Annotated in this window: 55 protein-coding genes and 2 tRNA genes (1 of these 57 only partly in view); 19 read left to right on the top strand and 38 right to left on the bottom strand. The window is 51.1% G+C overall.

All coding sequences use genetic code 11. The annotated features are described in order from the left end of the window. Positions 1-144: 144 nt before the first annotated feature. Positions 145-1,062 carry an AEC family transporter gene (locus KQI17_RS01775; protein WP_216494529.1) on the bottom strand — a complete coding sequence of 306 codons (918 nt, stop codon included), beginning with the start codon at positions 1,060-1,062 and terminating at the stop codon, positions 145-147. Positions 1,063-1,333: 271 nt separating this feature from the next. Here KQI17_RS01775 and KQI17_RS01770 point away from each other — a divergent pair, with 271 nt between their 5' ends. Beyond that, a complete protein-coding gene (locus tag KQI17_RS01770; protein WP_216494528.1) occupies positions 1,334-2,248 on the top strand; it encodes a LysR family transcriptional regulator in 915 nt (304 codons plus the stop codon). Between the two features lie 5 nt (positions 2,249-2,253). Here the strand turns inward: KQI17_RS01770 and mobV are convergent, their stop codons facing one another. The 3 genes from mobV to KQI17_RS01755 all read right to left on the bottom strand — a co-directional run bounded on the left by mobV (position 2,254) and on the right by KQI17_RS01755 (position 4,878). Further along, positions 2,254-3,210, bottom strand: coding sequence for a MobV family relaxase (gene mobV, locus KQI17_RS01765; protein ID WP_216494527.1), 957 nt, complete (start codon positions 3,208-3,210; stop codon positions 2,254-2,256). 365 nt (positions 3,211-3,575) lie between these two features. Beyond that, complete coding sequence (locus KQI17_RS01760; protein WP_216494526.1) at positions 3,576-4,685, bottom strand: AAA family ATPase; 1,110 nt, start codon at positions 4,683-4,685, stop codon at positions 3,576-3,578. Then, positions 4,675-4,878: a helix-turn-helix domain-containing protein gene (locus KQI17_RS01755; protein WP_216494525.1), complete on the bottom strand. Its 204-nt coding sequence runs from the start codon at positions 4,876-4,878 to the stop codon at positions 4,675-4,677. Before KQI17_RS01755 ends, KQI17_RS01760 begins: the two co-directional genes overlap by 11 nt. A gap of 155 nt (positions 4,879-5,033) precedes the next feature. On the opposite strand from KQI17_RS01755, the gene KQI17_RS01750 reads away from it, so the two are divergent. Both KQI17_RS01750 and KQI17_RS01745 read left to right on the top strand, forming a co-directional pair. Further along, complete coding sequence (locus tag KQI17_RS01750) at positions 5,034-6,059, top strand: DUF6076 domain-containing protein (RefSeq protein ID WP_216494523.1); 1,026 nt, start codon at positions 5,034-5,036, stop codon at positions 6,057-6,059. A 24-nt stretch (positions 6,060-6,083) separates the two neighbouring features. Then, positions 6,084-7,328: a tyrosine-type recombinase/integrase gene (locus KQI17_RS01745; protein WP_216494522.1), complete on the top strand. Its 1,245-nt coding sequence runs from the start codon at positions 6,084-6,086 to the stop codon at positions 7,326-7,328. Between the two features lie 245 nt (positions 7,329-7,573). Here the strand turns inward: KQI17_RS01745 and KQI17_RS01740 are convergent, their stop codons facing one another. Genes KQI17_RS01740 through KQI17_RS01730 form a run of 3 tightly spaced genes read right to left on the bottom strand, consistent with a single transcriptional unit; the run spans position 7,574 to position 8,998 of the window. Next, the gene (locus KQI17_RS01740) at positions 7,574-7,819 is read right to left on the bottom strand and encodes a hypothetical protein (protein WP_216494520.1); all 246 of its coding nucleotides are present in this window, start codon (positions 7,817-7,819) and stop codon (positions 7,574-7,576) included. A 51-nt stretch (positions 7,820-7,870) separates the two neighbouring features. Further along, entirely contained in the window at positions 7,871-8,071 is a 201-nt protein-coding gene (locus KQI17_RS01735; protein WP_215687779.1) for a hypothetical protein, read from the bottom strand. 12 nt (positions 8,072-8,083) lie between these two features. Further along, positions 8,084-8,998, bottom strand: coding sequence for a DNA polymerase IV (locus KQI17_RS01730; RefSeq protein ID WP_216494519.1), 915 nt, complete (start codon positions 8,996-8,998; stop codon positions 8,084-8,086). A 156-nt stretch (positions 8,999-9,154) separates the two neighbouring features. On the opposite strand from KQI17_RS01730, the gene KQI17_RS01725 reads away from it, so the two are divergent. Continuing rightward, positions 9,155-9,973, top strand: a complete 819-nt coding sequence (locus KQI17_RS01725; protein ID WP_216494518.1) for an XRE family transcriptional regulator — start codon at positions 9,155-9,157, stop codon at positions 9,971-9,973. A 69-nt stretch (positions 9,974-10,042) separates the two neighbouring features. Further along, positions 10,043-10,261 (top strand): helix-turn-helix domain-containing protein, encoded by a 219-nt coding sequence (locus tag KQI17_RS01720; RefSeq protein WP_216494516.1) that lies wholly within the window; start codon positions 10,043-10,045, stop codon positions 10,259-10,261. Between the two features lie 449 nt (positions 10,262-10,710). Here KQI17_RS01720 and KQI17_RS13495 read toward each other — a convergent pair whose 3' ends face one another. The 11 genes from KQI17_RS13495 to KQI17_RS01665 all read right to left on the bottom strand — a co-directional run bounded on the left by KQI17_RS13495 (position 10,711) and on the right by KQI17_RS01665 (position 21,556). Next, entirely contained in the window at positions 10,711-11,136 is a 426-nt protein-coding gene (locus KQI17_RS13495) for a hypothetical protein (protein WP_253285618.1), read from the bottom strand. Between the two features lie 26 nt (positions 11,137-11,162). Then, on the bottom strand, positions 11,163-11,708 hold the full coding sequence (locus KQI17_RS01710; RefSeq protein ID WP_216494515.1) for a hypothetical protein: 546 nt from the start codon (positions 11,706-11,708) through the stop codon (positions 11,163-11,165). Between the two features lie 396 nt (positions 11,709-12,104). After that, on the bottom strand, positions 12,105-13,094 hold the full coding sequence (locus tag KQI17_RS01705; RefSeq protein ID WP_216494514.1) for an HIRAN domain-containing protein: 990 nt from the start codon (positions 13,092-13,094) through the stop codon (positions 12,105-12,107). 44 nt (positions 13,095-13,138) lie between these two features. After that, a complete protein-coding gene (locus tag KQI17_RS01700) occupies positions 13,139-15,406 on the bottom strand; it encodes an ATP-dependent helicase (protein ID WP_216494512.1) in 2,268 nt (755 codons plus the stop codon). A 125-nt stretch (positions 15,407-15,531) separates the two neighbouring features. Further along, positions 15,532-16,065: a hypothetical protein gene (locus KQI17_RS01695; protein WP_216494510.1), complete on the bottom strand. Its 534-nt coding sequence runs from the start codon at positions 16,063-16,065 to the stop codon at positions 15,532-15,534. Between the two features lie 365 nt (positions 16,066-16,430). After that, complete coding sequence (locus KQI17_RS01690; protein WP_216494509.1) at positions 16,431-17,288, bottom strand: protein phosphatase 2C domain-containing protein; 858 nt, start codon at positions 17,286-17,288, stop codon at positions 16,431-16,433. A 33-nt stretch (positions 17,289-17,321) separates the two neighbouring features. After that, on the bottom strand, positions 17,322-18,059 hold the full coding sequence (locus KQI17_RS01685) for a VWA domain-containing protein (protein WP_216494507.1): 738 nt from the start codon (positions 18,057-18,059) through the stop codon (positions 17,322-17,324). A gap of 32 nt (positions 18,060-18,091) precedes the next feature. After that, a complete protein-coding gene (locus tag KQI17_RS01680) occupies positions 18,092-19,393 on the bottom strand; it encodes a protein kinase (protein ID WP_216494505.1) in 1,302 nt (433 codons plus the stop codon). Between the two features lie 12 nt (positions 19,394-19,405). After that, complete coding sequence (locus tag KQI17_RS01675) at positions 19,406-19,903, bottom strand: hypothetical protein (protein WP_216494503.1); 498 nt, start codon at positions 19,901-19,903, stop codon at positions 19,406-19,408. A gap of 234 nt (positions 19,904-20,137) precedes the next feature. Then, positions 20,138-20,386: a helix-turn-helix transcriptional regulator gene (locus KQI17_RS01670; RefSeq protein ID WP_216494501.1), complete on the bottom strand. Its 249-nt coding sequence runs from the start codon at positions 20,384-20,386 to the stop codon at positions 20,138-20,140. A 33-nt stretch (positions 20,387-20,419) separates the two neighbouring features. Beyond that, positions 20,420-21,556, bottom strand: coding sequence for a DUF3991 and toprim domain-containing protein (locus KQI17_RS01665; RefSeq protein ID WP_216494500.1), 1,137 nt, complete (start codon positions 21,554-21,556; stop codon positions 20,420-20,422). An 87-nt stretch (positions 21,557-21,643) separates the two neighbouring features. On the opposite strand from KQI17_RS01665, the gene KQI17_RS01660 reads away from it, so the two are divergent. Together KQI17_RS01660 and KQI17_RS01655 are read left to right on the top strand one after the other, a co-directional pair. Next, positions 21,644-21,994: a type II toxin-antitoxin system RelE/ParE family toxin gene (locus KQI17_RS01660; protein WP_118603962.1), complete on the top strand. Its 351-nt coding sequence runs from the start codon at positions 21,644-21,646 to the stop codon at positions 21,992-21,994. A gap of 3 nt (positions 21,995-21,997) precedes the next feature. After that, positions 21,998-22,291 carry a helix-turn-helix domain-containing protein gene (locus tag KQI17_RS01655; RefSeq protein WP_118603959.1) on the top strand — a complete coding sequence of 98 codons (294 nt, stop codon included), beginning with the start codon at positions 21,998-22,000 and terminating at the stop codon, positions 22,289-22,291. Positions 22,292-22,333: 42 nt separating this feature from the next. On the opposite strand, the gene mobP3 is transcribed toward KQI17_RS01655, so the two are convergent. From mobP3 to KQI17_RS01620, 7 genes are all read right to left on the bottom strand, one after another. Continuing rightward, positions 22,334-23,935 carry a MobP3 family relaxase gene (gene mobP3, locus KQI17_RS01650; protein WP_253285617.1) on the bottom strand — a complete coding sequence of 534 codons (1,602 nt, stop codon included), beginning with the start codon at positions 23,933-23,935 and terminating at the stop codon, positions 22,334-22,336. Beyond that, positions 23,917-24,363 (bottom strand): hypothetical protein, encoded by a 447-nt coding sequence (locus KQI17_RS01645; protein WP_216494498.1) that lies wholly within the window; start codon positions 24,361-24,363, stop codon positions 23,917-23,919. The genes mobP3 and KQI17_RS01645 overlap by 19 nt, the downstream gene beginning before the upstream one ends. Positions 24,364-24,539: 176 nt before the next feature. After that, positions 24,540-24,842, bottom strand: a complete 303-nt coding sequence (locus KQI17_RS01640; RefSeq protein ID WP_216494497.1) for a hypothetical protein — start codon at positions 24,840-24,842, stop codon at positions 24,540-24,542. A 599-nt stretch (positions 24,843-25,441) separates the two neighbouring features. Further along, positions 25,442-25,645: a hypothetical protein gene (locus KQI17_RS01635; protein WP_216494495.1), complete on the bottom strand. Its 204-nt coding sequence runs from the start codon at positions 25,643-25,645 to the stop codon at positions 25,442-25,444. Between the two features lie 68 nt (positions 25,646-25,713). Next, a complete protein-coding gene (locus KQI17_RS01630; protein ID WP_216494493.1) occupies positions 25,714-25,902 on the bottom strand; it encodes a hypothetical protein in 189 nt (62 codons plus the stop codon). 15 nt (positions 25,903-25,917) lie between these two features. Continuing rightward, positions 25,918-26,103, bottom strand: a complete 186-nt coding sequence (locus tag KQI17_RS01625; protein WP_216494491.1) for a hypothetical protein — start codon at positions 26,101-26,103, stop codon at positions 25,918-25,920. 199 nt (positions 26,104-26,302) lie between these two features. Next, on the bottom strand, positions 26,303-26,578 hold the full coding sequence (locus KQI17_RS01620; protein WP_216494489.1) for a hypothetical protein: 276 nt from the start codon (positions 26,576-26,578) through the stop codon (positions 26,303-26,305). A gap of 286 nt (positions 26,579-26,864) precedes the next feature. Between KQI17_RS01620 and KQI17_RS01615 the strand changes: the two genes are divergently transcribed. Beyond that, entirely contained in the window at positions 26,865-27,059 is a 195-nt protein-coding gene (locus tag KQI17_RS01615) for a hypothetical protein (protein ID WP_216494488.1), read from the top strand. Positions 27,060-27,381: 322 nt separating this feature from the next. On the opposite strand, the gene KQI17_RS01610 is transcribed toward KQI17_RS01615, so the two are convergent. The 8 genes from KQI17_RS01610 to KQI17_RS01575 form a co-directional block, all read right to left on the bottom strand. Beyond that, positions 27,382-27,594, bottom strand: a complete 213-nt coding sequence (locus KQI17_RS01610) for a hypothetical protein (RefSeq protein WP_216494486.1) — start codon at positions 27,592-27,594, stop codon at positions 27,382-27,384. 554 nt (positions 27,595-28,148) lie between these two features. After that, entirely contained in the window at positions 28,149-33,611 is a 5,463-nt protein-coding gene (locus KQI17_RS01605; RefSeq protein ID WP_216494484.1) for a hypothetical protein, read from the bottom strand. 12 nt (positions 33,612-33,623) lie between these two features. Next, a complete protein-coding gene (locus KQI17_RS01600) occupies positions 33,624-33,860 on the bottom strand; it encodes a hypothetical protein (RefSeq protein WP_216494483.1) in 237 nt (78 codons plus the stop codon). A 206-nt stretch (positions 33,861-34,066) separates the two neighbouring features. Further along, entirely contained in the window at positions 34,067-34,555 is a 489-nt protein-coding gene (locus KQI17_RS01595; RefSeq protein ID WP_216494482.1) for a hypothetical protein, read from the bottom strand. Positions 34,556-34,777: 222 nt separating this feature from the next. Then, positions 34,778-36,040: a DnaB-like helicase C-terminal domain-containing protein gene (locus KQI17_RS01590; protein ID WP_216494480.1), complete on the bottom strand. Its 1,263-nt coding sequence runs from the start codon at positions 36,038-36,040 to the stop codon at positions 34,778-34,780. Beyond that, entirely contained in the window at positions 36,037-36,717 is a 681-nt protein-coding gene (locus KQI17_RS01585) for a DUF6291 domain-containing protein (RefSeq protein ID WP_216494478.1), read from the bottom strand. The genes KQI17_RS01590 and KQI17_RS01585 overlap by 4 nt, the downstream gene beginning before the upstream one ends. Further along, complete coding sequence (locus KQI17_RS01580) at positions 36,717-36,905, bottom strand: helix-turn-helix domain-containing protein (RefSeq protein ID WP_216494477.1); 189 nt, start codon at positions 36,903-36,905, stop codon at positions 36,717-36,719. The genes KQI17_RS01585 and KQI17_RS01580 overlap by 1 nt, the downstream gene beginning before the upstream one ends. Beyond that, positions 36,898-37,116, bottom strand: coding sequence for a helix-turn-helix transcriptional regulator (locus tag KQI17_RS01575; protein WP_216494476.1), 219 nt, complete (start codon positions 37,114-37,116; stop codon positions 36,898-36,900). The genes KQI17_RS01580 and KQI17_RS01575 overlap by 8 nt, the downstream gene beginning before the upstream one ends. 122 nt (positions 37,117-37,238) lie before the next feature. Here KQI17_RS01575 and KQI17_RS01570 point away from each other — a divergent pair, with 122 nt between their 5' ends. Further along, positions 37,239-38,009, top strand: coding sequence for a helix-turn-helix domain-containing protein (locus KQI17_RS01570; RefSeq protein ID WP_216494474.1), 771 nt, complete (start codon positions 37,239-37,241; stop codon positions 38,007-38,009). After that, positions 37,993-39,267, top strand: coding sequence for a site-specific integrase (locus KQI17_RS01565; RefSeq protein WP_216494472.1), 1,275 nt, complete (start codon positions 37,993-37,995; stop codon positions 39,265-39,267). Before KQI17_RS01570 ends, KQI17_RS01565 begins: the two co-directional genes overlap by 17 nt. A gap of 184 nt (positions 39,268-39,451) precedes the next feature. Here KQI17_RS01565 and KQI17_RS01560 read toward each other — a convergent pair. Next, a tRNA-Gln gene (locus KQI17_RS01560) sits at positions 39,452-39,525 on the bottom strand. Between the two features lie 192 nt (positions 39,526-39,717). On the opposite strand from KQI17_RS01560, the gene KQI17_RS01555 reads away from it, so the two are divergent. Further along, complete coding sequence (locus tag KQI17_RS01555; protein ID WP_216494471.1) at positions 39,718-40,050, top strand: hypothetical protein; 333 nt, start codon at positions 39,718-39,720, stop codon at positions 40,048-40,050. 101 nt (positions 40,051-40,151) lie between these two features. Then, on the top strand, positions 40,152-41,171 hold the full coding sequence (locus KQI17_RS01550; protein ID WP_216494470.1) for a replication initiation factor domain-containing protein: 1,020 nt from the start codon (positions 40,152-40,154) through the stop codon (positions 41,169-41,171). A 4-nt stretch (positions 41,172-41,175) separates the two neighbouring features. Here the strand turns inward: KQI17_RS01550 and KQI17_RS01545 are convergent, their stop codons facing one another. Further along, positions 41,176-41,703, bottom strand: a complete 528-nt coding sequence (locus KQI17_RS01545) for a DUF2726 domain-containing protein (RefSeq protein ID WP_216494469.1) — start codon at positions 41,701-41,703, stop codon at positions 41,176-41,178. A 113-nt stretch (positions 41,704-41,816) separates the two neighbouring features. On the opposite strand from KQI17_RS01545, the gene KQI17_RS01540 reads away from it, so the two are divergent. The 6 genes from KQI17_RS01540 (at position 41,817) to KQI17_RS01515 (ending at position 45,279) form a co-directional block, all read left to right on the top strand. Further along, a tRNA-Glu gene (locus KQI17_RS01540) sits at positions 41,817-41,891 on the top strand. Positions 41,892-42,204: 313 nt separating this feature from the next. Beyond that, complete coding sequence (locus tag KQI17_RS01535) at positions 42,205-43,047, top strand: ATP-binding protein (RefSeq protein WP_216494467.1); 843 nt, start codon at positions 42,205-42,207, stop codon at positions 43,045-43,047. Further along, the gene (locus KQI17_RS01530) at positions 43,029-43,169 is read left to right on the top strand and encodes a hypothetical protein (RefSeq protein ID WP_216494465.1); all 141 of its coding nucleotides are present in this window, start codon (positions 43,029-43,031) and stop codon (positions 43,167-43,169) included. The genes KQI17_RS01535 and KQI17_RS01530 overlap by 19 nt, the downstream gene beginning before the upstream one ends. Further along, positions 43,169-43,336 carry a hypothetical protein gene (locus KQI17_RS01525; RefSeq protein WP_216494463.1) on the top strand — a complete coding sequence of 56 codons (168 nt, stop codon included), beginning with the start codon at positions 43,169-43,171 and terminating at the stop codon, positions 43,334-43,336. Before KQI17_RS01530 ends, KQI17_RS01525 begins: the two co-directional genes overlap by 1 nt. Positions 43,337-43,339: 3 nt before the next feature. Further along, the gene (locus KQI17_RS01520; RefSeq protein ID WP_216494462.1) at positions 43,340-45,004 is read left to right on the top strand and encodes a hypothetical protein; all 1,665 of its coding nucleotides are present in this window, start codon (positions 43,340-43,342) and stop codon (positions 45,002-45,004) included. Then, on the top strand, positions 45,004-45,279 hold the full coding sequence (locus KQI17_RS01515) for a hypothetical protein (RefSeq protein ID WP_216494460.1): 276 nt from the start codon (positions 45,004-45,006) through the stop codon (positions 45,277-45,279). The genes KQI17_RS01520 and KQI17_RS01515 overlap by 1 nt, the downstream gene beginning before the upstream one ends. Positions 45,280-45,377: 98 nt before the next feature. Here the strand turns inward: KQI17_RS01515 and KQI17_RS01510 are convergent, their stop codons facing one another. The 3 genes from KQI17_RS01510 to KQI17_RS01500 form a co-directional block, all read right to left on the bottom strand. Further along, on the bottom strand, positions 45,378-46,373 hold the full coding sequence (locus KQI17_RS01510) for an IS30 family transposase (RefSeq protein WP_216494459.1): 996 nt from the start codon (positions 46,371-46,373) through the stop codon (positions 45,378-45,380). Between the two features lie 137 nt (positions 46,374-46,510). After that, positions 46,511-46,831, bottom strand: a complete 321-nt coding sequence (locus tag KQI17_RS01505; RefSeq protein WP_216494458.1) for a hypothetical protein — start codon at positions 46,829-46,831, stop codon at positions 46,511-46,513. Positions 46,832-47,080: 249 nt separating this feature from the next. Beyond that, positions 47,081-47,380 carry a hypothetical protein gene (locus tag KQI17_RS01500; protein WP_216494457.1) on the bottom strand — a complete coding sequence of 100 codons (300 nt, stop codon included), beginning with the start codon at positions 47,378-47,380 and terminating at the stop codon, positions 47,081-47,083. A 242-nt stretch (positions 47,381-47,622) separates the two neighbouring features. Between KQI17_RS01500 and aroF the strand changes: the two genes are divergently transcribed. After that, positions 47,623-48,237, top strand: the 5' portion of a protein-coding gene (aroF, locus tag KQI17_RS01495; protein WP_022018061.1) for a 3-deoxy-7-phosphoheptulonate synthase. 399 nt of this gene lie beyond the right edge of the window; 615 of the gene's 1,014 nt are visible here — the first part of the coding sequence; the start codon lies at positions 47,623-47,625; the stop codon falls past the right edge of the window.

Here is a 48,237-nt window from a genome sequence, read left to right as displayed (position 1 = left end):
AGATCTCCAATACTTTATTTGAGGCGGCCAGGCGATCCACTTTGCCGCCTCTGTTTTGCTATGCTCTTTTTCTGCCGATAACTTTTCTTTGAATTAGGACTTGACTTTTTAGCAGGTTTTCAGCTAAACACTATGTTTCCGCTATCACCCAATGATGTACGCCCACAGCGGCAGCGTCAGCATGGAAAGTAGCGTCGTGAACACCACACAGCGCGTGGCAAACGGCGCGTCACTGCCGTACTTCGCCGCGAAGATGGCGGCGGTCGCGCCCGCGGGCATGCCGGTCATCAGCACGCTCACGCCGAGCGCCGTCGGCTCAAGGCGCAGCAGCATCCCGACGCCCAGCGCCACCGCGGGCAGGAGCACGAGCCGCAGAACGCTGAACGCCGCCGTGTCGCGGTTGCAGATGCTTTTGAGCGGCACGTCCACCAGAATGGTGCCGACAATGAACATGGTCAGCGCGGAGTTGCAGCTGCCGATGTACTTCACCGTGTTGAGCACGACGGACGGCAGCCGCACCTGCGTAATCATGCAGAGCAGTCCTAAATAGATGGCGACCAGACAGGGGTGCGTCAGCACGTTTTTGACGACCTTGCGCTTGTCCACCGTCTCTCCCGCGACGAAGTACGTCGTGCCGACCGACCACATCACGATGCGCATGGGAATGAGAAAGATGGAGGTGTAGAGCACGCCGACCTCGCTGTAGATGCCCTCGGCGATGGGATTGCCGAGAAAGCCGCTCATCGGCACGATGGTGCAGTATTGCAGCACTTTCTTCTGCTGCGCCGGATAATGGTTATAGAGGAATTTGTTCAGCGCCAGACAGAAAAGCTGCATCACCATCGCGCTCGCAAGCAGCGCGGCGCAGGCTCTGAGAATGTCCGCGTTGAAGTCGATGAGACAGGATTTGAAAATGTTGCAGGGGATGACGATGCTGATGCACAGGTCGGAAAGGCATTTCTTGCCGTTCTCGTCGATGACGCCCTTTTTCTTTAGCAGCGCACCGGTCAGCATCATCGCAAACAGCGTGAGCTGCAAACTGCCAAGCTCCAGAATACTCATACCGCAAGTGCCCCTCCTTCGTAAAACGCACCCTTCAGCCGGAGCGTGAAACAGGGGACGATCGCGCAAGTCCCCTCAACGCTTCGGCTGAAAAGCAATATCCGCTCCAAGGCGCGCCTGTGTGTGGAAGCCGGAGCCGCGAAAAGGAGACCGCCGCTCCGATATCGTCAGGCGCTGCTTGGACTATGGATAGCATACCGCAAATTCCAGCTCTTGTAAAACTGCTTGAATCGGTATAAGATACAGGAAAAAACTGTAAGGAGGCCGCGTTATGAACTTCGATTCGCTGGAATACTTCTCCGTGCTTGCGCGGGAGCGGAGCTTCACCCGCGCCGCCGAGCTCCTGCACATCACGCAGCAGTCGCTCTCGTCGCACATTGCCAATCTGGAGCGGGAACTGAACTGTCCGCTCGTTGTGCGGCGTATTCCGCTGGAGCTGACCTTTGCGGGGCAGACCTTTCTCCGCTACGCGGAGGAGCTACGCCGCACACAGCACGCCATGCAGCAGGAGTTCTGCGACATTTCGAAAAATCAAAAGGGGGAGTTGCGCGTCGGCGTCGCGTTCACACGCGGGCGCACCGTCATGCCGCGCCTGATCGCCGCATTCCAGCGGGAATATCCGAACGTCGAGATCACATTGGTCGAGGATTCCAACGATGCGCTGCAAAAATTATTGACGGACGGCGATATTGACCTTGCCATTGCCGATTTTTCCAAGGTGCCGCAGGAGGTCGAGCTGCGAGACTTCTATGATGAGCACATCGTTCTCTGCCTGTCCGACGCACTGGTCGACCGCTGCGGCCTCGACCTCGCCGCGCACGAGGCGGCGCTGCGCGCGGGCGATCTGAGCAGCCTGCGCGACTGTCCCTTTGTCCTCGGCCATGCCGCGGACATTGGCGGACGCATCGGGCGCGAGCTTCTGCGGCGCTCCGGCGTAAAACCCATCGTCAAGGCGACCTCGGAGAACATCGAAACCCTGCTGGAGCTGTGCGAGCAGGGCATCGGCGCGTGCTTCAGTCCGGAAAACCTTGTCCATACGGCGCTGGATGAGGAACAGATCAAGCATCTGTATCTCCTGCATTTTGAAAACGGCGCATCCTACCCCATCCGCTTCGGCTTTCTCAAGCGCTCGTATCAATGGAGCGTCATTGAGGCGTTCATCCGCATCGCACAAGAAAGCATCTGACAGCATTATCGTTCTGCTTTCTGAAGGCTTGTCTGTAGATTGTTCTCCAAAAAGTCTGACGGCACTTTACTCAGCAGCTTCTCCGCCCGCTTATAACGCTCTTCCAGCACCGCAAGCTTCGCGCGCTGCTCGGCGCTTTTGCGGCGCTCGGCAGTCAACTCGTCCCTGAGCGCTTCATTTTCCTCGGCGCTGCATCGCTGCATGGTAAGTGACTGCGACACGGCCTGCTGCATCCGCTGAATCTCTGCCTGGAAAGACTCCACCTCCGGCAAGAGCTGCTTGAAGGTTTCTACGGCCTCTTCGCGCTTCTTGCCCGCGTTCAGTACATTGATGCCGTTCAAGGCTGCTTCCAGCCTTTCCAATTTGGCGTCCATCGCCGTGACTTTCTTGTACCATTGCGGCGTCAGGTGCTTGCGCTTGGTCTCCACGGCAGGCGCGCCGCGCTCCAGCTCCGGCCACCGCTCCGACATACAGGCGTAAAAGTCGTCCTGCCAGCGGATCATACTTTTCTTGTTGCCGAGAATTTCTTTTGCAGACAGCCGCTTGTCCTTTGTCAGCGGTACAAAGCACAGGTGCAAATGCGGCGTTTTTTCGTCCATGTGTACCACGGCGGAAATGATGTTTTCTTCGCCTATACGCTCTTTCAAAAACTCAAATGCTCGGTTGAAGTATTCCGGCATTTCCGCATCATGCGCCTTTGCAAACTCGGGGCTGACCGTTACCAGCGTATCCACGAATTTCACGCTGTCTTTTCGCACGCGGCAGCCTGCCGTCCTGATGCGGTGTCGGATCTCCTGCTCGTAGCTCCAGCGCGGCGTGACTATGTGGTAGTTCTGCATGGTACGGTTTTTGTCAATGTCCGGATTGCTGGCGTAAATCTCTTTTGTCCTCTCGTGGTGGGCGCTCAGCGCCTTGGACGCGCCACCCTTATGTTTGGCAAATCGTAAAATGGCATAAGCCATTGCTGTTCCTCCCTTGTCGTATTTTAGAGACGAGGGAGCGGAGAATCCCCATCACGACTTCCTGAAAAAGTGCGCCCGTGAGGTGTCGATACCGACACCTCACGTTCTTCTTTTTCGGTCCGGTCAAAATCACGGACTGGCCGCGGCCAGTTCGTGATTTCTCCCGTCCCCCGTCGTGATGGGTATAACACACTAGACTTTGTACCAAAGTCCGTGTGCCAGCCGTTCCCTCTGGACTCCCTCAAGCGGTCATTTCCCGCCGCCTCACGGCACGGAAAATGACCTTATCGGTGTACGGTATGTCCGATAATGTACGGTATTTTGAGGGGAAACCCCGCTCCCCATTTTACCGTACATACCGTACATTACCGTACACCGTCCCACCGCAGCGAAAGCGCTTTGCCCTCTTTCGTGCGGTGTGAAACGTAGCGGACGCCATACTCGCGCAGCAAATTTTCCTGCTGAACATTCAGCGTCCGCACGATCCAGTTCGGCGTAAAGCTTTGGCTGCTGTCCATCTTGGAAAGACTCCGCGCAAGCTCTGTCGCCGTGCCGTTCCACGATGGATTTTCTCCATTCACCAGCCGAGAAACAAGCTCGACCAGCGGGTTCGGCGGTTCCTTGAGCCGTCCCGTTTCCACCTCAATCAACTTCCAGTTCAAATGTGCGGCATCAAAAGAGATGTGCAATCGAAGCTGTTGCTGGTCGCGTCCTACCGCCTCTAAAACAGCATCCGAAGCGGTGCGCTTGTCTTTGTATAGAATCAGTGCGCCGTCTGCCGCGCCCATCAAGCCATTCGTGCCGGAGATGGTGTTAAACACGTCCTCCGCGCCCTCCTTGCGCGTGTGATGAACGACCAGCACGGTGACGCCGAAGGTGTCGGAGAATTCCTTCAGCCTTGCCAGCGTGTCATAATCGGCGGCATAGCTGCCGTTGTCCGGTGTATGGCCGCGCACCCGCTGCAAGGTGTCAATGACAATAAGCACCGTGTCCGCGCGCTCGCTCCAAAAGTCGCTCAGCCGTTCCGTCAAGCCTTCGTCCAGCGTTTCAGAGAAAACGGAGAGGATCAGGTGCTCGCTGTCCTGCTCCGTCATCTGCGCTAGACGCTTCTGCAATCGCTCGTAGGTATCTTCTAAGGCAAGATACAAAACCGTACCTTTCCGGGAAGAAAAGCCGAGGAAGGGCGCTCCCATGCTCACCTGATAGGCCATCTGCAAGACGAGAAAGGACTTGCCGATCTTCGGTGCGCCGGCGAGGAGGTATGTCCCCGCCGGCAACAGTCCGTCGATGACCGCCGGGCGGACGCGAAAGCGTGTTTCCATCAGCTCCGGCATGGTCATGGCCTGAATTTTCCCAAACCGCTTGTGCGGATCTTCAATGTCTGTTATACTGTTTGTGCGTGCAAGCGCGGACGGCTGCTCCCCATCTGGTGCAACAGATGGAATCGGGGCAGTCGTTTCTTTTTCAGTTGCCATTCCCACCTCCCGTATTCTGCTCGATCCAGTCAATGAGCTTGTCCTTCGGCACAAGCAACCGCTTGCCGATGCGCAGCGTGGGAAATGTCCCCGTGTTGAGGAGCTGATACGCTCCTGCGCGGGAAATCCCCAACGCTGCCGCGAGCTGATTGGCATTCAGCACCGCGGGCAGATTTTCATAGTTGTTGTTCATGTGTGTCCTCCTTTGAAAATTTTAGTTGACATTATGGACTATAAAGATTATAATGCACAATGTAACTACTATGGTTTGATTGTATAATGTTGGTGCGGAAAAGTCAATAGATAATTTTCTTCATCTATTTTGATATATCTAACAGGAGGGCAGCTATGGTCTTTCCCGAACACATGGAGTTCCGATATTACATCACGCCGGAGCGAAAAGAACACTTTGCACTGTATGACAGAACATTAGGCAGCCGCATGACCTACCTGGAGCTGACGCAGGACCTTGGCCAATGTCTCATCGACCTTTACGATACGGACTTCTATGATGCCTATTGCGTATTGTCCGAGATCAACAAGCTGGTACGAGTAGAGAAGAACGAGGCCACATGGAGGAAGCTGTTGGAGCTGTCGATGCCGCTTTGCGAAGTGCATCCGTTTTTTGGGCCGCTTGTAAAGGAGCTGAGCAAGCTGGAATCCGCATACGCACACGGTCAGGATGCTGACGCAGCGATTGTCCTTTCATTCGCCAACGATTTTGAAGCCATCGTCCGTGATGCAAAGGCACTGATCGAACGATGCCTGGATGACCGCTATCAGCCGGACTACTCCACGGCAGAGCGTTACCGCGAGGCGCACTATGACGCATTGCTCCATTTCGACGATATGAGGTACGGCGAGCTTGCCACCGAGGAGGTCGTGCTGGATAGTCCAGCGTATGACAGCGCCTACCATTACAGTGTGGAGATGCTGCGCGAGCGCGGGATTAGGACAGCGCTGCGCGAGGTGCTCTATCCCAACACCGTGCGAGACCTCTATAGCTACTTGAAAGCGTACTGTCTCCGCCTGCCGCTGGCGATCCATAAGTGCAAAAACTGCGGCAGGTACTTTGTTGTGACCGGCAACATCACGCAGGACTACTGCACGCGGCTGATGGAAGGCTCGGAAAAAACCTGCCGCCAGATGGGAGCGGTGGTGCAGTATCAGAGCAGGCAGATGAAGAACCCCGCCACAAGGGAGTTTACGCGCTCTTATAAGGCCCACAATGCCCGTGTGCGATACGGAACGATGACCAAGGCAGAGTTCACCGCATGGTCGAAGACGGCGCGGGAAAAGCGTGACGCCTGCGTAGCGGGCAAGCTGTCTCTCAAGGATTTTGTCGCGTGGCTCGACAGTGACAAACAACGATAAAACAACGGACTGACTGGCCGTTTTATGATTTCAGAAGAACAGGAGGTTTCATTGGCAACGCGAAAAACAAAAGGAGCCAAGGGCGGCGGCACGATCCGTCAGCGTCCTGATGGGCGCTGGGAGGCGCGCTATACCCTCGGCATTGATCCCGGGACAGGAAAGCAGATTCAAAAATCCGTCTACGGCAAAACGCAGAGGGAGGCAAGGCAGAAGCTCACCGCGATCACCGCGGAGATCGACAGCGGAACGTATATCCCACAGGATAAAACAACGCTCGAACAATGGCTTAATATCTGGCTGGACGAATACATGGGCGATAAAAAATACGGTACAATACGGAATTACAAAATCGCCTGTAAATATCACATCATTCCGTACATGGGCAAATACCGATTGTCTGACCTGAAGCCACACATGATCCAAACACTGTATAACCGACTTTATCGAGGAGAAGATGGTGAAAAACCGCTGTCAGCAAAAACCATCCGCAATGTGCATGGCGTCCTCAGCAAAGCACTGAATCAAGCAGTGTGGAATGAAATGATTCGCTTAAATCCAGCGCAGCTAACTACTCTCCCACGGAAGGTCCAGAAAGATATTCAGACCTTGACCGACGAGCAAATAAAGCAGTTTTCCATGTTAGTCGAGCAGGACAGCTATCGTGCCATTTTGAAATTCATTCTTTTCAGCGGCGTCAGAGAGTCAGAAGCAATTGGGTTGACGTGGGACTGTATTGATTTTGACCGAGGTACGATCCGTGTCTATCATCAGATGTTAAAGCGTACCAAGGAAGCAGGTGGTTATACGTTGGCGTCCCTTAAGAATGACAAAGAGCGTCTGCTGACTCCGCCGCCGATGCTGATGACTATGCTGAAAGAGCAGAAGAGGGAGCAGGTGGAGCGGCGTATGAAAGCTGGCCCAGCATGGCATGGATGGAATTCTGTAGAGGAGCAGAAAACGTGGTTTGTCTTTACGACAGAGTTTGGTGACCACTACTGCCCGCAGACGGTGTACGCACATTTCAAAAAGATCGCAAGGCAAATCGGTGCGGAGAAGGCGAATGTCCATAGCTTGCGCCATACCTATGCAGTGCTCTGCCTTCAGAACGGTGATGATGTGAAGACCGTGCAGTCAAATCTTGGCCATGCAACGGCAGCATTTACGCTGGATGTGTATGGCCATGTCTCTGAAAAAATGAAACAAGACAGTGCAAACCGCATGGAAGCCTATATGCGGGGCACTGTCTATGGAAAGACCAAAAACGGTTAAAGGGTCAAATAAAGGGTCAGAAACGAGAAAAGAGGTCTGAAACCCTTTGGTTTCAGACCTCTTGCTGTGATGCGTGACCAATTTAGATGCATGCTGAAAATAGGAAAAATCCAGAGCTGAAGCGGCTTTGGGCTGTTTCAGCCATATTTTTTTCTAACAATTTCCCGTGATAGAGAAGAATCGAGGGATTTTTAAGAGTGACCAAAATAGATACAGCCTCACATTTCCGATTCCCGCCTTTGTGATCATTTTCGCTTGCCGTGTTCTTGAGGATTACTTTCCCAATCTTTCAGCCACGCCTCAAATGCTTGAACATTTTCTTCGCGCGTATAGAACTCGCGAATGACAGGGAGCAGTGCTGCAGCCAGACCTTTGAGCGCCCACAAGTCAGGTTCGACTTTATCGAGGTTGTAATCCTCCACATCTGTGACTGTGCCATCCTTGTCAAGATGGATGACGCTAACGGGTATTCTGTTAAACTTCTCATCCATCTTTTCTCGGCTCCTCAGCGGTAGAATCTGTCTCGATTTGAAATCGGCTCTTCATAGGCCGTCAGGCACTTCATCCGGAAAGTTCTCGGCAAACCAGCGGAATGGTATAAGGACCATATCTGGTAGACCGTTTTCTGTTATTACGAAGCCGATGTCCTCGTTGTCAATGCGTTCCAGAATTTCATCCAGTTTTTCGACGAGCAGTGTTTGCTCGATGCGTTCCATTTCGGATAGTGGCGGCAGTCTTTTCATTTTGACATCCCCTTATTCCTGCTGTGATGTGCTTTCTCCGGAAGATACAGGGACAGGCTTTAGCGTACCGGTTATAAAATCATACAGCGCTTCAGGCTCTTTCAGACAATACTTCATGGTGCAATCCGTTTCCCATACCTCAAAGTCATCGGCTGCTTCATACAGCCACCAATCGATGTAGTCGTATTGGTCATTGACCGCTTCTTTCAAAACATCTCTAAGAGCCAGAAGATACTTGTTTTCGGTACCGAATACAAAGTGACCATTGATCCCCAGCATATGCCGCAGTGTATCCGGAGAAGTCTTTGCCAAATCCCCGATGGTGTGGATTCCGTATTGAGCCAGCTTATTTTCTGTGGCTTTGCCCACATACAGCAGCTCTGCAGCATCAAGAGGCCAGATTTTTTCTTTGAAGTTGTCCCGTTTGATTTCGGTGATTGCATCCGGCTTTCGCATGTCTGACCCGAGTTTGGCAAAAATCTTGTTGAATGACACACCGATGCTGACCGTCAGGCCAAGCTCCTCTTTTGTTGTCCGCCGGATTGCCTCGGCGATCTCCATGCCCGTTCCGCAGACACCAGAACCGGTCACATCAAGCCAGCACTCATCCATGCCATACGGTTCAACAAGATCCGTATATCGGTGGTAAATTTGACGGGCCAGCTTAGAATACTTGAGGTACTGATCGTACTGGGGCGGCACAACGACCAGTCCTGGGCAAAGCTGCCGAGCTTCCCAATTCACCATGCCCGTTTTCACTCCGGCTTTCTTGGCCAAGTCTGATTTGGCCAAGACAATACCATGACGTTCTTCGGTTGATCCGCACACCGCGACAGGCTTTCCTTTGAGCTCTGGGTTAAGCATCATTTCAACGGATGCGTAGAAGGAGTTCATGTCGCTGTGCAGAATGACACGCTCGTTATCCATGTGTTTTCACCTCTTATCTTGCTCGTGTGCTTTTATGATAAGCAGATTATTTATCTATGTCAATGTCGCATTTGTAGAGTAATAGTCAATTTTCTATTGACAGCGAGTCTTTTCCACTATATACTGAAGCCATAAACAGAAAAGGCGGTTGCTATTATGAGTAAGAGCAAAGCTAAAATTCTTTCTCTCCCGATAACGAATCACGCAAACTATAATGCAGAGACAGAGCGTCAAGAAAATGTTATTGGGGCCCGCATTGATGAAGCACGCCGCAAGGCTGGCCTCAGCCTCGTCGATTTCAGCGCACTTTTGCGGCAGTATGGGGTAACGATGTCCCCCAGCGGCATCAATAAGTGGGCAAAGGGCAGTGCTTTACCAAACGCCTATCAGCTGGTGGCTGTCTGTCATGCGCTTGATCTGGATGTGGATGTTTCTTATTTTTGCAGCAGTCATACACCGGCACTCAATGATGCAGGCTTGGCAAAAGTCAGGGAGTACAAGGATGACCTGATTGCGTCGGGGAAGTATAAGCCGCAGCCAAAGGTGGTCAGCATTCTCAAGTACATAGAGATGCCTGTGAGTAATCTTGCGGTATCCGCTGGTACCGGCGAATTCCTCGATGAGGACAACTTTGAGATGGTTAGCTTTCCCGAGAAGTCAGTTCCAAAGGGTGCTGATTTTGGTGTACGGGTTTCCGGTGATAGTATGGAACCTGTTTATCATGACGGTCAGATCGTCTGGGTCGAGGAGTGCGAGACCTTGGCTGTTGGAGAGGTCGGCATCTTTGTCTATGATGGCGATGGCTACTTGAAGGTATACAGTGAGCAGGAGCCAAGTGAACAACAAAAGGATGCATTCACCGATAGCTATGGTTGCCTGCACATGCAGCCTGTGATGCTGTCCTATAATCAAGCATACGCGCCCAAGGTGATCATGCCCGATTCACGGTTTCAAGTCGTAGGTCGAGTTCTTTGAGTACAGAGTATTGAACTGCATTTCCTTTAGAATTGATGGCGGGATAGGATGTAGAAAGGCGGGGATTATATGGATACGATAGCAAGGGTGATGGAGTTGGCCGATGAGCGCAACCTCTCTCTTTTCAAGCTATCTCAGTTGTGTGATGTATCATATTCAACCTTGAAGAATGCTGAGATGCGCGGAAGTCAGTTGGGGGTTCCCACGATTGAGCGGATCTGCGTTGCGCTGGGAGTCACATTGAGTGATTTTTTTGCAGAGACAGACACAGCATTTACAAAACAATAAAGTTAAAGGCTCATCAGACAAATGTCCGATGAGCCTTTGATATACATTGCCGTTTTTACGGTGTTTTGTGAGTCTGATTCAAAATTGCTTTGACCAGACTGTACCGAGTAAAGGTGTTAGTGCATTCTGCGGCGCCCAGCGGCAGCTGGTGCAGTTCCCAACGGTAGCTGAGCGCCGCTAACGGCAGTCCAGTTTTAGGCAGTCGTTAAGGGTTTAATCACCACGGTGTAGTGTTTGGTTGCACGCTTCAGGATTGCGTTGGCGGAGACCTCGTCATTAAGAATCATGGAACTCCAGCTTGCCGATTCCCGTTGCGAGCGGATAATGGTGTTCAAGCTAAGTAAAGATTTGATATAGATTGCCGGAATGGATCGTGTGAACGACGCATTAGGTCTGCGTGGTGTGTGTATAGTACTTGGCATCAATAATCAGAACCTCATTGCCTCTGGTCAGCATAATATTGCTTTGCACGACCGGAAGCATGGTGACAATTTCATCGTCCAACGCCACGGAATTTGAGATGCCGTTGCCGTTACCTGTGGGCACTCCTTGGCGTAATACTCCAGCGTGAATTTCTCATACAGCCGGTTCATACGCTGCTCGTCGATGATGGGCAACAGTATTCCTTCGAGAATCGGCTGGCACAGACTGATGAGCATACGATAAGTATTGTTGTTCCGTTGAAACCGAATGGCTGACCAGCGGATCGTAGAGGGATCGATTGTATCAACATTCGAGAAGAACAACATTTCCATCTTTAAATCGCTTTTGTACGCTTGATCTACTCTTGCGTGATGCAGTAAAAGCATGACCGTCGTTTTGAGAATCTGGTTAAGCAGATTATTTTCAGATAGCTCGTCGTATTCACAGGTCAATTCATTATCAGCAGGAAACGATCGTGCTAGAACATTTTGCCATAACCTTTGGCGTTCAGGCTGCTTCTTATGTAAAACAAAGCAGCAGACAAATTTTTCAAAAAGAAGGAGATGCATTCTTTCCTAGTGGGTGCATCATAGTCCAGAAATGCCTGCTCGTTAATGTTATAAAAAACCATAACCAATCCAGAGTATAGTTTTATGTCATACCCACTTTGTATTTGACCATGAAGCCGTTCAAACGATTCATCGCAGGCCTCGCAGCAGGCCTGAACAAATTTTTCATCATATGAAGAGTCTTCAACACAAGAAATAGGGATTCTTATCTGAATAGATCTCAGTGTTCCAGCAGATTCACGATGAATAACACCACTTGCAATTTCTACAGAATAGGGAAATTTTGCGTGGCTAAAACGAAAGGCCTCGTCTGGTTCAAGATAGAAACTCGTAATAGGAAACCAAGTAGTCCCACCAAAATTCTCTTGGATTCCCTCGTTATGTTGTTGATTAACCACGCTAAATCCACGAAATACCTCACGAAGTGAGCGATTTATTTCTTCTATGTTGATCATCAAAAAATACCCCCTAAATGTATTTTTCACAAAAAAATTATACTTATCACCATTACAGTATAAAACTGTCCAGTGCGTGTCTAGCCGTCGTCAGCTTTGACGTTTACACAGCTCATTCCGAAAATGTCAAAGTATTTTAAATTATTATAACACCTTGAGAATCTAAATCAATTCTTATAAATAACCTTCAGATACTACTTTTATTGATAGAATCTTAATACCGGGACACTTACTTTCAATCGACATCCGGCCCATCAGTAGTTTCTCAACCATTCGATCTCCTGATGGATCAGACGTTTTGAAGCCCAAAAAATAATCGGGGACGTGTCCGCGTCTTCCACAGGGATCAATATACTCGACATCGTAAACAATCTTGTACATGTAAATACCTTCCCTTCATCGATCATATACATCTCGAATAGTCTCGCGTATTCTAGAAATATCCTCGTAAATATCTTGCTGACTTCGGACTAAACAGTAATTAGGATTATCGGAATATTTCGCACAGTATCGTTCAATAGAGGCATATGCTCCATTATCTATCACATCTATGGATAGATTGAGAAGTTCCTCCCAATATGTAGAAAACGCAAAATGCTCTGATAAATCCACATCATCTATGTCTGCTTCCTGCAAATCAGCATAGACGGCGGAAGCCAAACTAAAAGCACTCCAAAATGCGTTTGCGGCAATTAGCGTCTTAAAGAAGCCTCTCACAAGAAAGACTGGAATTTTTCCTGACTCATTAATAGCTGCATGGAACAGATGCATATAGCCCCCTATCGAATTGGAATAAAGACCGTTTCTCTTTGATGAGATACATAAATTTGATAGATCTTCCCCCGTCCAGACTGTACCATCAATTTCTATGAGAGACGGGTATGGTGCATCCTTCTTAGCGTTCCAGATTCTCGAGCCAGAACGAAGCCACTTGTCGAGTAGCAGAGAGGAAAAACCGAGCTGCATGTTTAAATCTGCGTCGTGTGAAGATCTCTCTGGAGCATCATCTGCACTATGCGTTGTTTGGGAATGTGCTTCCTTGGTACTTCTTTCCGTAATTCGAATGTTAATTCCGTAGGCACAATCTATATCCCCTCCCGTAACTGCAGAAACGCAAGCGGAGTACTGTTTCCCACTACGCATGGCAGGAGAAACAGTCTTCGCTATGTCTTTAGGCAAAAATCCGAGCTGTCGATTATCTGGGCCAATTACTCTTACCGCATTCTGGTCATACGGATTGTTGGGATCAAGAGAAAGCTGAAGCGGCTGCCCTGGATTTAACAGCCCTTTATTATTTAAATCCCGAATTATTCTTTGCCTGTTTTCAGTATTCTCTCCTGTGTTATTGAATGTTACTCCAGCAACTTTAGTATAGAAAGATAACATTAGGCTTCCTCCATAGAATGTAAGAAAATGATAGCTCAACAATTCTATTGAACCACTTCAGGAACTTCAGCGATAAATCCCTCTCGAATAGCTTCTGAACGATCAGACCCCTTTAATGGGTCATCAAAACTTGTAATATAGAGTCGCTCCATTGCGCGCGTCATACTCACATAAAATAGTCGTCTCTCTTCTTCAAGTTTATCGGCTGTAGTAATAAAGTAATCATTGGGGAAGATGCCAACCTGAACTCCCGGGATAAACACAATCGGAAATTCAAGACCCTTCGCCTTATGGCAAGTGATAATATTAACTGCGCCCTTCTCAATGCTTACATTGTTTTCGCTTTGTAACGCGGTATAGATATAGTCTAGAAACAAATCCAGCTTTGGCACGTCATCAGAGACGTTTTCGAATTCAACCGCTACTTCGAGAATGTGGAGCGCTTTTTGAATTTTGCTAATGCCATCTGCAGGCACATTATCCTCGCTTTGGTAGTATTCCAGCAACTTCGCAATAATTTCGCTCGGTTTCATTGAGGAACTATTCGGGCTCAATTCAGAGAGTAGTTTATATCTTGCTTTAAAGGTGCTCGCCATTTCAAAATCATACGGACAATTGGCCAAGAATCGGAGCCCCTCTAGAGAGGATATCTCGCCCAAGTCAAATTGTTCTTTTAATTCGTTGTATAGAATTCCGTCCATTACCCGCGTTGGGAAGTTAATTGCTTTCGAAAGATTGCCTTTTTTATTAAAATCCTTAACTGTACGCAAAACAGTTAGAAAATCATCATACAACCGATCCCCGCTCAAAGTGCTGGAATATGGAATCTCTGCATTCGAAAGTGCATTTCGAATAGCCTCACCCTGCATCTTATTGCTCCGCAGGAGTATTGCGATATCATCGTAACGTAGCTTGCCAGCTTCTATAATTCTGCTTATTTCATCCGCAATAAATGCAGCTTCAAAAAAGTCTGAAGAAAAGCGATTGAATGAGGTCACTGCTTTGATCTCAGAACCAGTAATAGCAGAATGTTTTTTCGCGTTCATTCGTTTCGGAATTCTGTCTGAATTGTGAGCGATAAATAAATCAGAAATAGAGACAATGCCTTTTTGCGAACGGAAATTGTCCTCTAGGTAAATCGTGTCTGACCTATTGTCGTTGGCATATCGCTTCAATAGCTTTGGGCGTGCACCTCGCCATTCATAGATACATTGGTCATCATCACCAACAAAAAAGAATGATGTATCAACTCCGATAATGTAAGGAAAAATCTGCGCCTGCATTTCATTTACATCCTGAAACTCATCTACTAAAATATGTTGATACTTTGATTTTACCCAATTGGATACGTCCTCATTTTTTGATAGTAGTTGCACAGGAAGGTAAACCATGTCATCAAGATCAATTAGGTCTTCCTTTCTAAGCTCCCGGTTATAATCCGCAAACACTTTGCCTATTTCAGGCAGTGATGCTACTTTAATGCCATTCTTGAGATTTGATATAGCTTTCCGATAAAGGTTTTTCTGCCCAATTATTGATTGTCCATGATGACTTAAAGTTTTCGTAAGGATTCTGTCTACGGTGGACGAACTGGCAATTTCAAAATTGGGGCTCAGTCCTGTGTACTCATTGCATTCTCTCAATAACCCCAGTCCAAAAGAGTGAAAGGTTCTAACATCTACAGAAGTTGTTCGAGTAGCGAGCCTATCATAGATTCGCTTTCGCATTTCGCCTGCAGCCTTATTTGTAAAGGTTATCGCTAGTATTTTTTCGGGAGCAACCCCCTGCGTTTCAATCAAATAGGCAATCCTCTCTGTAAGAACTCTGGTCTTTCCTGAACCAGGCCCAGCAACAACAACGCAGCGTTTTGAGTTTGTGGTTACAGCACGTTCCTGACTGGCAGTCAGATTTACCGTAGCGGTATTCATCTTGGTAGAGGCGACTTGGCCTCTAACATGATTTGGCTGGACGGCTCTTTGCGGAGATTCTTCTTCATCAGAAATACCGCAAGGTTTTCTCAATACTTGAAGGCCGTATCCCTTGCACCAAGTTTCCACTGCCCACGAAGCATTTTCAAAGCTGAGCCCACATTCTTCGACCAAACGTTTCTCAAACCTATACGCAAATGATTTGTCAATATCATGCGCATCTTGTATTCCCCGAACAATGCCAATATCATAAGCAGCAGACAGCAAGCTTACTTGAAGTACTTGCGTTGGAAACATATCTCGCAGTAAAGCAGAAACTTGTTTTTTGCTGCTGAGAACGTGGGGATATAATTCTAATGCATGGGCGAAGTCTTCAGTGAACATAATAATCTCCTAGTGTGCTGTGTCAGAATTATACTGCAGCCTATTCAAGGGAGTTGCTGTATTTCTCGCCTGCAACTACTTCAAAGCACATGTTCCACAATTACAGTGACAACCGCCCCGCTTGACTAGTCAAACAGTTCACGAGTAATATCATCGAGTTCTGATTCCTTAATAAAGTTATTGATTGTGGTCATATATATCTTATAATCCTCGATTTCTTGCTCATCAATATCATCGCAGGAGACAAAAGCCTTTCCAACAGCAGCAAAACAATTAGCAAATAGAGATGATGTTTCTCCACCATCTGCGGCACCCAGTTTTTTTATTCTCCGTTCTGCTTCAACAGCACCTCTAATAATCAAGGGAACAGTCGATTCAAACTCTGTAGAGTAAATATTTTCCTTTTTGATGAAGGAGAGCATTTCATTAATGTCTGTATTTATTCCTATCACCGTATTAATGAATGCGGACTCTTTAACCGTAATGCGCCCATCTGATGCAGCAAGATAATGACAGAAACGGTATAAATCAACCTGGAGCATATGTCGCATCCGAATTTTTCCAGATAGTGTCCAAAGGCCTGTTTTTTCTATGGTATCACAAATATCAAGGGTTGTATCTACCAGTTTGCGCAGCTCATACAAAGCATCAAGTTCCATGATAATTCTCCAATCATTATTAATCTGTACCTGCTATAATAGGTTCTATATCTGTAAAATCGCAAATTTGACCTTGTACTCCACACCACTAACATGTGAAAATGTTATTCCTCAAAATGGTGCAACTCAGATGCCCGCAGGAGCACAAGGAAATTCCGCGCTCACCACAGTATGGGCAGCCAGTCCGAAAATGAAATGTCACCTCGAACCCGAACTTTTTCATCCCCCTCTCGCTTTGCAGCGGACTCTTAAATAGGAAATGTCCATGCTGTAAGCTAGCGGTCGCGCCCAGTCTTCTCCATACGCATTCCATACATTTTGTGCCATTCACCACACTTTGCTATTAGCACAACAGCTTCATTGAATCATCCATTGGCGTCAGCCTCGTTTTCAAGCTTGGAATCATCCGAATAATAAGCAATCAGGACTGTAATATCATCTCCACAGCCCATAGCACTTGTTTCAGAAAGCCAGTCTTTCAAGTTCACAGCTACCGCCTCTGCGCCATATTGCCTAATCATGCCGAAATAGTCCACACAGGTTTTCTGAAACTCGTCTGCATTCTTGTAGCTATTTGCAAAGCCGTCTGTAGAGAGCATCAGCATATACGGCAGACCTTCGGATTCATCTCGACGTCGAACGGCAGATACAACTTTTTTCCATGAGTCAATTTTACTGAGTGAGTGAGTCTCAACACCGAGAATCTTCTCATCCTCCAACGGATGGTCAAACCCGTTATTATCAACGAAGCTAATATCGCCATCACCAAGTTGGAATGCAAAAATGAAGATCGGTGTAATCATCAGGCCAACGAGCGTTGATCCGTATTGCTTGTAAATCTCCACTTTGTTCTTTTCGCCGTCTTCGGTAAACGGAACTTCACGTTTGTGATTCGTGTGTGCTTTTAAGACGCGCCGCTTCCACTCTGCGTCAACAGCCTGTGCGACCTTGGTGTCGCCCTCACGGTTCAAGTAGGTCAAAAGCATTTCAAGATTCTCTGCATAACTTGTATGAAACTCATCCATGACCTTGCAGAAAACATTGACTGCGATACTGGAGCCAGATTTGCTGTACGGGCAGGATTTGCTGCCGTGTCCGTCCGCGATTGCCATGATAACTGTTCCGTCATCAAATTCAATCTTCTTAAAGCTGTCCTGACACTCCTTATCTACTCGTTTGTGAGAGGCTCCCTGCACACTTTCCCCGAATACAATTCGTTTCATAATGCAATTATCCTCTCCCAGAGAAACCTCTGATTACCAAACATCATTTGCTCCAATTGAACCCGGATCAGGAATATTGTTCATATCCAGCACTAAAGGCGCGTTCGTTGCACTGGGCGTATTATTCCCAGCGGGAATAATATTCATTTCTTTTGGCCTACTTGCCGGAGCAGAAACCAGAGAGGCAGCTGTAGATGCCCACTTGATCATCTTAACGAGCGCCTGTGGATTATTAGCCTGCAAGACAAGTTCGCGGTTGCCCGTAAACTGCTGGAGCACATCGTCATCCGCATCCTGACCAATAGAAATTGCAATACGTACTGCTTTCTTGCCCCAAGGCAGGTGCAGTAGCTTGTCCAGAGATTTCTTATAGTCATCTGTCGGCTGTCCATCAGAGAGCAATACAATGACGGGTGGGAGAGCTCGGTCAGTCATTGGAGGAATGGTGAGCTGAGCTGCCAACATCTCAAACGCCTTGCCAAGATCGGTGACGCCACTAGCGTCCAAATCATCCCATGCAAAATCTTCAATGCTCACAGGGTTCGGCGTTACCCAAGTTGCTCCTGTGGAGAACCTCAGCGTTCTCACTAGGAGCTGTGCGTTAGGATTATCTTTTGCCGCATCCAGCATCTCAGGAATGGTAGACTGTATTGCGTGATTGACCGTGCCGATTTTCTCGCCATACATAGAGCCAGAGCAGTCAACCACCCAAAAGAAATGAAGCGGTCTGCTTGCCAATTCGCCACCGGGACGCTTCAATGCTTCTGCCATCTTGATTACCTCCTATGTAATATCATCAATAATTATTTGAACTCTCCAGTCATCTGACCGAAGTCAATGCGGACATTTTTTGCAATGGCTGCACTCTTGCCAATTGCGACTGGAATTTGAATCCCGTCCGGCTTAATATATGTCCAGTTCTCTGAACTTTCATTACGGATGCCCCATAGATTTGGATTCTTTGGATTTTGGACAACAGTGCCAACGACGGTGTTCATATCAAAGTCACCATAGATGTGATGCGCATAGAGTTTTGCATCTTTCTGCAGTAGGACTCGACTTTTGCCGACAACCAGCGTTGCCGGCATGGAAACTGCACTCTTGCAGTTCCAGCAGGTCTGCGCCACACCATTTTCATGCTTGTGTACATCAGAAAACACCTCCGCGCCACACTTTGGGCAAAGGACAATTCCAGAGAGCAGATTGGCAAATGCCTCAAGCCACTCTTTTTCAGTTACACGCTTGTTGGGCGCAGTCAAGCCAACTGTAAAAGACTTTGTAAAAAGGTCACGGATAACCTGCGGATACAAATCCCAGTAGATAATAACATTATCTTGATACCCCTTAACCGGACGGTTGCTCTTATCATTCGGATCATAGATAAAAATCGGATTTTTACCATAAAGCTTGTTCATGGCGTGAATGTCCATACACTTAATCTCGGCTTCAAGTTTTCCCTCCAATGGATGCCCCATCATGAACATATAGAACAGCAATACCGCTAACGAATAGAGGTCAGTGTTACGAGACGGCTTTGCCTGCCCTACAATGATCTCCGGTGCCATGAAGCGCGGCGTGCCATACACGGAGCTATTGTCAATCCCGTTAGCGGATACATTGTCATTGTCGCAGATTAGCACATCTCCTGTATCCGGGTCAAAAAACATATTGCCAAATGAAATATCCCGGTAGCTGTATCCCATTGCGTGCAGTTTCTGATAGCCATTTGTCAAGTTATAGGCTGCTTTGCAAAGCGATTGGAACGATGGCTCTGCGCGGCGCTTCATCATGTCAACGATGCTTTTAAAATTCTTTGGGCGCAACGGCATAATATATCCAAAGGGTTCTCCGTATCCGTTGAAAATCAGATCCTGTGGCCAAAGAAATGAAGCATTCGGTGCGCCTTTGGTGATTAAGTTATCTAAGATCTCTTTTTGCGATTTTGTCGCCATGTGCTTGAAGTACCACTTAAGCGCAAAGTGTTTTCCTCCGCACTCCACATCGTAGACCTCACCCTGCCCACCTGCTCCAAGTAGAGAAATAACTTTATATTTGTTGGAACTTTCTGCTGTCAGAGAAGTTCCTGTCTTTAATTGCCCATCCACGTTTATTCCTCCTTATCGTATTAACCGCAAAACAGTATGTGCCACATTACCATTGGGAACAAAAATCTTATAATGCGCTTTGCTTGTCTGAAGCTCTACACAGTTGCTGTAAGGGGTAATCGCAATAAGGTCATCAACTTTTAGATCAAACCCCTCTTGCTCACCTTGAAAGATGATTCTGCGATTTGTGATATACAGAACCCCTCGCAGTGTCTGATAGGTAACATTGTCCACCTGATCGGTCGTACCTCCACCGAGGATGACTCGTGTTCCTTTGAAAAGTCCTGGTGTAGAGTATCCAGAGTTTCGCCGGACATAACGCTTTCGCGTGGTCTTCTTTTCATAGATTGCCTTATCGATGTAATGGCAAGTCTCTCCGGATTTTAGGAAGAGCTTATCCGTATTCAGGATTGGAAGGCGTCCATTCATAATTTCATGAACTGCAACATTAGGGAGAATTGTTTGTACCGCAGGAGGCTGTGGTTGCTTAAATAAATCTAAGAGGCTCATTTATCGACTCCTATTGATTCTGTACCAAATATCATTTGGAAAGCGCTTACAATCATTTCAACTTCTCCTTGTGTGCTTTCGTACCCTAGCCCGCTTTCGAAGTTGCTTTGAAAGCTTCCCAACTGCGTCCGTCCTCGTTAATTCTCCATTCGCAATCTTCAGATATGTATCAATTAGCGGAGCAGTTTCAAAGCTATCACACATAACCCTCAAGGTCACAGTTAGAACACCTCTCTACCAAACTTCTTCCACACCAACTTCCTCAATTCCAGCATATTCATCATCCTTTACAAAATCCATCATATCACCGGCATTACAGTTCAAAACATCTGCTATCTTCAAAATGACAGAAAGTGTTACTTCCTGATTCTTCCGCAGCTTGGTGAATGTTGCAGATGAAAGGCCCGCCCGTTTCCGGAGTTCCGCCTTACTCATTTCTCTCTCTGCACATAAAATCCAGAGTTTTCTGTAACTGACTTTCATAACGGAGTACCCCTTTATACAAATTCAACAAAATCATTCTACTATGAATGCCAGAGCATTGCAAGTGAAGATTGCAAAATTAACATTCTTTATCTCGTTCACAAGAATGTTGTTGTATTTATAAACATTCCATCCGCTTATCCGACAGGCAGAATCTTTACAAAAGGTGGCTACTGTAAATTCCGAAGCGTGAGCACCACCTGCACGGAGGTTTAGCCCCGGCATCACGGTAAAATAGCTCCACCCTAACGGACAAGAGCACCAATAGCCCTTATACTGATGACAGCACGCGAAATGCGTGACTAAACTAGCAGTTAACGCATCCTTGCGCACCGGGCAGAGCCGCTCCACATCCAAGCCCATGTCCTCCAGCGTATCCGTCATACGGTCGCAGGCGTCATTGCCCGCGTCATCGTTGTCGAGGCACAGATACACCATGTCCAGCTTCGGATTCTGCCGCAGCCGTTCCAGCACCGGCTGGATGGAAGTTCCGCAGCAGGCAACGTAGCTGTGCTCCTGCCAGCCGTATGGATAGAGGGTAATGTGGGACAGAAGGTCGATAGGAGCCTCGAACACATAGAGGGACTTGTCGGTCCCGTTTTTGTGGAAGCAGTGCTCACTTGCGCTGCCCTCAATGTTCATGCGGAACACCCGTCCCTCGCTGTTGGTACTGCGGATGTGCGCGTGCTTGGCCTCACCGCTGTCATCCAGCCCCACGAAAACACAGTTGTGATGCCTGTCCTCGTAGAGCAGCTTTTCATGTACGAAGGCGGAAATAACCTCGCGGTCAATGTGGCGCTGACGCATGAGGTAAGCATACATACGTCGCATGGTTCCGTAAGGTTCCGGCAGAGCGAAGGGCTTCGGAGCCTCCTTTGCGGGCTTTGCCTGCTCAAACGATTTGTTATTTTTCCTGCCCAGCAAAAGCAAAACCGCCTCCTGATAAGGGAGGCGGTAATAGCGCTGGACGAAGCTGACGGCGTAGCCGCCGACGCGCGCGGAGTGATCAAACCATTTGTTGCCCCGCACGGTGATGCTGGGATCATTGGGCGTACGGAACTCCCGGCCGGAGCGCACGGGCCGTTCGCCCTGGGCGCGCAGCAACGACACGAGATCCGTGTTCTGCGCACGTGCTTTTTCCTCCGGCGTGAAATAAATAAATTTGCTCATGATGTTTCCTTTCGGATCGTCGCTCTTTCTGTTGACAATATGTGTTTTATCACATATAATTAGTTGCAGAGAAAGCGTGGTGAATGTATGGGCTACACTGTGGAATACTACGAGAAGGATGATGGCAGCAGACCTGCTGAAGAATTCATTCTCTCGCAGGATAATAAAATGCAGGCAAAAATATTTGCCGCTTTGGAACTGCTCGAAAGCAAAGGCCCAGCTTTGCGTGAGCCGTACTCAAAGGTTCTGGATGACGGGATTTTTGAGGTGCGTGCAAAGCAAGGTTCGGATATCAGCCGGGTGCTTTACTTTTTCGTGGTAGGACGCAGAGTGATCCTGACAAATGGCTTTGTAAAAAAGACGATGAAAACCCCGCCGCGCGAGATTGAACGTGCCAAGCGGTATCGCGCAGACTTTAATCAAAAAAAGGAGGCATGATTTATGGGGAAGAATTTTCGTGAGACTTTGAACGAAAGAATGCAGGACCCTGCGTTCCGCACGGAGTGGGATGCACAGGAACCGGAACGTCAGATCATGCGCGCCATTGTTGAAGGCCGTGAGGAAAGCGGTATGACGCAAAAGCAGCTTTCCGACATTACCGGCATTACGCAGGCTGACATCAGCAGACTGGAAAGCGGAACGGCCAATCCCTCTCTGCGGACGCTCAAGCGTCTTGCCGCAGGCATGGGAATGGCGCTCAAGCTGGAATTCGTTCCGACGCAAACACAAATCTGACTTCAAAAAAAGCTGCCGCAATTCAAATTGCGGCAGCTTTTTTTATCTGAATGTCTGCTCCTCATGGTCGTCCGGCTTGTGTCCCATCGCCAGCCGCTTGCGCTGCAATTCCTGTCGGCGCTTGCGGTCGATCTGCAAGCCGCGGTGGATCTGGTCGATCTTGCTGTTGTCCTCGAAGATCCTGCTCATGTGGTGCAGCATCCGCACGACGGTTTCTCTCACCGTGGGGGCATGGTAATCCGCTCCTGCCGATGCGCTCTCTTTTTGCTGATCAGGGTGAACTGACTGCTGAGAAAAAGCCGGTGCATCTTCAACCGCAGGCGGCGTGGTGCCATCAGAAGCGGCAGCATCAGCGGAGGTGGGATCTTCTGGTGCGGCACTCGCCGCCCGGTCAGATTTGGGCTGCGCCGACGCGAGAGATGCCGTGACCTCAGAGTTCTTTGGCGCGGCTTCTGCGGCATCCTTTTTGATGATAGGTCCTTCCTGCGCGGAAGGTGTTCTCCGCGTGTCCGTGTGCCGCTGCCGCTCCGCTATCCATTGCAGTGTTTCCTGAATGATCATGTTGCGGACGCTCCGGAACTCTTTTTGCTGGGAGAGCGGCAGACGCTTGCGCGGCTTCTCATCGTAGTCACGGCAGACCTGCTCGTACAGTTCCTGCCACGCGGTATATGCTGCCGCTACCTTTTCGTCCTTGGCGATCTCCTCCACGATGGCATCCACGATGGTCTCGACCCTTGGCGGCAGGTAGCCGTAGACCTTTCGGCCCTTGACCGTCAGCAGACGTTCCGCTAGTTCTTCGGTGAGCTGCTCCAGCCGCGCATTATCCATCGAGCCATGCTCCAGCTGCGCGATGCACTCCACCATTGCCTTGCGGGTCTGCACCTGCAACTCCTGCCGCGCCGTATCCTTCTGCTGGTAGATGTGCATCCGATCCGCATAATAGATTCGTCTGGCAAAGGCGGACTTCACCTGCCGGATGCCTTCTTTCGTGAGATAGCCCTCGCGGGGATCGGTCGAGAACACGATCATGTGAATGTGCACCTGATTTGGCTTCTGGTGGAACGCGGCATACCAACGCAGGTTTTCCGGTCGGATCTTATACGCCTTTGCGATATCGCAGATGGAGGCGTTCACCAGAGCCTGCCAGTTTTCCGCGTTGTCATAGCCCAGCCGCTCTGCGTCCTCACGGCGCAGCGCCACCACCGGCGTCCACACATTGCCCGAATGCTCCGCCACCTCCCGTACCGCCTGCGCGAGATTTTGTACCTTACCGTGAGCGTCCCACAGACCATGCTCACCGTCCTTCTGGACGCCGGGGCGATGGGAGATGTAGTCGATGAAATTTTCCTTTTGATCCAGCGCCTCCATGTAGTCTTCCTGCACCTGCTGGATAAACGCGGAGGCGCTGCCCTGGGTGGGGTGATCCAGATATTCCTCGTACTCAATGAGTTCCCAGCAGGAGGGGAAGGACTTCAGCAGCCGCGCAATGAAGTCCTGCTGCTTTTTTGTGGCGGGGAGTGTACTGCGCTCATCCGCCAGCAGCTCCACACCGGGACGGGTGGCGACGTAGCGAGTACGCTGGGCCAGCTTCGCGGCGTTCTGTCCGCCCTTGAGGTAGGGCGAAATCAGTACGATCTGGGCCATTCATCCTCCGGCTCAATGCGGCGCTGCTGATGCACTGCGCTCTCAAAACTCACCTGACCATTGGTGCGCTTCACCTCATCCACCGCAAAGCTGCGCAACTCCCGCGTGTGGATAGGATCGGTACGAAAGTGTGCGGCGATGGTGTGGCACATCATGTTCAGCTCCACCGCGCACTTGAAAAGAATGCGACAGAGCCGATTGTTGTTGTCGTCCAGTGTACCCTGAATGGCTGTCAGGATAGCCTTCGAGAGATACGCTGTGTTGTCCTCCGTGCCGAGATAGCCCATGTAGAAGCGCAGCGCTTTGTTGATAAACTCACTGCGGTTTTTGCAGTTGTCTGCCTTCAGCCATCCGTCCATGCGCGGAACGAGCCCCGCATCCAGCCAAACGACGGTTCGCTCGATCCTTTTTTCTGTTACGTCACTCATCTGTATGCCTCTCCTTTCTCAAAAGGCGCAATCCCTTGCTGCGCCTGCATTTTTTCCGGTAAGGTTCACCCAAGCCTTGCAAATACGCTCCAAAGGTGCACCTTGCCGAACCTTCAAAAAAGCCCCGCACTGCGGGGCTTTGTGGCTGAGAGGGGCCCGCGCACGGGCACCTCTCTTTATCTAGTGCTTTTATCGAACGGGTAAATAAGGGGCAAAAGCCTCCGAAACAGGGCATACTCCAGTGTCTTCGCGGCGATGTCCTCGATACGAAACAGGGCATCCTCTGCCTGTGGCGTGTCCGTATCCTCCCGGCGATAGTACACGCTGCCCTTGCCGGTGATGCGGCACAGCGGCGCATCGTTCCACAGGATGGGGAGTTGGCAGTCTTCCGGCGGCTTTGTTTCAAAGCCCGCACGATGGAGAGAAATGCAAACTTCTTCGAGGTAACGGATCTGCTGTCCTATGTTGCTGCTGTTCATGTGGTGAACCTCCTTTTTTCCGTAAACTAAAAAGAGGTTGGTATCAAAATATGATACCAACCTCTTCGATAAAAAGTTTCAAATTATTTAGGAAAAATGAGCGACAAAAAGTATTCGAGGGCGTAAAGCCAGCCATAAAGTGGGTAGAATCCGCCGAGAAATGAGTTCAAATCCTTCCTGACACTCCTAAATGCCCTTGTGTATCTATAAAACACGCTTTGAAAAAACGGGGTATAAAAACGCCGAAACCCCTGATTTCTCAGGAGTTTCGGGTGAGTGTATCTATTTTGGTCACTCTTGATGGCAGCGGGAGAAGGATTCGAATTGGATGGTAGGTGTAAAATGCTGTAAAGCCATGTCAAAAAAGTCCAGTAAAATCAGGCTTTTTCGGCTTTCGGTGTAAAATGCTGTAAACGCTTGTAAAAGCTGTTTGGGGTAAACTTAGGGGTCAAAATAAGCATTCACAGAGCCGCCGAAAACGGCTCTCCTCATCCAGAAAACGACCGCCGACGCAGGAGCGGAAGGCTCTCGATTCGGCGATCATTTTCTTCGTTGGTTTCTTTTGTGTTTCGTCGTGGTTATGCTGGGGGGGGAAGTGGTTAAGTCTTGTCCCGCGAGAGACAGCGGGCAAGCGTCGGCGCGGAAATGTAGCCCTGCTGGAAGGGGAAGCGCTTATGGAGGGCGTTATAGTGGCATATCCCTGTAAATTCGCTCACTTGCTTGATGTTGAGCATTTGCTTGCCGCCGGTGAAGGCAAGGATCGCTTCGAGGTTGTCGCGGTAAAATTCGGTTTCTCGTGCCATTGGAATGCTCCTTGGTGCCGTCCTGGTCGCATGGAATACCTGTATTCTACCATCCAGCGCGGGAGTAATCATGTCTTGTTTGTAAACTTTGCGTAGCCTGTGCCGCGCAGGAAACCGGCTTGATATGCGAGGGTGATTAACCAATATATGCGGTCTCTTTTGGTTCCGGCAGCTTGAGAGATTGCCTTGAACTCATAATAGAGCATGTCTTGGTCGCATGGAATACGGGTTGCCTTGATCTTCTCGATTGTGAGCATCTGTAATTTTCCCCCTTACCCTTCGGCTATGGTCTTGATGTCCTCGGAGAGGCGCCGCAGGTTTTGAACCGCGCTGAATAATGCGAGTTCGGTATCCTCGCCGTGGCCGCTGGTATTGATCGCATCGATGGCGCAGGAAATGATAGCGGCTTGTGCGCGGAGTGGCTCATAAATGTTCTCCATGATTTCCATTCTTTCCATTTTGTTTTTCTCCTGTTGATTTTTCTGCAGGAGGCCGGTATAATGACCGTACCGACCTCCCTTGTGTTGGTTGGTGGTTACGGCTCTCTGTGCCTTGCTTTGGTCGGCGGTGGCGCAGAGGGCTTTTCTAATGCTTCGATGAGAGCCATAATGCAGCGGGTGAGCTGCACAACTCCGGCGATAACTATGATGGTCTCCATCATGCGATACAGAACCGGCGGGCTGTGGTGGTCTTGGTGAACTGCTGTGCCAGATCGGGAAGAGCCTTTTTCAATGCGTTGGCATCCAGGCGAGAGGAAGTCACGGCCTTATAGGTTACCTTCCAATCGGTACCATTGATGGTGTCCACGCCCTCGGCGTCCATGTGGGCCTTGATGCTGTCCTGAATGGTCTCCATTTCTGCGGCCAGCTCGTCCGCCATGCGGCGAAGCTCGCGCAGCTCCTTGATCTTGCTGTCCATTTCGTTGATGCTCATTGTCTTATCCTCCTTAATTTGCGGGTGAGATCGGCGGCTGGTGGCTCTGAGTATCTATCCCGTCGGGAATTTCTTTCAATCTTCTCCGTTCCAGCTCTTACGGTGTCGCGTTGACTATCGACCTTCGCTCGATCTCTTGTCCCTTGCTATGATTACATTATACACTATTAATAGTACATTTCAATAGGCGGATTATCCAAAGTTAATAGTGTAAAATTGTGCATTTTTGTACTGTTAACAGTTTACGCTTTGTGTTATAATCTCAATGTGAGAAAGGAGGGATAATGTGGCGGTAGCAGAATCGCGGAAAAGAGCAAATGTGAAATGGGATGCAGAGAACATGACAACGCTCGGTTGTCGCGTCAAAAAAGAGCAAGCCGACAGATTCAAAGCGTATTGCTCAGAGATTGGCAAGACATCAAATGCAGTCCTGCGTGATTACGTTCTCGACTGCATTGGAGAAAAGCAGGACACGGAATAACGGTTTGACGAATTCAATGACACGACTACGCGCGAGAAAGGCTCGGATTTGAAATCCGAGCCTTTCGGCAGCATTAAGGGGTTCATTTGAGTGGAGTTCATTTCGATTTCAAATCGACGCGAGAAACGCGAAGCAAGCACTACCACTTTTGCTTGTATATCTTTAACCGAGGAGGCATGAAAAATGGATTGTTTTGAAAAAGCCTCGGAGCAATCCGAGACTTGACAGCGCAGGAGAAACTGCTATAATGAGTACAGAAAGGGCGCTGCGACAAGCGGTCAGCCCTGAGAAGTTACAATTTCAAAGCTAAACCTTGAAACCGTCACTTGGCAGAGTGGCGGTTTCTGCTTTTCACAATGATCGTCACGGTAAACCGTCCGATATGTAGTGTGATACGCATGGACAGCACCCCCTTTCGGGTGGTGTAGCCGACCACCTGCCGTTCGTGCAGCGCCCAGCTCATAGAATGAGCCATCGACAGGATAACATGACCGGCGGCGAAATGCAAGGCCATGTGTGCTGCTTTTCGTGTCATCGTCCCGTTTGGCTCCGCAATGCGTTCTAAGCGCTCTTACGCCCTCGGGCGGGTGTTTACCCCTATCGAATAGCTGCAAGGTCTTTGCGAGCTTTTGCGGGGCAAATAAGGGTAATTCCAATTTCACCGTGCAGGAGAAACGTGCGGTGCTGAGGCAGGCCGTATTTTTGCGTTTCGAGAGTACACTTGCCTATCCTCTCTCCCGAAATTCAAAGGGGAGGGGTAGCGGAAAAACAGGGGGTGTCTCAAGGGCTGGGGTAAGGGGTATCACCCGCATTCCCTATTCCAATCGGGGGTACCGGAAAAATGGGGCAGGCCTTTTGCAAAAGGTGGTCGCGCGAATTTTAATGACATTGACAGCAATTTGAGGGCATGCTATATTGGCAATAGAGCTTTGCGGCAGGCCGTCTTGGACGTTAATCGCGGGGGCAGTGCTTATCTGAGCGCTGGGCATCGCGTACTGTGCCTTGCGAGCTCTTTTTCTATGGCAAGTTCATAAGGCCGGAGCGCAAGAACGAAGAAAAGAGCGGGGCTTATGCCCCGCTCTTTTGCTGTCAATCGTATGGGTTCTTCTTCCAGCTCTTGTTGATGATCGTCCAAAGGTCAGCCTTCTGTGCGCGTGTATATCCTCGGCTGTCGAGGTACTTTCTTGCTTCGGATTGGCTCACGGAATCGTTTTTGTCTGCATCGATATTGTTTTTCATATCGACGCGATCCTCGACCGAGAAACCGGCCTTGAGCATTCGCTGCGTTTTCTCAAAGCCCAATCCGCTCATAACGCTGCTTCCGTACTTCTCGTAGTAATACAAGTAGTCCGTGGTGCTCATGCCCAGTTCGCTTCTTGCATTCTTGGCATGACCGACCCATGCATCGACCGCGTCCTCGCCCAAAATCTCAGACTTTGCACTCTCGTAAGCATAGGTATAACAGCGCGTCAAAAGCACGGCCTGCTCCTCGGCGTTTGCGCGCTTGTAGCCCTGGCTTGCGATCATATCGGCGGTGGAGGCCATTTGCAGAGCGGCACAATCCTTCTGGAATTGTTGTTGCTGATCGTAATCCAGTGAAACAATATGTTCTTTTTTGTCCTTGTCGGTGTAGGAAAGGCTGTCGGGCTTGCGTGTAGTGGGGAAGAAATCGACAGTGCCGGTCTCTCGGTATACACGGTTCATTTCGCGGCTGATGTCGCTTTGCTCAAATTCACTCATATTGATCGGGTTGAGCATCGCATCAAAGACACGTCGCGGCGTGCTGCCTTGATATTTCTTCTCCTCGCCGAATGTGTTGACCGTTGTGGGAAGTGTTTCCCGAGCGACAGGAAATCGGCTGCGAATATCGTCAAGCAGCACATCGCGGGTACGTCCACCTGTGTAAATATTGCGCTGCTTTTCATCGAGACCTTTTGCCAGAGCAGCAACGACATTTGGCGTCGCAGAAGAAACGGCAGTTTTGCCAAGTGCTTCGATAGCGGCGGTTTTGGGGTCATTCTTATACACGAGAACGTCTCCGAAAAAGTCCTTTGTGTTTTCGATGCCCGGCAATTTGCCGACCGTCCTTGCAACGCTTGTGAATGTATCGGAATAGGTCTCCGGCGCCGCATAGACCGACAACAGTGAGGTTGTTCCATTGTCTGCCATTTCCACACCAAGATCAACGAGGAAGTTCAGCGGCTCGATGCTGGAGAGGTCGAGAAGCGTATCGCCATTTTGCCACTCCGCGCTTTCGCCGTTCTGCAGCCTGTGCAGCGCGTCAATGTTGATTTGCGTACCGGACATGCCTTCGTTTTTGTTCGCCAAAGCAACGTCCTTGTCCTCTTCGTCCGCTGCGCGTTTGATCGCCCCCGCCTTTACGAGCTGCATTATGCCGTAGGCAATCGCGGTGCCGGTCATGCCGCGGGCAAAGTCGCTCACAGCACGAGCCTGTGCGGTAGGGTCTGCGTCCTTATGTAAGGCAGCCTTATATATCTCGTTCAGTATCTCAACTGTGCCTTTGATGGTATTCACAGGGCTGTAATCAATGGACACCGACGCGAGATTTCCGGCAACGCGCGTAAACGGAGCGGTGAGGTCGCCCGCACCAAAGCTGCGGACAGTAAAGGACTTGTCACCCGCAGAAATACGCTTTCCACTGTCGCCGATACCGACAAGGTTTAGAATGTCGTGGATCGCCTGCGTAGATGCAGCGAACCTCTCGTTATCTTGGAATGTACGATATGCCGCAAGCCGGTCGGCCTGCTCTTTGGCGTAACCATTGGTGGCATTCTTGATCTTTCCTTTGTCGATAAGGGACTGTGTAGCCGCCTGTGTAGCACGCGCAGCTCCCTTGTATGCTTCGTCAGAGGTCGTCAGCAAATACGCTTGGTTTCGCTCGAGCGAGGACAACAGGCGTTCGACAAATTTATCTGCCACGGTGCCGGTGTTCAGCACTCCTGCGCCATCGGCTTTGAATGTGCGCTTTCCGCCGTGCTGCTGATAACGGCTATCGCCGCCCATGTCCACGTCCATAGTAATCTCTGCAAGGGAGAGGCGTATCGCCTTGGCGATGCTCTCGCGGGAGCTTTTAGAAAGCGCGAATTGCTCTGCGGCAACGCTTCGCGTGCCGGTGATTTTGGAGAGTGCCATATCCAGCAGAGCCGCGCCGCGCATCGTCGTGGCATCGATTGCATAGAATGTCGTGTTCCCCACAAGGTTTTTTGCTGCAGTCTTTGGATTGGAGAGCATGTTCAGGACTTGCATCGTCTTGAGTTTTTTGCCAATGTCAGGAGCGATCGCATCGGTTGAGAGGGCGGCACTAGAATTGTATGCGAACTGCTTCAATTGCTCGTGCGTCAGAGTGTCGAGAGACTTTTCAGCGATGGACCGCAGGAGCTTGCTTTGCTTTCCTGTCATGCCCTTTAGTGTACCGCGTTCGTCAGCAATATCAAGAATGATCTGCTTCATGTCCACGTCTGAGGTGGCACTCTCAATGCGCTTGTCAAAGCCGATGATCTGACGCATACGGGCGGCTCTTTCCTCGGCGGACAGATTGCCCTTTTGCAGGTTCTCCCATGCTGCTGGTTCACTCGTCTGCCCGTTGTTGTTATTTCGCGCCGTCCACTTGCTCCACGCCTGCGTACCGCGTCCGGTCTCTGTAGCGTGTTCTCGCATAACCTCGGCCCAATGATTGTATGCATCGTCGGACACATCGAGATCGATGCTCCGGCGCAGCAACTCCTGTTCGATCATACTTGCGGCATCCACCATGACACCGTTCCATGCGGGCGCCTTTTCAAGATACGAAGCAATGTCGTTGTAAGCGGCTTCGTCCACATCCTTCAAGAACTTCCGCGCACCGTTCCGCTCAACATACAGAAGATTTTCGGCCTGCTGTAAGCTCTGCGCTTCTGTCTGTGTGCGGTAACGGAATGCGTTGTAATAGTCCTCACGAGACTTTCCGGACGCTTCGCCGCGTTGCTCGGTGTATTCCATTTGCCCGTTTGCAAGATTGCTCATACGCTCGGCGCTCTGGCTGTCCGGCGTTTCAAATCCGGCTGCAGCAGCGCCCATACTATTTGGCAAATCTTCGGCTTTTTGCTTGCCGTAAATTCTTTGGATTTCCCGCTCCAAAATGTCCGGCGCTTTTTGCGTCTGTGCGTCTGTCTGCACTTCGCGCCCCCTGAAAATGGCCGCCATCAGCGGGTCGATGTGCCGTCCCGGCGCATATTCCCGCGCCGAGCGCATATCCTGCGTATTGACAGTGCCGCGCCCTTGTGCTACACTATCATTAGGAACTTCAGGCTCGAACGTCTCGGACGTATAGGTGTTGGCCGTGTTTGCGGCATTCACCGTCGAGGTAGGGGTTCCTTTCTTTTTGATATACAGCGTCCGCGGCTCGATCGTTCCGCGCTTGACATTTTCGCCGTTGCTGGATATACTATTTTCAATAGCGGGACTAACAGGACCAGATACCGGCTCGGCCGTAAGTTGCGGGGAGGCTTCCTCCACGTTTAACGTCTGGGTGAAGTCGCCGCTATTTTCTTTGACATACATGGTCGTTATCTCCATGGTCCCACGCCCCTTGTTGTCAAATTGAACCGTTATGACCTTGCCGTCCGGCATACTCTTGCTAAGCAGTACGCCGCGCTTTCCGTCGTTCTTGCCTCCGACCTGCACCTCGCCCGGGGTGATGCTGTCCGGCTGTGTCACGACCTCCGGCAAAGCGTCTATCGCCCACCGCTCCAGCGGGAGATTTCCTTTCCGCAGCTCCGCCTCCGGCGAGCCGTGTTCCCGAAGGATGTGCCTTACGTCGTCATTTGTCACGATAACATTTCTCTCGGAGACCGGATAGCCGAGAATATCGCTCACCGCTTTTCTCTGTGCATCCGTCAGCATTCCGAGGTAGAGCTTTTCCAGCTTTTCGCCCTGCCCATTCTTCCTTCCGCCACTCCACTTGTCGAAGAACGCGGAAACGCTGGTATCAAACCCTGCAACAAGGTTGCGGAACGTCTTGCCTTCGCGCCGGATCGCATCCGCCTCCAAGATGTTGTAATTTGGCTTCGCCGTCCCCTCCTTGGGGGCGGTTTTTTCTGCGCTCTGCGCGCCCTCTGCCGCGTTCTGCGCGTCGGGTGTCAAATTACCCTCGCCGTTCGCTCGCGTGGCTTCTGCGCCCTCTTGCGGGCTGAGTTTTGCGCTTTCCCCGCGCGTGATGGCATTGCCGGCGATCTCTGCGCCGCTGCCCGCAAGGCCGAGAATGCCGCCGATCAGACCATCGTAGAGAGCGTCCTGCAACTCCAGCTCGCTATAGTTCTGCCTGACGCCCTTGCCGTTGTAGATGCTCTGCAAAATCGGCTGTACCACATCCTCCAGCATTTCCTCACCGCCCTCGGAGAGGAACGAAAGCGCCGCTTTGCCCGCCGCACTTCCGCCCATCTTGGCGACCGCGCCCTCCAATGCCTTATCCAGCACACCGCCGCCGAACACCTTCTTAAACGGGGCGGCGATGTTGGCGAGCTTTTCGGTCGCCACGCTCACCGCTGCGCTGCCCGCGCCGTAGGTGAGCGCCTTTGTCTTGCCCTCCATGCGCTCGGTGGTCGTCGCGTCGGGGGAAATGGCCTCCTTCGCCTCCTGTGTGCTGTCGCCGAACACGCGAGTTGCGATGCTCGGCAGGCCGCCCGCGAGCGCGTCCATTGCCATCTGTCCGCCCGCCACACCGACGTCCACCGCCGTGCGCCCGATAGCGCCCAGCCCCTCTTTTTCCTTGGCGATGCCGTACTCGGCGTCGCTCTTGAGTTTGGCGCGCGTATCGCCCAGCTTGCCGACCGCGTTCTCCACGTCGGCGGTTTTCTTCGCGTAGGCTTCGCTGTTGATGGCAATGAGCCGTTCGTTGCGGTCAATGAGCTGCTGCCAGCGTGCGCGCTCCTCCGCCGTCTGCGCCGCGTCGCGCTTGGCGGTATAATTTTCGATGTTGCGGCGCGAAGCGTCGATGCTCACCTTTTCCGGACTGACGGCCCAATCTGCCGCCTGCAGCGCCTCAAGGCCGCTTGCTGCCGCGCCGACCTGCCCGGCCAGCCAGCCGCGCACCGTGCCGCCGAGCATACCGCCCTTCTTGTCTCGGATGGTGTCGCTCACCACCTTCGCCTGCGCTCTGCGCTCTGCGTCCGCGTGGTTTGCGGTCCGGTGGCTGCTGCGCTCGCTTCGCGCACGGCTCGCGCCGTACTTCCGCGCCTCCTGCACCAGAATGTCGGTATAAGAGGCGGTGGCAGCAGGAGAAGCGGCGGCGGGGGAGGATTGCGCACCTGCTTCCCCCGTGCTGTATGGCTTCGGCTGCTCTACAGGATCAGATATTCGGACAAGCCTGCTGCCGTTCTTTCCGACCGCGACAGTGTTCTCTTCCAGCTTAATAAAGCGTCCTTTTGTTTTCTTTTCTTCTTGCCTTTTCTGGTAAGCGACAAGGTCTGGCATCTCGATTTTTTCGTCCTTTGCTTTTTCCTTCTTCGCTTCCACTCGCTTTTGATAAGCGACGAGGTCGGGCATTTCCGCCATAAGTATACCCCCTTATCGAAGTGCCGAAACGATGAGGTCACGCACACGTTCCTCAATCGTGTCCCCAAAATAGCGGGCATCCGCACAAAGCAAGTCATAGTCGTGCTTTGTGAGCGTCGTCTTTACCGTCACAGTAGGGTCGATAAAGGAGCAAGGCATCTCCGGAGCCGTGGTTTCGGCGTTGGGTTCTGTGGTAATCGTCTCAATGGTGATCTCTTCGGTGGTTTGGTTTTTCTTCTTTCGGGCCATAGTGTAAATTCCTTTCTGTGTTCTGTGGAGTAAATGGGAATGGGGAGGAGTGACGGCAGACGAAGCGGGAGCTATAAAAAAATCGCGCACGCGCGAGCATCCCTTTAGCGGCAATATACGTAAGGCGAAATTGCTTTACAGATGCACGAGAGAGGCGGAGAGCTTTCGCCCTCCTGCGCCGCTCTCTTTCCTTCTGTGTGCATGGCTTAAAAGAACACTTCTGCTCCGAGTGCTTCGACATCCTCGATGGAGGTAACAACGCTTTCGCCGTACTCATCATTGACCTTTGCGCTCACCTGTCCGCAGGCGTGGATATGACGCGTTCCGTCCTCGCCATCCTCGACCAAAGCAAGGCAAGCGGCAGGATGCACCTTTTCCCCGTCTTCGGGAAAGCGGTATCTTGCACCCGCCGGAGCGGGAATGATCTGCAAGAATTTGTCGCCTGCCGTCTGCTGGTTCGCGGTCTGCGGAAACTCATGGAACAGCGCCGCTCCAGTAATTTCCTCGAATACCCCGCAATTCATAAGCCCCATTGCCTTAACCTCACGGTCGCCGTTGCTCAACTCGACGAGCGCGAGGCAAGAGACGGGGCGTGCCTTACCATCGTCCTCGTAAGCAAAAAACATTCCTTCGGGTGCGGGGAGAAGTTGGAGGATTTTGTCGTTGTCGTAAGTCTTGGTGTTGATGTCGTTCATGGTTGTACTCCTTTTCGTGTTATCAAACATCTCGGCGTTAAAGCCGGAAATGACTGTTCATTTTGCGCTCGAACCGGTCTCGGTCAGTGGCCGGCAGAAGCGGCGCAATTGTGTGTTGCAGCTCGTCTCGTTGCTTGTGGCGAACTGTCTTGCTGCGGGCGGGCTTGGTATCTGTGAGGATGGTAAGCGCTGTTGCATAATTCACGATCTGGTCCCCCTTTCTCACAAAAATCCGCGTGGTTTTCTCTCTGCTTTTTGTTCCGGTTCTCGGTATGGTTCAGAAAGCTCGATAAAACGCTGGTGTTCTCCGTCAAAGTGCATCTGCACCACACCTTGCCGACCACGGCGGTTTTTTGCGACAGAAATGCCAACCGTGCCGAATTCGTCGATTTTCCAGAGAAACAAGACTTTCGAACCGTTCTGCTCCAGTTCTCCACTATCGCGGAGAGAAAGCAGCGTCGGACGCTCGGTATCGCTTACGCCGCGGTTAAGCTGCGCCGCCGCGACGATGGGGATCTGCAGCTCCGAGGCGAGATTTTTCAGGTCTCGGCTGATCTGCCCCAATTCGAGGTTGCGGCTGTCAGCTCTGCGGTCTGCCTGCATCAGGCTAAGATAATCGATGACGATTAGCCGCAGGTTTTGAATAGTCGCCGCCGCGCCTCGGATCTTGCTTACCGTTGCAGCGGGCTTGTCCCAGAAGTGAAGCGGTAGGCGCTCAAGACGTGTAGCTGTAGCGGCGATGCTGTCCCAATTGCTCTCCACGTCTCGGTCAATGAGCTGATCCATCGTTGCGGCACTGCGTCGTGCAAGCAGGCGTTCCGCCAGCTCGGCGGCAGACATTTCGAGCGAAACGAAAAGCGTTTCGCTCCCTGCCCGTGCGGCGCTCTCTGCAATGTCAAGCAGGAAAGCGGACTTTCCAACGCCGGGCCGCGCGCCAATGATAACGAGTTGTCCCGCCTCAAAACCTTTGAGTTTGCTGTCCAGCAAGGGGAAGCCTGTGTTAATCCGCTGTGTTTCCCTCGCCGATAGTTGCGACATGGTTTCGATAAGGGCCTGCGAGATCGTTTTCAGTCGCCCGCCTGTGCTGTTAAGTAAGTGCGCCTTACAGACTTCGGCAACCGCGGCGGCTGGATTTTCTTCATCAAGGGCTGCAAGCACGCCATCGCGTAACCGCTTTTCCGCTGCGTGCCTATGTAGCAGGCGGGCGTATTCCTCGGCGTTGGCAAGGGTAGGTGTCGCGTCGATGCAATCAGCAAGAAAATGTCGTGGATCGTCCACAACGCTGCGGAGACCATCGGCGGCAATGTTGGCGTCGAACGCCTTACCGCGTGATACTGCGCTGTCCGCAGCGTCAAAGACAGCAGCGCAGGCGGGAACGGAGAAGTCCTCAACGCTCACGATCTGCCGGAGCTGCAAGACCCGCTTGGGTTCAAGACAGACCGTCGCAGTCAAGGAATATTCGAGAGATGAAGTGTCATGCATCATGTGCCGCCACCCCCCATTTTTGCCAGGAGCTGCGTGTATTGTTTTCTGAATTTGCCCCCTGACAGGATGTTGCTCTGCCAAAACGGATCGGACTGCGAAAACTGTAAGACCTCGTTGATGCTCTCCCAACTGTGCTTGTCCAATCGGTTGCATTTATCAAAGTCCGCCGCCCAACTCTGCAAGGTTGCTTCTGTGTGCGGTGTACAGTTTGACAAGCGCTCTTCGATTTGGTCCGCGAGCCAGCGCGCAGCGCGATATGGAAGCGAATCATGTCCGAAAGATTGTCTTGGTTTCTTCGTTCCGGCGGAAGGCGGAACAAGAGAATTTATTACATCTGCTTCTGCTTCTGCTTCTCTATCGCACCCTACAGGGGGGGTATCGAGGGGGGATAGGGGGGGTAGGGGTGGTATAGGGTGGGTATTCTCCCATCGTTTAGCACCGCCAGCGCGACCGTTTCTAACAGAGGCTTCATAATCGGCAATAGCCTCGTCAACGCTCCCTTTCAGCCCCGCAAAAATGACGCGCGGCATTGGTTCCAGCGCGGCAATCTCGCCCGTGTCGAAATACCGAAGCGCCGCTTTTAGGGCCTTTCCCACCGAGATGTCGTCGGCAGCATCAATCGTCGGCTTTTGCGCCAAGAACACCTTAAACCATGCCGCCCGCTTCTCCCTCGCCATCAGTCCCTCACCCCCGCCTGTGCTTCGAGCCAGCGTTTGAAAGCGTCCGCCGGTATTCGCGTGCAGCCGCCGATGCGAGCAACAGGGAAACCGGATAACTGCATCCAGCGGTAAATCGTGGGGCGGGATACCTCGGCAACCTGCGCCGCCGTTGCGACGGAGTATGCCAAAATCTCGGGTTTATCCATTGTCGGCCTCCCCTTTGATCTCGAAAATAGTGTCGAAATCACATGACAACGCCTCGCAAATCTTCTGCGCCGTGCTTTGACGGACAGCGTTCCCTTGTTCAACACGAAGCACCGTTCGCTCGGTTAGCCCTGTCAATTCGCCGAGTTGACGCAAGGTTAGGCACTTACGCAACCTCGTGCTTCTTAAATTTGTGCCGCGCGCAAAAATCATTTTTCAGCGCCTCCTTTCAACATTATTTTATCTCGTCATGTAGCTTTTTAATATACTGAATGTGTAGCTAAATTCTTGACAAATAAATGAAATAGCGTTATAATCGCTGCGAAAGTAGCCAAATGAGCGACACGGAGGAACAAATGGGAGATAACACAAAAGAGGCAGTTGGCCTACGGTTGAAAGACCTGCGTGGAAAATCTACATTAGAGGAAATTTCGACAAGGGCGAATGAAGTATTGGGACATGGTGTATTCGACAGGCAAAGGCTCTCAAAAATCGAGAGGGGAAAACAGACAGCAAACTACGAAGATTTAGCTGCACTTGCAAAGGTATACGCTGTCTCGACGGATTACCTTTTGGGATTATCAGAAACAAGATTGCCCGAATCGATGGGGGCTGTTGAGTACACGGGGCTTACCGGAGAAGCTGCAAATTATTTGCATAACCTGCATGTTGCAGATCAGTTAAGAGATAAAAAGCCTTCGAGTGAAATGTCCATGTGTGAAATGATAAGCGAATTTTTGTACCACAGTTCCGGAGCTATGCAGAACCTGTATTTTCTATATCATCGCACAAAAGATATGAGTGCGTTCAAGCCGTCTCTAAATGCTCTAACAGGCGAGACGGACGCACGAATGCAAATGAGGACATATGCAATGGCAAATAAATACTACGGCGCATGTAAAATTCTTTCAGGGAAAAGCTACTTGCTATACGAATTTGAGCGCATCTCGCATGACCTGCGCGAAGCCGTTGCCAAAACAGCTAATTTGCCAAATGCTCTTAAAGTCTGTGATACAATGGCGCGGGAGAACGCCATGCGAGAATTTGAGATAATTAAAAAACAAGATAGCAAAAAGGAGGCGAACAAGCGTGCCAAGAAAGAGTAATACCCGCGCGGCGTCTGGAGCCGGTACAATTCGGCAGCGGCCTGATGGCCGATGGGAGGCCCGCGTGACCGTCGGCACAGACCCCGGCACGGGGAAACCGATTCGCAGGAGCCTCTACGGCAACACGCAGAAAGAAGTGTTGACCGCTATGCGCGACGTGCTAAAGGCCGTTGACGATGGCCTTTACATAGAGCCGACGCGCCTGACGCTTGCGCAGTGGCTCGATATCTGGCAAAGCGATTATCTGCTCTCGCAGAAATACGGCACGGTCAAGACCTACAAAGCACAGATCGCCACACACATCAAACCGGCCCTCGGTGCTGTGAAGCTCTCCAAGCTCACGCCACACCTCGTTCAAGGCTTCTATAATGATCTGCTTGCCAACGGCCGCACCGTTCCGAAGAGGGACAAGCACGGCAAGATCATCAAGAAAAAAGGCGTCATGGTCACGGAGACTGCACCACTCAATGCAAAGACTGTGCGCAATGTCCACGGTGTTCTGACAAAGGCCCTTTCTCAGGCCGTAAAGCTGGGCTACATCGCACGCAATCCCTGCGACATGGTAGACCTGCCCCGTGTTGAGAAAGCACATATCATGCCGCTTACGGACGAACAAGTAAAAGCTTACCTCTCCGCGGCAGACAGCGATAATGACTATGGTGACATTTTGAAGGTGATCCTTTTCACCGGGCTGCGTGAGGCGGAGGCGACCGGTTTGACTTGGGATTGCGTTGACTTCAAGAAAGGCACTGTCACAGTCTGTAAGCAGCTCCAGAAACGTCCCGCCGAGGCCGGAGGCTTCCAGTTTGCCGCCCTCAAAAACGACAAGACGCGCATTCTGCGCCCTGCTCCCTTTGTTATGGATATGCTGCGCGCTGTCCGCTCCAAGCAAGCACAGCGACGTTTACAGGCCGGTGATCTATGGCAGGACTGGATAGACCCCGCCAAGCAGTACGCCGCCTGTCGGCTGGTCTTTACCAATACCCTCGGTGACCATCTGCACCCACAACGGCTCTACGCCCATCATAAAAAGATCGCAGCTATGGCTGGAGCACCGGATGCCCGCGTGCATGATCTGCGCCACACCTTCGCTGTGCTCTCCCTGCAAAACGGTGACGACGTGAAGACTGTGCAAGAAAATCTCGGCCATGCGACCGCGGCTTTTACGTTAGACGTTTACGGTCACGTCTCAGAGCGCATGAAGGAAGATAGCGCCGCACGGATGCAGGGGTATTTTGAAAATCTCAAAAAGGCATGAAAATGCTCCGTCGATCTCGCATCGGCGGAGCTGCTTTTGTCCCCATTAGGGGGTAAAACTTTTAATTGGGGTAAACTTAGGGGTAAAACGTATTCTGCGAAAATGCAAACGCAACTTTTCTGCGTTAAAAGCGCCTAAATCATGTAGAAAAAGAAAGAACCGCAACTTTTCAGTCACGGTTCTTTGGCAGCGGGAGAAGGATTCGAACCCTCACATACGGAGTCAGAGTCCGCTGTGCTACCATTACACAATCCCGCTATGTTCGCTTGACGAACATTTGTTATTATACCAGCGGTTTTGCATTTGTCAAGAACTAATTGCCAATTTTCCGGATTTTTTTCATTTTGGCGGATTCTAAAATGAAATTGGACAGTCCGGACGGCACCCTTGCGGCTGCTCTGTCCGGACTGATTTTGTGCAGCGCTATATGCGCAGAAAGAGAGGCTCTATATGAGCGAATACAGCTTCAAGGAAAATGAATACCTCGTGGTAGGTTGGGCACAGGGTCTAATGGATACCGAGGAAGAGGACGCCAACGGCAAAAAAGTCAACGTCCAGCGCCCTTACTATCAGCTTTTCGTCCTCTCGCCGGTCAGCTCCTATAAGTCGGATACTTACACCGCCTGCGGCCTGAAGGCGCAGAAACTCAGATGCGCTTCGGATGCTGTTTGGAAGAACATCAATCCGATGGAGGTCTGCAATCTCTTCTTTGACGAAAAGAAGCGTGTCGCAATGGCTGTTTCCACTGGCGAAGTCGTCTCGTTGGAGTCCATCTCCCTGTAAGTTTCAGATCCCGAGAAAGCGCCGGAGGGTAGCTCCCTCCGGCGTGCCCCCCCCGCTAACAGGGGGGCACTACCTACAAAAGAGGCATGGGGGCACTCTTTATGGATAGCAAAGCGGATAATATCGTTCTATACGACTGGTTGTCGTTTACCTCAAAAATACATACACCTGAGCAGATCATAGATGCGCTCGGTCTCTCCCATGTGCCGTGGACGAACACCAAAGGCGCAAAGGGTTACCAGGACCGCAAATACTTTTCCTGCATCTCCATCCACTACAACGGCCGTCCCGATATGGGCGTCTGGTGTGAAATGTCCGGTCAAGGCTGCCGCACGTTTGAAACGCTCTCCACGCTGGAAACTGACGCCATGAAGAAGTGGCGAAAGCTCTTTGACTTCATTCGCTCCTTCGGCTTGAAGATCACTCGTCTGGATGTGGCCTATGACGACCATTCCGGCATACTGGATGTCGGTGAAGTCTCACGGGATACACAATGCGGAATGTACGTCAGCAAGTCCGACTATTGGGAGTGCATCGTCAGCTCCAAAGGTACAAGCATCCAAATCGGAAGCTCGCAAAGCAAGGTACTCGTCCGTATCTACGATAAGGCTGCCGAACGTGGCAAGCAGGGCGAGCATTGGAACCGTGTCGAGATTCAGATGCGCGATGATCGTGCGATTCAGTTCAGCATGATCCCGCTGCCGATCGGTGAAGCCTTTGCCGGTGTGCTGCTCAACTACCTCCGCTTTGTCGAACCGGATACCGACAGCAACAAATGGCGCTGGCCAATGAAAGACTATTGGTATAACCTCGTCGAGGACGCCGAGCGGATCAGCATTTACACTGCGCCCGGCATGGAGTACAACGAGGAACGCTGTAAGCGGTATGTGGTCAATCAGGCCGGCAATGCCATTGATGCCTGCATCCAGATGTACGGCCTCTATGAGTTCGAGCGGATGATCCAAGAGCGTGAAGTTGCTCCGAATCCGAAGTATGAGCGGCTTATCAACCAGCACCGTTTTGATGTGCTGTGTCAGAAGGTCGAAAGACTGTTCGGAGAAAAGCGTAACACAGTTTTTGACGCCGGCGCGCTGGCGCTGCAGCAAAACTGTGTTACATAGTGGATTAAGTTTTCATGATCTCGCGTATCTGCCGCTGTACCTCTTCGGTCACGGCGCGGGTATGGATGATCTGATAGCCGACGCCCTGCAATACCTCGTCAACAAAGGCGTCGCGTTTCTTCCGGTCCTCGACGTCATGGCTGGCGTCATCCAGCTCGACGACACAGCGGGCGACGAGCTTTTCGTCCAGTATCACGAAGTCAACGTGCTTCGCCTGTACCTTGTAGAAATACGTTTTGTACTTCGTGTTTCCCTTCACTGGTTCAAGCAGATCAAGCAGCCTCACCTTGGAAAACGTATAGCAGCCGATTTCATCGGTGACTGCTTTGATCTTCTTGAAGGCATCCTTTTCGTTGTAGGTCAAAAGCCATTTCTTTTGGTAGGCTCCGGCGATGGGCAGCGGGGTATTCGCATTCGGTAGCTCCTCAATGGTTTCCGTTTTTGGCGCTCCGGTAGATGGCTGCTTCTTCTGAGTTGCTTGAATGACAAAGAAAATAAATCCAAGAAGTGCAGCAATGATAAAAAGTTGCATTTTATCCCTCCTCGAAAGGAGTTTATCATATATCGCGGATCGGCGCAATGGTAGCATGATAGGTTCTGCGTCTATGGCTGCCGATGGAGGTTTGGGCTCTTAGTCGGTCAATATGGCGGGATGGAGTAATGGCAGCTCGCAAGGTTCTCACCCTTGAAATAGTGGTTCGAATCCACTTCCCGCAACCATAAAGGGAGCTTCCCTTTTTATTCTAATTACAGGAAGGAGTGTTTCAAGAGACCAGTCAGGCCGTTTTCAATGTCGCGTCCCTGCTCTCTACTCTTCAGAGTTCCGTCTCCGCGAGTGATGTCCTTACTCTGATCGGTAGCTGTGTCGGCGCCGGAATGGCGTTCGTTCTTGCTTGGTTCGGTGGTCGCAAGGTCGTTCGTTCTTTCTCCAGTGCGCTGAAGAAGGGCAAAATCAGCGTCTAACCCTCGCGCTGGGGGCGTGAATCCGTTCGGCTTCACGCTCCCTTTTTTAATGCTTTTGGAGGTATGGAAAATGCTGGAAAAAGAATTGTGCCGCGAGAGCAAGCGGCCTGTTATCCTGCGCGACTGGCTGCGCTATAAGGCCGGTTTCCGACGCGCTCACCCGGATTATTTTGATCCGGACGGTTTGGCGATCTTCGTCGGCGGCCAGGGTACGGGAAAGACGCTCTCGGCGGTCAATTACGTCTATAAGCTACTGGACGCTTATCCTCATGCAAAGCTTGTGACCAATGTGGCCCTTGCCGATTATCCCATTGTTACCTTCTTTGAGTGGCTTGTCAATCAGGATAAAACAGACTTCATCAAAGACGGTAAATTTGAAATGTCGGAGGAGGTCTTTGCGGAGTATGAGCAGCGATACCTTGCAGAAAACCGTGTTTTCGAGTTCTGCGACAACGATGATTTCAAACGGTATAGCAACGGTGAGTGCGGCGTGATCTTCTTCGTGGATGAGATACAGCTTTATATGAACAGTCTCGAAAGCAAGAACATCAACATTGAAGTTATCACGCAGATCAGTCAGCAGCGGAAGCAGAGAAAGCATATTGTTGCGACCTCGCAGGTGTTCGGTCGTATGGCAAAGCCGCTGCGGGAACAGTTTTCAAGCGTTATGCTCTGCAAGAATTACATGGGTTGTATTCAGGTCAATGCTCTGCTGGACCGCGACAGCTTGGAGAGCGATGACAGCACCGGCACGAATATTTCAGGGGAGGTCAAGGAGAAATTTGTATGGTTTCATTCACCGTCCATGTATGCGCGGTATGATACGTCGCGTGTTGTGGAGCGCGGCAAATTTGTTGGCGCGGAAAAGCAAATTCAGGATAAGGAGGGGGACAAATGGATTATCAAAGCGTGATTGATACGCTCGTCGGCTTTATGGGCGTCAGCTGCCCGCTGGTCATTGCCTGCGGCCTTGCAAGCCGTCTATTCAATGCCTTTGTCGGCATGGTGACTGGAAAGGAGCGTGTGCGGTTCTAATGGGAGACATTGTGACCTATACCGAGTATGTCGGCATGACGATAGAAGATTTGGAACCGTATTTGGAAACGCTCACGGCCTCGCTTGACCGGCTCACGGAAGTGACCTTTGCGGTCGGCGTGATGCTTGCGGCATGGTTTCTCTACTCGTTGTTTTGGAGGAGGTAAATCATGAAGAATACAAACAGATACATAGCTCTTGCCCTCTGCTTCACCCTCACCCTCGGCGTGTTCGCCTATCGTCCGCCACAAGCCGAGGCCCTTGCCGGCGTGGATGATGCCGTGGTCATTGGCGCTTTGCTCTCGGCCTTTGCTGGTGGCTGCGGCCTTATCTTCTCCAATAACGGCATGACCAGCAGTGAATTGGCGCAGGGCCTGACCGACAAATGGAACGAGTTCAACGAATCTGCCGAAAATGCCGCTTCCTCTTTTGCCGCATGGCTCGGCTTCGAGGATACAAGCGCTCTTTTGGGTGCTTTGTCCTTTTCAGGGGGCAAGCTGGCGATTCCTCGCGCCATCGCTCGGAAATTTGCAGAGTTTACAACTTGGCTTACTTCTAACACAGGCGTAACTGCCGGTGGTGATTCCGTTCCGGTCTCGACCGTGGAAAGTGTAAAGTTTTATCAAATGCATTATGATTCGAGCTTGGGGTATCTGCTTGATGGTGAAATTCCGTTTGCTCTTTCTTCATATACAAGTAGTTCGGTTTATAGCTTAGGTACACCTGTTTTTAATATCTATGATTTGCCGAGCACAAGGGATGAATCTTTGATTTTTGGCTTTTCCAATACTTCTTGGGCAAAAGCATATCTTGATGCATCTGGTAATTTTTGGTCTTATTCTTCGGCTTCTTCCAGTGAGTGGTCGTTGACAAGATCTTCTTCTGTTTCTAAGTTTGTGGACGGCAAGGTCTATGTTGCTCCTTATGTAAACGGAAAAATAAAGTATGGTTTGTTTGTGGAATATTGGGACACTGTTGACGGCTTTAAAGTTAAGCGTTTTGGCGGAATTGATATTGTTTTTACTGGTACGGGTGCTGAGTCGTCTTTTTCCCGCCTTTCCGTATTTGCTCCGTCTTACTATAAAAATCCCACCATTGACTTACCTGCCGAGGGGGAGGAAGCTGCAAACCCTACCTTGTCCGATGTCGGTGACGGCACGGCCACGACCATTGAGGGCTTATTGCAGCAGATTCTCGCCCAGCTTCAGGCCAATACCTTAGCTCCTACGCTCGACCTTGCCGGTACGGAGTCAGGCGGCAATACCGGCACGGACGAGGATGCAAAGCCCTATCTGCCATATATTCCGCAAATCTTCGAGAAAATCAAAGAGTTGCCCGGAACGCTCGCCAATATTTGGGAGAGCATCAAGGGCATCCCTGCCGCCATTGCGGAGAAGATAGGCGCTTTCTTCACCACGCTTTGGGGCTGGCTGCAAAGCATCATTGATGCAATCACGGCTCTGCCCGCTGCCATTGCCGAGAAGATCAAGGCGCTTTTCGTTCCCCGTGAGGGCTATGCTGCGGAGTTTGTCGCAGATATTACAGCGACATATCAGGGGCGTATGGGCTTGCTGACCTATCCGTTTACCGTCCTTGCTGATTTTGTCGGCACTGTGGCTACACTTGAAGAGCAGGAGCCTGTTTTGCGATGGGATGCGGTCGAATGGCAGAATAAGACCATTATTTCAGCCGGTGAATATAATTTGAAGTCGGCGGTCAGCAGCGCTCAGATGCAGACGGTTTACATGATCTATAAGACCGTTGTTTCCGGTATGCTTGTCGTGGCGTTTCTGCATTTGTGCTATAAAAAGCTCAAGGAGGTGCAGCGGAACTAATGTTGGTTGAAGCGTTAGGAGATCTCGGCGTTCAGGTGTTGAACGCTGTTCTGAATATCCTCGATGTTCTGCCGGATATGCCGCAGGCCGTTGTTTCTGCTCTCGGCAATTTCTTTGACCTTGTTTTTGATAACTGTTCACTGATCGGCTTTTTCGTCCCGCTGCCGCTGGTCAAGATTCTCTTGCCACTGGTGGTGCTGGTGGTCAACTTTGAGCATATCTATGCGGGCGTCATGTGGATCCTGCGCAAGATCCCTGTGCTTGGGATCGAGTAAATAAGCGGCGGGGGACCGATGCGGAATCGCACGGGCCCCGCCGCTCTTTCGTAACACAGCAGATCTCGCAGCTGAAGATCTCCGGACGAGATTTTGTGTTACGCAATCTCACATGGCCGTTTCCATCCCAATATTTTTCGCGGGTAGTGATTCATCCAATCCTGCACCGCTCTGACCTCCGAGGGCTTCACCTTGTCGAAATTCGTTCCCTTGGGAAAGAATCTCCGGATCATGCGGTTATGATTCTCGTTGCTTCCTTTCTCCCATGCCGCATAGCTGTGACAGTAGTAGATATGAAACCGTGTTCCGCCCCGGACGCTCCGGATCAGCTGCTCATATTGCAGAAATTCGCTGCCGTTGTCTGTGGTGATGCTGCGGAACTTCTGCCGGAACTGCGGCGTTCTGCGCTCCAGCCGGTCGATGGCCCTGCGGATCGTCTCCGCTCTCCGATCCGGCAGCTTCATAATGATCTCCTGTCGGCTCCGGCGCTCGGTCAGCGTGAGCAGCACAGCCTTGGAGCCACGGCAGCCCACGACTAAGTCCATCTCCCAATGCCCGCCCTCTGACCGCTGGCCGATATGCTCGGGTCTGATCTCAATGCTGGGGTAATCCTTGTGCGCGATCCTCGGTTCTTCACTCTTCTTCCGGCGTCTCCGGCTGACCTTTTCCAGCAAGTCCATGTCGCGGAGCTTTGGGAATCTACGCTTCGATATGTAGCTATACAGCGTCGTTACACAGATCGTCGTGGTGTAGCCTACCGCTCTGGCCTCGGCCAACGCCGCCGCAGGAGAATACTTTCCCTTTAAGATCATGTATTCGAGGAAGTCCATATAGTTGGTGTCATTCTCCGTCTTGATCCTGCGGCCTTTGCACTTTGACGCCAGCTCGCGGATCGCCTGGCCCTTGTCGGCAGAGTAGCGCACAACATCCCGATAATCGACCGTATGTAGATAGCTTCCGCGCCGAAGCTCGTTGTAAATCGTCTGTCGGCTTCGGTTCAGCTGCCGCGCAATCTCCGCAATCGGTATCTTATTCCTCCGCATGGCTTCCAGCTGGTGCCGCTCTCCCGCGGTCATGTAGCACTGCTTTTTCATCATAGCCCTCCAAGTTATCCCTGAATAAAAGCGTTTGATCTGAAACAGTTCCCCGCGGGAGGACCCGCAGGGAATGATTTTTCCTATTGTAACACATTCTGACGCCGCAGCCAGCTGGTGCAGCCGGGTATCTTGTGTTACGTTTCTTCTTCTGCCGCTTCGGCAATGGCCTTTGCCCGCCGCTCGACGTATTTGAAATACTGCTGTGTGGTTTTTAGATCGTTCTCCAACTGCCGAAGCTGTTCCGTTGCTTTCTGTAAGCTGTAAAGTCGTTCCCGCTCCTTTGCGATCTTCTCTTCAATGGCTTTCAGATGCTCTTCCTTTTTCGGCAGCTCCCACACGCATTTGGTGACGAGGTTCTCAAACTTCTGCGTGAAGGTATCTCCGACCTGCCGGTCGATCAGCTCGGCCAGCTCGTCGCTGAATCGGATGCTGCGGATATTGTTCTTTGTTGCCATAGTTGCCCTCCCAAGATGTGTAGTGTGCGAAGCGCGGAGCTCGCTCGCGCTTCGTTGCTTACCATGAGCGCAAAGAAAAAGCCCTGTCAAGCGGACCGTGGAATAAGTCCAGTCCGCAGACTGGGCCTTATGCCGCGAAAGCCGCTTTACAGGAGCTTCTTTCTTTGTGATAAAGGCACTTTGTAACACAACCAGGTCACGCTGCAGCGTCGATCAGATCCGCACGGTGCGCTTTTCTGTGTTACAAAATCATTTATTTTTCTTCAACTGTCCAATTTCTTCTTGACATCTGCCATTTTTTTCATTTTGGTGCCGCGGGCTGTTTTTGACCTGCGTTTCAGCGGCAAAGCCGCTCGGACGGCGCGGGCGGGAAGCGGCTTCCGCGAGGGACGTTTTGATCCCGGTGTTCGATGGGTGGTGCGAAGAAAAGGCGATCCACGGTGGAGCGGCTGCGGCAGGCGGGAGACCGGAGCGCAGTTTGGCTGTTTCGGCGGAAGGAAAATCGGCAAATTTTACGGATTTGGTGAAAATGCCGATTCCCTTTTGCACTTTAAGCTGTTATACTGCATACATCAAGGCTTCCGAGAGGAGCACAGACTATGACCGTAATGAACCGCAGTGCTGAATACCGCTACTTTAGCTTTACCTATTTTATGGGTAAGGCTTATTCTGGTTTGGCTGAAAGCAAGCGCGTGTAAGAACGGATCCTTTGTCGGAATGACCGTAAATGCATGACGAACCGCAGCCGGACCGGCTGCGGTTTTTTTCATCGCTTAAGGAGGAATTTTACCATGATCGTCGTACTCAAGCACAATCCGAATCCCGAGCAGCTGCAGAGCCTGATCACATGGCTGCAGGAAAAGGGCATCATCATTCACACCAGCATCGGCGAGGGCAATATGCTCCTCGGCCTGGTGGGCGACACCTCGAAGATAGACGCCGATCTCATTTCCGCGCTGGACATCGTCGAGGACGTCAAGCGTGTGCAGGAGCCGTATAAGAACGCCAACCGCAAGTTCCATCCCGAGGATACCGTCGTCAAGGTCGGCAATACGCAGATCGGCGGCGGCAACCTCACGCTTATGGCCGGCCCCTGCTCGGTGGAATCCGAGGAGCAGGTGGTCGCCATCGCGAAGGCGGTCAAGGCCAGCGGCGCGACGATGCTGCGCGGCGGCGCGTTCAAGCCCCGCACCTCGCCCTATTCCTTCCAGGGCCTCGGCGAGGTCGGCCTGCGCTACCTCGAGATCGCCAAGGAGGAGACGGGGCTGCCCATCGTCACCGAGCTGATGGACCTCAGCCAGCTTCCGCTCTTCAAGAATGTGGACGTCATTCAGATCGGCGCACGCAATATGCAGAACTTCGACCTTTTGAAGGCCGTGGGCCGTCAGGAAAAGCCCGTGATGATC

Source organism: Oscillibacter sp. MSJ-31 (assembly GCF_018918025.1).
Classification (GTDB): domain Bacteria; phylum Bacillota; class Clostridia; order Oscillospirales; family Oscillospiraceae; genus Hominicoprocola.
The sequence above is the reverse complement of the archived record's forward strand: the minus strand, read 5'-3'. Positions and strand labels throughout refer to the sequence as shown.

Coding starts and splice junctions, on each gene's coding strand:
- KQI17_RS01620 (WP_216494489.1), bottom strand. CDS start 26,578: ATGAGCATCAACGAAATGGACAGCAAGATCAAGGAGCTGCGCGAGCTT.
- KQI17_RS01510 (WP_216494459.1), bottom strand. CDS start 46,373: ATGAAAAAGCAGTGCTACATGACCGCGGGAGAGCGGCACCAGCTGGAA.
- KQI17_RS01705 (WP_216494514.1), bottom strand. CDS start 13,094: ATGTTATCTTTCTATACTAAAGTTGCTGGAGTAACATTCAATAACACA.
- KQI17_RS01675 (WP_216494503.1), bottom strand. CDS start 19,903: ATGAGCCTCTTAGATTTATTTAAGCAACCACAGCCTCCTGCGGTACAA.
- KQI17_RS01760 (WP_216494526.1), bottom strand. CDS start 4,685: ATGGCAACTGAAAAAGAAACGACTGCCCCGATTCCATCTGTTGCACCA.
- KQI17_RS01575 (WP_216494476.1), bottom strand. CDS start 37,116: ATGATTTTTGCGCGCGGCACAAATTTAAGAAGCACGAGGTTGCGTAAG.
- KQI17_RS01695 (WP_216494510.1), bottom strand. CDS start 16,065: ATGGAACTTGATGCTTTGTATGAGCTGCGCAAACTGGTAGATACAACC.
- KQI17_RS01645 (WP_216494498.1), bottom strand. CDS start 24,363: ATGAGTGACGTAACAGAAAAAAGGATCGAGCGAACCGTCGTTTGGCTG.
- KQI17_RS01545 (WP_216494469.1), bottom strand. CDS start 41,703: ATGCAACTTTTTATCATTGCTGCACTTCTTGGATTTATTTTCTTTGTC.
- KQI17_RS01685 (WP_216494507.1), bottom strand. CDS start 18,059: ATGGCAGAAGCATTGAAGCGTCCCGGTGGCGAATTGGCAAGCAGACCG.
- KQI17_RS01730 (WP_216494519.1), bottom strand. CDS start 8,998: ATGGATAACGAGCGTGTCATTCTGCACAGCGACATGAACTCCTTCTAC.
- KQI17_RS01710 (WP_216494515.1), bottom strand. CDS start 11,708: ATGATCAACATAGAAGAAATAAATCGCTCACTTCGTGAGGTATTTCGT.
- KQI17_RS01775 (WP_216494529.1), bottom strand. CDS start 1,062: ATGAGTATTCTGGAGCTTGGCAGTTTGCAGCTCACGCTGTTTGCGATG.
- KQI17_RS01735 (WP_215687779.1), bottom strand. CDS start 8,071: ATGAAAAGACTGCCGCCACTATCCGAAATGGAACGCATCGAGCAAACA.
- KQI17_RS01755 (WP_216494525.1), bottom strand. CDS start 4,878: ATGAACAACAACTATGAAAATCTGCCCGCGGTGCTGAATGCCAATCAG.
- KQI17_RS01770 (WP_216494528.1), top strand. CDS start 1,334: ATGAACTTCGATTCGCTGGAATACTTCTCCGTGCTTGCGCGGGAGCGG.
- KQI17_RS01700 (WP_216494512.1), bottom strand. CDS start 15,406: ATGTTCACTGAAGACTTCGCCCATGCATTAGAATTATATCCCCACGTT.
- KQI17_RS01655 (WP_118603959.1), top strand. CDS start 21,998: ATGGGGAAGAATTTTCGTGAGACTTTGAACGAAAGAATGCAGGACCCT.
- KQI17_RS01530 (WP_216494465.1), top strand. CDS start 43,029: ATGGATTATCAAAGCGTGATTGATACGCTCGTCGGCTTTATGGGCGTC.
- KQI17_RS01630 (WP_216494493.1), bottom strand. CDS start 25,902: ATGCTCACAATCGAGAAGATCAAGGCAACCCGTATTCCATGCGACCAA.
- KQI17_RS01725 (WP_216494518.1), top strand. CDS start 9,155: ATGAGTAAGAGCAAAGCTAAAATTCTTTCTCTCCCGATAACGAATCAC.
- KQI17_RS01590 (WP_216494480.1), bottom strand. CDS start 36,040: ATGATGCATGACACTTCATCTCTCGAATATTCCTTGACTGCGACGGTC.
- KQI17_RS01625 (WP_216494491.1), bottom strand. CDS start 26,103: ATGGAAAGAATGGAAATCATGGAGAACATTTATGAGCCACTCCGCGCA.
- KQI17_RS01525 (WP_216494463.1), top strand. CDS start 43,169: ATGGGAGACATTGTGACCTATACCGAGTATGTCGGCATGACGATAGAA.
- KQI17_RS01610 (WP_216494486.1), bottom strand. CDS start 27,594: ATGACACGAAAAGCAGCACACATGGCCTTGCATTTCGCCGCCGGTCAT.
- KQI17_RS01720 (WP_216494516.1), top strand. CDS start 10,043: ATGGATACGATAGCAAGGGTGATGGAGTTGGCCGATGAGCGCAACCTC.
- KQI17_RS01550 (WP_216494470.1), top strand. CDS start 40,152: ATGGATAGCAAAGCGGATAATATCGTTCTATACGACTGGTTGTCGTTT.
- KQI17_RS01635 (WP_216494495.1), bottom strand. CDS start 25,645: ATGGCACGAGAAACCGAATTTTACCGCGACAACCTCGAAGCGATCCTT.
- KQI17_RS01585 (WP_216494478.1), bottom strand. CDS start 36,717: ATGGCGAGGGAGAAGCGGGCGGCATGGTTTAAGGTGTTCTTGGCGCAA.
- KQI17_RS01665 (WP_216494500.1), bottom strand. CDS start 21,556: ATGAGCAAATTTATTTATTTCACGCCGGAGGAAAAAGCACGTGCGCAG.
- mobP3 (WP_253285617.1), bottom strand. CDS start 23,935: ATGGCCCAGATCGTACTGATTTCGCCCTACCTCAAGGGCGGACAGAAC.
- KQI17_RS01595 (WP_216494482.1), bottom strand. CDS start 34,555: ATGAACGACATCAACACCAAGACTTACGACAACGACAAAATCCTCCAA.
- KQI17_RS01690 (WP_216494509.1), bottom strand. CDS start 17,288: ATGAAACGAATTGTATTCGGGGAAAGTGTGCAGGGAGCCTCTCACAAA.
- KQI17_RS01570 (WP_216494474.1), top strand. CDS start 37,239: ATGAGCGACACGGAGGAACAAATGGGAGATAACACAAAAGAGGCAGTT.
- KQI17_RS01750 (WP_216494523.1), top strand. CDS start 5,034: ATGGTCTTTCCCGAACACATGGAGTTCCGATATTACATCACGCCGGAG.
- KQI17_RS01515 (WP_216494460.1), top strand. CDS start 45,004: ATGTTGGTTGAAGCGTTAGGAGATCTCGGCGTTCAGGTGTTGAACGCT.
- KQI17_RS01740 (WP_216494520.1), bottom strand. CDS start 7,819: ATGGATGAGAAGTTTAACAGAATACCCGTTAGCGTCATCCATCTTGAC.
- KQI17_RS01640 (WP_216494497.1), bottom strand. CDS start 24,842: ATGAACAGCAGCAACATAGGACAGCAGATCCGTTACCTCGAAGAAGTT.
- KQI17_RS01520 (WP_216494462.1), top strand. CDS start 43,340: ATGAAGAATACAAACAGATACATAGCTCTTGCCCTCTGCTTCACCCTC.
- KQI17_RS01555 (WP_216494471.1), top strand. CDS start 39,718: ATGAGCGAATACAGCTTCAAGGAAAATGAATACCTCGTGGTAGGTTGG.
- KQI17_RS01600 (WP_216494483.1), bottom strand. CDS start 33,860: ATGGCCCGAAAGAAGAAAAACCAAACCACCGAAGAGATCACCATTGAG.
- KQI17_RS01670 (WP_216494501.1), bottom strand. CDS start 20,386: ATGAAAGTCAGTTACAGAAAACTCTGGATTTTATGTGCAGAGAGAGAA.
- KQI17_RS01580 (WP_216494477.1), bottom strand. CDS start 36,905: ATGGATAAACCCGAGATTTTGGCATACTCCGTCGCAACGGCGGCGCAG.
- KQI17_RS01605 (WP_216494484.1), bottom strand. CDS start 33,611: ATGGCGGAAATGCCCGACCTCGTCGCTTATCAAAAGCGAGTGGAAGCG.
- mobV (WP_216494527.1), bottom strand. CDS start 3,210: ATGGCTTATGCCATTTTACGATTTGCCAAACATAAGGGTGGCGCGTCC.
- KQI17_RS01505 (WP_216494458.1), bottom strand. CDS start 46,831: ATGGCAACAAAGAACAATATCCGCAGCATCCGATTCAGCGACGAGCTG.
- KQI17_RS01745 (WP_216494522.1), top strand. CDS start 6,084: ATGATTTCAGAAGAACAGGAGGTTTCATTGGCAACGCGAAAAACAAAA.
- KQI17_RS01660 (WP_118603962.1), top strand. CDS start 21,644: ATGGGCTACACTGTGGAATACTACGAGAAGGATGATGGCAGCAGACCT.
- KQI17_RS01535 (WP_216494467.1), top strand. CDS start 42,205: ATGCTGGAAAAAGAATTGTGCCGCGAGAGCAAGCGGCCTGTTATCCTG.